This is a genomic window from Niveispirillum sp. GW835-FHT14G11 (assembly GCF_058793615.1).
The window spans coordinates 139,036-195,728 of the sequence record NZ_JBXAFZ010000002.1 but is presented as its reverse complement, the minus strand read 5'-3'; the positions used below and the strand labels follow the sequence as shown (position 1 = coordinate 195,728).

Annotated in this window: 48 protein-coding genes; 26 read left to right on the top strand and 22 right to left on the bottom strand. The window is 64.9% G+C overall.

Going from position 1 to position 56,693, the window contains the following annotated elements:
* Positions 1–6 precede the first annotated feature (6 nt).
* From AC1Q7F_RS04470 to AC1Q7F_RS04445, 6 genes are all read left to right on the top strand, one after another.
* Entirely contained in the window at positions 7–2,160 is a 2,154-nt protein-coding gene (locus AC1Q7F_RS04470; RefSeq protein WP_492504223.1) for a glycosyltransferase family 4 protein, read from the top strand.
* A gap of 115 nt (positions 2,161–2,275) precedes the next feature.
* Positions 2,276–3,244, top strand: coding sequence for a GDP-mannose 4,6-dehydratase (locus AC1Q7F_RS04465; RefSeq protein ID WP_492504221.1), 969 nt, complete (start codon positions 2,276–2,278; stop codon positions 3,242–3,244).
* A gap of 43 nt (positions 3,245–3,287) precedes the next feature.
* Positions 3,288–3,845 carry an NUDIX hydrolase gene (locus AC1Q7F_RS04460; protein ID WP_492504219.1) on the top strand — a complete coding sequence of 186 codons (558 nt, stop codon included), beginning with the start codon at positions 3,288–3,290 and terminating at the stop codon, positions 3,843–3,845.
* A gap of 91 nt (positions 3,846–3,936) precedes the next feature.
* Positions 3,937–4,242 carry a hypothetical protein gene (locus tag AC1Q7F_RS04455; RefSeq protein WP_492504217.1) on the top strand — a complete coding sequence of 102 codons (306 nt, stop codon included), beginning with the start codon at positions 3,937–3,939 and terminating at the stop codon, positions 4,240–4,242.
* Between the two features lie 119 nt (positions 4,243–4,361).
* Entirely contained in the window at positions 4,362–5,258 is an 897-nt protein-coding gene (locus tag AC1Q7F_RS04450) for a hypothetical protein (RefSeq protein WP_492504215.1), read from the top strand.
* A 12-nt stretch (positions 5,259–5,270) separates the two neighbouring features.
* Complete coding sequence (locus AC1Q7F_RS04445) at positions 5,271–5,558, top strand: hypothetical protein (protein WP_492504213.1); 288 nt, start codon at positions 5,271–5,273, stop codon at positions 5,556–5,558.
* 21 nt (positions 5,559–5,579) lie between these two features.
* On the opposite strand, the gene AC1Q7F_RS04440 is transcribed toward AC1Q7F_RS04445, so the two are convergent.
* From AC1Q7F_RS04440 to AC1Q7F_RS04430, 3 genes are read right to left on the bottom strand one after another with little or no spacing between them, the layout of a single operon-like run.
* A complete protein-coding gene (locus AC1Q7F_RS04440; RefSeq protein ID WP_492504212.1) occupies positions 5,580–7,802 on the bottom strand; it encodes a glycosyltransferase family 2 protein in 2,223 nt (740 codons plus the stop codon).
* Positions 7,803–7,838: 36 nt separating this feature from the next.
* Positions 7,839–8,588: an ABC transporter ATP-binding protein gene (locus AC1Q7F_RS04435; RefSeq protein WP_492504210.1), complete on the bottom strand. Its 750-nt coding sequence runs from the start codon at positions 8,586–8,588 to the stop codon at positions 7,839–7,841.
* A 6-nt stretch (positions 8,589–8,594) separates the two neighbouring features.
* Positions 8,595–9,455, bottom strand: a complete 861-nt coding sequence (locus AC1Q7F_RS04430; RefSeq protein WP_492504208.1) for an ABC transporter permease — start codon at positions 9,453–9,455, stop codon at positions 8,595–8,597.
* A 194-nt stretch (positions 9,456–9,649) separates the two neighbouring features.
* Between AC1Q7F_RS04430 and AC1Q7F_RS04425 the strand changes: the two genes are divergently transcribed.
* The 3 genes from AC1Q7F_RS04425 (at position 9,650) to AC1Q7F_RS04415 (ending at position 14,443) form a co-directional block, all read left to right on the top strand.
* The gene (locus AC1Q7F_RS04425; RefSeq protein WP_492504206.1) at positions 9,650–11,896 is read left to right on the top strand and encodes a peptidase domain-containing ABC transporter; all 2,247 of its coding nucleotides are present in this window, start codon (positions 9,650–9,652) and stop codon (positions 11,894–11,896) included.
* The gene (locus AC1Q7F_RS04420) at positions 11,865–13,229 is read left to right on the top strand and encodes an HlyD family type I secretion periplasmic adaptor subunit (RefSeq protein ID WP_492504205.1); all 1,365 of its coding nucleotides are present in this window, start codon (positions 11,865–11,867) and stop codon (positions 13,227–13,229) included. The genes AC1Q7F_RS04425 and AC1Q7F_RS04420 overlap by 32 nt, the downstream gene beginning before the upstream one ends.
* 158 nt (positions 13,230–13,387) lie before the next feature.
* Entirely contained in the window at positions 13,388–14,443 is a 1,056-nt protein-coding gene (locus tag AC1Q7F_RS04415) for a rhamnan synthesis F family protein (RefSeq protein ID WP_492504203.1), read from the top strand.
* Between the two features lie 399 nt (positions 14,444–14,842).
* On the opposite strand, the gene AC1Q7F_RS04410 is transcribed toward AC1Q7F_RS04415, so the two are convergent.
* The 9 genes from AC1Q7F_RS04410 to AC1Q7F_RS04370 all read right to left on the bottom strand — a co-directional run bounded on the left by AC1Q7F_RS04410 (position 14,843) and on the right by AC1Q7F_RS04370 (position 25,393).
* Positions 14,843–15,808 (bottom strand): alpha/beta hydrolase, encoded by a 966-nt coding sequence (locus tag AC1Q7F_RS04410; protein WP_492504201.1) that lies wholly within the window; start codon positions 15,806–15,808, stop codon positions 14,843–14,845.
* Positions 15,805–16,947, bottom strand: coding sequence for an NAD(P)-dependent alcohol dehydrogenase (locus AC1Q7F_RS04405; RefSeq protein ID WP_492504199.1), 1,143 nt, complete (start codon positions 16,945–16,947; stop codon positions 15,805–15,807). Before AC1Q7F_RS04405 ends, AC1Q7F_RS04410 begins: the two co-directional genes overlap by 4 nt.
* Before the next feature lie 14 nt (positions 16,948–16,961).
* A complete protein-coding gene (locus AC1Q7F_RS04400) occupies positions 16,962–18,434 on the bottom strand; it encodes an aldehyde dehydrogenase family protein (RefSeq protein ID WP_492504197.1) in 1,473 nt (490 codons plus the stop codon).
* 16 nt (positions 18,435–18,450) lie between these two features.
* On the bottom strand, positions 18,451–20,883 hold the full coding sequence (locus AC1Q7F_RS04395; RefSeq protein ID WP_492504195.1) for a TonB-dependent receptor: 2,433 nt from the start codon (positions 20,881–20,883) through the stop codon (positions 18,451–18,453).
* Between the two features lie 169 nt (positions 20,884–21,052).
* Positions 21,053–22,015, bottom strand: coding sequence for an AraC-like ligand-binding domain-containing protein (locus AC1Q7F_RS04390; RefSeq protein WP_492504193.1), 963 nt, complete (start codon positions 22,013–22,015; stop codon positions 21,053–21,055).
* A 338-nt stretch (positions 22,016–22,353) separates the two neighbouring features.
* Positions 22,354–22,671: a 2Fe-2S iron-sulfur cluster-binding protein gene (locus AC1Q7F_RS04385; protein ID WP_492504191.1), complete on the bottom strand. Its 318-nt coding sequence runs from the start codon at positions 22,669–22,671 to the stop codon at positions 22,354–22,356.
* 21 nt (positions 22,672–22,692) lie between these two features.
* Positions 22,693–23,469, bottom strand: a complete 777-nt coding sequence (locus AC1Q7F_RS04380) for an SDR family NAD(P)-dependent oxidoreductase (RefSeq protein WP_492504189.1) — start codon at positions 23,467–23,469, stop codon at positions 22,693–22,695.
* Positions 23,469–24,083 (bottom strand): 3-phenylpropionate/cinnamic acid dioxygenase subunit beta, encoded by a 615-nt coding sequence (locus AC1Q7F_RS04375; protein WP_492504187.1) that lies wholly within the window; start codon positions 24,081–24,083, stop codon positions 23,469–23,471. Before AC1Q7F_RS04375 ends, AC1Q7F_RS04380 begins: the two co-directional genes overlap by 1 nt.
* On the bottom strand, positions 24,080–25,393 hold the full coding sequence (locus tag AC1Q7F_RS04370) for an aromatic ring-hydroxylating oxygenase subunit alpha (protein ID WP_492504185.1): 1,314 nt from the start codon (positions 25,391–25,393) through the stop codon (positions 24,080–24,082). Before AC1Q7F_RS04370 ends, AC1Q7F_RS04375 begins: the two co-directional genes overlap by 4 nt.
* Positions 25,394–25,671: 278 nt before the next feature.
* Between AC1Q7F_RS04370 and AC1Q7F_RS04365 the strand changes: the two genes are divergently transcribed.
* Positions 25,672–27,594, top strand: coding sequence for an AMP-binding protein (locus AC1Q7F_RS04365; RefSeq protein ID WP_492504183.1), 1,923 nt, complete (start codon positions 25,672–25,674; stop codon positions 27,592–27,594).
* Between the two features lie 15 nt (positions 27,595–27,609).
* On the opposite strand, the gene AC1Q7F_RS04360 is transcribed toward AC1Q7F_RS04365, so the two are convergent.
* Positions 27,610–28,179 carry a TetR/AcrR family transcriptional regulator gene (locus AC1Q7F_RS04360; RefSeq protein ID WP_492504182.1) on the bottom strand — a complete coding sequence of 190 codons (570 nt, stop codon included), beginning with the start codon at positions 28,177–28,179 and terminating at the stop codon, positions 27,610–27,612.
* A 91-nt stretch (positions 28,180–28,270) separates the two neighbouring features.
* Between AC1Q7F_RS04360 and AC1Q7F_RS04355 the strand changes: the two genes are divergently transcribed.
* The 3 genes from AC1Q7F_RS04355 to AC1Q7F_RS04345 are packed head-to-tail and all read left to right on the top strand — an operon-like array spanning position 28,271 to position 30,990.
* Positions 28,271–29,101 (top strand): alpha/beta fold hydrolase, encoded by an 831-nt coding sequence (locus AC1Q7F_RS04355; protein WP_492504180.1) that lies wholly within the window; start codon positions 28,271–28,273, stop codon positions 29,099–29,101.
* A 3-nt stretch (positions 29,102–29,104) separates the two neighbouring features.
* Entirely contained in the window at positions 29,105–30,028 is a 924-nt protein-coding gene (locus AC1Q7F_RS04350; RefSeq protein ID WP_492504178.1) for a VOC family protein, read from the top strand.
* On the top strand, positions 30,025–30,990 hold the full coding sequence (locus tag AC1Q7F_RS04345) for an NAD(P)H-dependent flavin oxidoreductase (protein WP_492504176.1): 966 nt from the start codon (positions 30,025–30,027) through the stop codon (positions 30,988–30,990). Before AC1Q7F_RS04350 ends, AC1Q7F_RS04345 begins: the two co-directional genes overlap by 4 nt.
* A gap of 120 nt (positions 30,991–31,110) precedes the next feature.
* On the opposite strand, the gene AC1Q7F_RS04340 is transcribed toward AC1Q7F_RS04345, so the two are convergent.
* Complete coding sequence (locus AC1Q7F_RS04340; protein ID WP_492504174.1) at positions 31,111–32,229, bottom strand: C45 family autoproteolytic acyltransferase/hydrolase; 1,119 nt, start codon at positions 32,227–32,229, stop codon at positions 31,111–31,113.
* Positions 32,230–32,373: 144 nt separating this feature from the next.
* Here AC1Q7F_RS04340 and AC1Q7F_RS04335 point away from each other — a divergent pair, with 144 nt between their 5' ends.
* Complete coding sequence (locus tag AC1Q7F_RS04335) at positions 32,374–33,579, top strand: serine hydrolase domain-containing protein (RefSeq protein WP_492504172.1); 1,206 nt, start codon at positions 32,374–32,376, stop codon at positions 33,577–33,579.
* A 53-nt stretch (positions 33,580–33,632) separates the two neighbouring features.
* Here the strand turns inward: AC1Q7F_RS04335 and AC1Q7F_RS04330 are convergent, their stop codons facing one another.
* Both AC1Q7F_RS04330 and AC1Q7F_RS04325 read right to left on the bottom strand, forming a co-directional pair.
* A complete protein-coding gene (locus tag AC1Q7F_RS04330) occupies positions 33,633–34,802 on the bottom strand; it encodes an alpha/beta hydrolase (protein ID WP_492504170.1) in 1,170 nt (389 codons plus the stop codon).
* Between the two features lie 17 nt (positions 34,803–34,819).
* Positions 34,820–36,967, bottom strand: a complete 2,148-nt coding sequence (locus tag AC1Q7F_RS04325) for a TonB-dependent receptor (protein WP_492504168.1) — start codon at positions 36,965–36,967, stop codon at positions 34,820–34,822.
* A gap of 226 nt (positions 36,968–37,193) precedes the next feature.
* On the opposite strand from AC1Q7F_RS04325, the gene AC1Q7F_RS04320 reads away from it, so the two are divergent.
* From AC1Q7F_RS04320 to AC1Q7F_RS04300, 5 genes are read left to right on the top strand one after another with little or no spacing between them, the layout of a single operon-like run.
* On the top strand, positions 37,194–37,973 hold the full coding sequence (locus AC1Q7F_RS04320) for an MOSC domain-containing protein (protein ID WP_492504166.1): 780 nt from the start codon (positions 37,194–37,196) through the stop codon (positions 37,971–37,973).
* Positions 37,970–38,815 carry an alpha/beta hydrolase family protein gene (locus AC1Q7F_RS04315; protein ID WP_492504164.1) on the top strand — a complete coding sequence of 282 codons (846 nt, stop codon included), beginning with the start codon at positions 37,970–37,972 and terminating at the stop codon, positions 38,813–38,815. The genes AC1Q7F_RS04320 and AC1Q7F_RS04315 overlap by 4 nt, the downstream gene beginning before the upstream one ends.
* Positions 38,812–41,478, top strand: a complete 2,667-nt coding sequence (locus AC1Q7F_RS04310) for an ABC transporter substrate-binding protein (RefSeq protein ID WP_492504162.1) — start codon at positions 38,812–38,814, stop codon at positions 41,476–41,478. Before AC1Q7F_RS04315 ends, AC1Q7F_RS04310 begins: the two co-directional genes overlap by 4 nt.
* A complete protein-coding gene (locus tag AC1Q7F_RS04305) occupies positions 41,475–42,419 on the top strand; it encodes an ABC transporter permease (protein ID WP_492504160.1) in 945 nt (314 codons plus the stop codon). The genes AC1Q7F_RS04310 and AC1Q7F_RS04305 overlap by 4 nt, the downstream gene beginning before the upstream one ends.
* Positions 42,416–43,234 (top strand): ABC transporter permease, encoded by an 819-nt coding sequence (locus AC1Q7F_RS04300; protein ID WP_492504158.1) that lies wholly within the window; start codon positions 42,416–42,418, stop codon positions 43,232–43,234. Before AC1Q7F_RS04305 ends, AC1Q7F_RS04300 begins: the two co-directional genes overlap by 4 nt.
* 4 nt (positions 43,235–43,238) lie before the next feature.
* Here the strand turns inward: AC1Q7F_RS04300 and AC1Q7F_RS04295 are convergent, their stop codons facing one another.
* Complete coding sequence (locus AC1Q7F_RS04295) at positions 43,239–43,877, bottom strand: GntR family transcriptional regulator (protein ID WP_492504156.1); 639 nt, start codon at positions 43,875–43,877, stop codon at positions 43,239–43,241.
* Positions 43,878–44,058: 181 nt separating this feature from the next.
* On the opposite strand from AC1Q7F_RS04295, the gene AC1Q7F_RS04290 reads away from it, so the two are divergent.
* The 3 genes from AC1Q7F_RS04290 to AC1Q7F_RS04280 all read left to right on the top strand — a co-directional run bounded on the left by AC1Q7F_RS04290 (position 44,059) and on the right by AC1Q7F_RS04280 (position 47,344).
* Entirely contained in the window at positions 44,059–44,955 is an 897-nt protein-coding gene (locus AC1Q7F_RS04290; protein WP_492504154.1) for an alpha/beta fold hydrolase, read from the top strand.
* Complete coding sequence (locus tag AC1Q7F_RS04285; RefSeq protein ID WP_492504152.1) at positions 44,952–46,577, top strand: dipeptide ABC transporter ATP-binding protein; 1,626 nt, start codon at positions 44,952–44,954, stop codon at positions 46,575–46,577. The genes AC1Q7F_RS04290 and AC1Q7F_RS04285 overlap by 4 nt, the downstream gene beginning before the upstream one ends.
* Before the next feature lie 260 nt (positions 46,578–46,837).
* Positions 46,838–47,344: an RNA polymerase sigma factor gene (locus AC1Q7F_RS04280; protein ID WP_492504150.1), complete on the top strand. Its 507-nt coding sequence runs from the start codon at positions 46,838–46,840 to the stop codon at positions 47,342–47,344.
* A gap of 111 nt (positions 47,345–47,455) precedes the next feature.
* Here the strand turns inward: AC1Q7F_RS04280 and AC1Q7F_RS04275 are convergent, their stop codons facing one another.
* Both AC1Q7F_RS04275 and AC1Q7F_RS04270 read right to left on the bottom strand, forming a co-directional pair.
* A complete protein-coding gene (locus AC1Q7F_RS04275) occupies positions 47,456–47,800 on the bottom strand; it encodes a putative quinol monooxygenase (RefSeq protein ID WP_492504148.1) in 345 nt (114 codons plus the stop codon).
* Between the two features lie 24 nt (positions 47,801–47,824).
* Entirely contained in the window at positions 47,825–49,003 is a 1,179-nt protein-coding gene (locus AC1Q7F_RS04270) for an aromatic ring-hydroxylating oxygenase subunit alpha (protein WP_492504146.1), read from the bottom strand.
* 308 nt (positions 49,004–49,311) lie between these two features.
* Between AC1Q7F_RS04270 and AC1Q7F_RS04265 the strand changes: the two genes are divergently transcribed.
* From AC1Q7F_RS04265 to AC1Q7F_RS04255, 3 genes are read left to right on the top strand one after another with little or no spacing between them, the layout of a single operon-like run.
* On the top strand, positions 49,312–50,073 hold the full coding sequence (locus AC1Q7F_RS04265; protein ID WP_492504144.1) for an SDR family NAD(P)-dependent oxidoreductase: 762 nt from the start codon (positions 49,312–49,314) through the stop codon (positions 50,071–50,073).
* A 12-nt stretch (positions 50,074–50,085) separates the two neighbouring features.
* Positions 50,086–50,895, top strand: a complete 810-nt coding sequence (locus AC1Q7F_RS04260; RefSeq protein ID WP_492504142.1) for an SDR family NAD(P)-dependent oxidoreductase — start codon at positions 50,086–50,088, stop codon at positions 50,893–50,895.
* A 12-nt stretch (positions 50,896–50,907) separates the two neighbouring features.
* Complete coding sequence (locus tag AC1Q7F_RS04255) at positions 50,908–51,690, top strand: SDR family oxidoreductase (protein ID WP_492504140.1); 783 nt, start codon at positions 50,908–50,910, stop codon at positions 51,688–51,690.
* 4 nt (positions 51,691–51,694) lie between these two features.
* Here the strand turns inward: AC1Q7F_RS04255 and AC1Q7F_RS04250 are convergent, their stop codons facing one another.
* The 3 genes from AC1Q7F_RS04250 to AC1Q7F_RS04240 form a co-directional block, all read right to left on the bottom strand.
* Complete coding sequence (locus AC1Q7F_RS04250) at positions 51,695–52,519, bottom strand: ThuA domain-containing protein (RefSeq protein ID WP_492504139.1); 825 nt, start codon at positions 52,517–52,519, stop codon at positions 51,695–51,697.
* Positions 52,520–52,536: 17 nt separating this feature from the next.
* The gene (locus AC1Q7F_RS04245) at positions 52,537–53,559 is read right to left on the bottom strand and encodes an NADP-dependent oxidoreductase (protein WP_492504137.1); all 1,023 of its coding nucleotides are present in this window, start codon (positions 53,557–53,559) and stop codon (positions 52,537–52,539) included.
* 63 nt (positions 53,560–53,622) lie between these two features.
* Positions 53,623–55,860, bottom strand: coding sequence for a TonB-dependent receptor (locus tag AC1Q7F_RS04240; protein WP_492504135.1), 2,238 nt, complete (start codon positions 55,858–55,860; stop codon positions 53,623–53,625).
* 365 nt (positions 55,861–56,225) lie between these two features.
* Between AC1Q7F_RS04240 and AC1Q7F_RS04235 the strand changes: the two genes are divergently transcribed.
* A complete protein-coding gene (locus tag AC1Q7F_RS04235) occupies positions 56,226–56,636 on the top strand; it encodes a nuclear transport factor 2 family protein (RefSeq protein WP_492504133.1) in 411 nt (136 codons plus the stop codon).
* The last annotated feature ends 57 nt before the right edge of the window (positions 56,637–56,693 follow it).

Sequence of the window (56,693 nt, the reverse complement as noted above, 5' to 3'; positions counted from 1 at the left end):
TTCCTCATGACTTCCCAGGATGATGGCGAAACGACGGGCGGCACGCCGCAATATGAAGGCCATGTCGATCTCGTCGCCGAAGGCGTGCTGATCGGCTGGGCGCGTCGGGTGGATTCCGACGCGCCGGTTTCGGTCAGCATCTACAGCCGCGGGCGCTTGGTGAGTGCCGGCAGTGCCGCACTCTACCGGGCCGACCTGCAGGCGGCGGGCAAGGGCAATGGTTGGCATGCCTTCCGCGTGCCGCTGCCGCCCGGCGTGCCGTTGGATGGTCTGCGGGTCGATGCCGACCAGATCTACACGCTGCCCCTGTCGCAGTCCCTGCGGTCTGCGATCGGCGACACGGCGGTGGTTTCCACCCCAATACCCGTTTCCGCCCCGGCGACGGGGCCGGTCGTCTGGCTGGACCTGTCGGACTTCCTGTTTTACCTGCGCCATCACAAGACCGTGTCCGGCATCCAGCGGGTTCAGTGCGAAATCGTTCGCGCCCTGCTGGCCGGAAGCGAGCTGAACAGCCGCTTCTGCATTACCTCGGCCGAAGCGCTCGAATATTACGAGATGCCGGGGCCGGTACTGGCCAGCCTGCTCGACCATCTGGACACCAACAACGCGGTTCCGGAGGCGGAATGGATCGCCTATGTGCGGATGATCGCTGACACGGACCGGCTGCGGCCGGCCCATATCGTGCGCGGCGACATGTTGTTCGTGCTGGGCGCCTTCTGGTGCCTGCCGGAATCGGTCTATCTCATCGCTTCCCTGCGCAGCCGTGGCGTGCATGTCGGCGTCTACATCTATGATCTGATTCCGTTGAACAATCCGGAATATTGCGACGGCAGCCTGGTGGACATTTTCGTGTCCAGCTTTGCCCTGGTCGCGCAGATCACGGACTTGATCTTCACCATCTCGGCCTTCACCGCACAGGAGGTCGCCGCCTATTACAAGGCCATCGGCCTGCCGGCGAAGACCATCAAGCCGATCCCCCTGGCGCATGAGATGCATCCCGGCGGCGAGACGGCACAGCAGTTGGCCGGTGATGGCGCGAACCAGCGCCTGGAGGCGATCGGCGGCCCCTATGTGCTGTGTGTCTGCACCATCGAAATCCGCAAGAACCACGTTTATCTGCTGCGCATCTGGCGCGAACTGCTGAAGCGGTATCCGCGCGGGCAGGTGCCCAAGCTGGTGCTGGTGGGGCGACGTGGATGGCGGGTCGAAGACTTCTTTGGCCAGCTGCAGGCGTCGCGCAATCTGGACGGGCATGTGCATGTGCTGCACGACCTGGACAATGCCGACCTGCAGGTCCTTTACAAGAATTGCCTGTTTACCGTTTTCCCGACCTTGTGCGAGGGCTGGGGCCTGCCGGTGGGCGAGAGTCTGACCTATGGCAAGCTCTGCGTCGCGTCGCACGCCACCTCAGTACCCGAGGTCGGCCATGAATTCTGCACCTATATCGATCCCGACAATGTCAATGACGGCTACCGGACCATCGAGCGGCTGATCTTCAACAAGGATGAGCGGACGGCGTTGGAGACGGCCATCCGCACCCGGTTCCAGCCGCGCAGCTGGAACATGGTCACCGCGAAGTTCGTGGCGGAGATCGTTGATTATTGGCGCAAGGCGCCGGCCAGCCTGCCGCCCGTGGTCGTCGCCGGCCGTGGTGAGCTGGTGCAGCTTCAGCGCAAGGCGCTGATCCTCAGCACCGAAGCGGTGGCACGGGAACGGCCCGATCATCAGCTTATCTGCACCGAGGGCTGGCACAGTCCCGAGGCCTGGGGTACCTGGGCGCGGGGACGCAGCAGCCGCCTCGACCTGCTGCTGGAACTGGCCACGCCGCCGCCAGGTTCCGGGCGTGTCCGCGTCTATCTGCTGCTGCGCCGCCCGTCAGGGCTGCCCGGAACGGTGCTGACGGTCAGCGCGCCCTGTGGTGCCGTGCGCAAGCTGAATATCGGTACCCGCACCAAGTATCTGACCAGCCTGGAATGCACGCCGCTGCCGGCCGCCGCCGGATTTGGCGGGCTCAGCCTGACGCTGCTGCTCGACGGGGAAGCCGCGAAGCAGGAGGATGGCCGCCTGCTGGGGATCGGGATCAGCGCCCTGGTCGTGGTTGATGCCGACGATGTGGGCCAGCGGCTGGAGGCGCTGGAAAGCCTGGTGACGCTGGATTGACCGCTTGAGAACAGGCGGGGCCATGCGGCATAACACGCGAACATCTTTGTGATGCGTCCGGGTCAGGCTTTGGAGACAGCGATTCGTGCTTCAGTCATCGGCAGGAACGGTTGACATGCCGCGCAGGATATTGGTGACCGGGGCGAACGGCTTCGTCGGTGGGCATCTGGTGTCGGAACTGGTCCGGCGGCTTCCGCCCGGCGGCCGCGTCTTCGCCTGCGGCCGGGCCGGCATCGACCCTGGCCTGGCCGGGGTGGAGCCGCTGGCACTCGACATGGGCGATGGCGACCAGATCGAGGCTGCTGTTCGCCAGGTGGCGCCGACCGACATCATCCATCTGGCCGGCATGTCGACCCTGGCCGCGGTCGTGGCCGACCCGGATCGTGCCTGGCGCGTCAACCTGTTCGCCACCTTGCGCCTGGCCGATGCCATGGCCCGGCATTGTCCGGGTGGTCGTTTCCTGTTCGCCGGCAGTTCGGAGGTCTATGGACGAGCGTTCCAGGGCGGGAGGGCGGTTGACGAGATGGTGCTGCCGGACCCGACCAACCTCTATGCCGTCATCAAGGTGGCGACGGAGATGGCGTTGCGGCTGCGGTCACCCGATCGGCTGACCGTCCTGCTGGCACGGCCCTTCAACCATGTCGGGCCGGGCCAGCGGGAGGATTTCGCCCTTTCCTCCTTCGCTGCCCAGATTGCCCGAATCGAGAACGGCCTGCAGCCACCCGTCATCAAGGTGGGCAATCTGGAAAGCGAACGCGACTTCCTGGATGTGCGCGATATCGTCGATGGCTATTGCCGGATGCTGGAGCGGGCAGGGACGCTGCCCAATGGCGTCGTGGTGAATTTCGCGTCCGGGGTGCCGCGGCGCATGCGCGATGTGCTGGATGCGCTGCTGGCCATGGCCCGCGTCCCGATCGAGGTGGTGCCCGACCATAGCCGCATGCGGCCCAGCGATACGCCGCTGGTGCTGGGCAATGCCGACCGGGCGCAGGATCTGCTGGACTGGGCACCCCGCTATACCTGGTCCCAAACCCTGGCCGATATCCTGGATCATTGGCGTGTCCGGGTGGCGCGGGGCGAATAGCCTTCGGGCGCCACCCGGCAAGCCCGGAAAATGGTGGAAGCAGATGCCGGATGATCCCTGGGAAGTGCTGGAACGCCGGCTGTTGCTGCGGACGGCGCGGGGCATCGAGGTGGCGGTGGAGACCGTCCGGTTGCCGGATGGGCGCATCGTCGATGATTACGAGCAGATCGTCGTCGGCGATTCCGCCAGCGTCTTCGCCGAAACCGCCGATGATCGCGTGGTGATCTTGCAGCTTTACTGCCACGGTGCGCGCCGATCCTGCATCGGGCTGCCGGGCGGGCGCGTCGATCCATCCGAAGCGCCATTGGCCACAGCACAGCGGGAGCTGCTGGAGGAGACCGGCTACACCGCCTCCGGCTGGCGTCCGCTGGGTTCCTTCACGCGCAATGGCAACCAGGGCGGTGGCGTGGATCACCTGTTCCACGCCACCGGCGCCCATCAGGTCGCGGCACCCGATCCGGGTGACCTGGAACAGATCACCGTGGCTGTGCTCAGCCGGGAGGAATTGGCAAAGGCGTTGCGGGACAACAGCATCGCCGTGTCCGCCCATGCGCTGGGCGTGGCGCTGGGTTTGCTGGGAGCTGTCAATCCAGCGCCATAGGGCGTAGTTCATAATTATTGACATATAGGTTCTTTATCCTATATCTGGAGATGACATTCTCACTTGTCATCCTCCCGAAAGGATCGGACCTATGCTCGTGCTACCCATGGATGATTATGGTGAACGTATCCAGGCCTTGCGGCCGGAGCGGGCGCAGGTGCTGGCCGTCGGTGCGGCTTCCGTGCCGGCACAACCCTTGGCCGCCGATACAAGGGTGATCCGGCTCGTCTCCACGGCGCCTTGCTTCCTGGCCTTCGGGCCGGCCCCCGTTGCCACCACCGACAGCCATTATCTGCCGGCGGGCGCCCCGGAATATTTCCGGGTCATCCCTGGCGAATCCCTGGCCACGCTGCGGGTGGGCCTTGATGGCGCGCTGCATCTTTCGGAGATGTCGTGATGCTCGCGCGGATCGGCCGTCTGCTGGCGCCCGTCCTGCGCGCCGGCGCATCGTTGACCACCCGGTCCGGGCGCGTGGTGACCACGCGCCTGGGCCAGCGCCTTGTCAGGAGGTGAGGCATGTCGGATATCGCCATACATCAGTTGCCGCCGGCGGGCACATTGACTGGATCTGAAAATGTTCCTATTGATGACGGTGCTGCCACCGTCCGGACAACCGTCGCTGCGTTGCGTGCGGGTCTGTCCGCCTCTACGCACGGCCATGGGGTCGCCGACGTCACCAGCCTGCAGGCCGCGCTTGATGCCAAGGCGCCGCTGGCCTCGCCTGCCTTTACCGGTATGGTCGCATTGGCGGCGGGGGCGGCTGCGGCACCCGCCATGTGCCCGACCGGCGATGCAGATACCGGTCTGTTCTTCCCCGCTGCGAACATGCTGGCCCTGGCCACTGGCGGTGTGGAGCGGCTGCGCATCGCCGACGATGGCAGCTTCCAGATCCGGCCGCAAACCGGGGGCGGGCACTATCTGGGCCTTGTCCCCACAACGGCGCACCTGGCCACAAGCGTGGCAGCCGTCGGTCTGACGGTCGCGGATGGCGGCGGTCACAGCGGCGTCTTCGTCCACAACACCCATAATGGCACCCACAGCAGCCAGGATATCCGTCTGAAGACGGCACAGGGCGGCGCCACGGCGTCCGTGGAACGCGCCCGCGTGGCGGCTGACGGCACCATCACCCTGGGTGGTGCGGTGGGGGCCGAGGGGTTGCGGGTGCTGCCCGCAGCCGGCGCCAACCGCGCGGTCACTGTCACCGGCAGCAATGGTGGCGACCCCATCCTGGCCACGACAGGCGGGCGGATCGCCTTCGGGGCGGTGCCGGTCCTGCCCAGCTACACGGTGGCGACCCTGCCGACCGCCACGGCGCGTGGCCTGGCCTATGTCTCCGACGGCGCCACCAACAGGCGGCTGGCCATAAGTGATGGAACCAACTGGCGCTGGCCCGACGGCGCCCTGGTATCGTGAAGGAGAATCCCCATGCAGACGACCAAGCATCCCTATGAGTTCCTGGCACGGTGGGACCGCAATGGCGGCCTGACTGGCGCCCATGTGCAATTCCGCTATGTCACGCAGGCCGACGACGGCACCATCCTGGGGGAGTTCGTGGGCACGGCCGAGCCGGTGGCATCGGGCGTCGCCGCCGGCTTTCCCCTCACGGAGATATTGTCGCCACTGACCTTCGCCGCCTTGGCGGAGCGTGACGCCGCCCTGGCCGAGCGCGACCTGCTGGCCGCGAGGTTGGCAGGAAACACGGCAACATCGTAAGGTAAGGCCCGCCGCCCCGGATTACGCGTCGGACCCCCACCGGTGGCGTGGCGGCAGGGCCAGACCCGTGAAGGGCACCCCGTCGAGATTGAGGTTGGGATTGTAATAGGGGTCGCGAACGGCCACATGGGCCCACCGCCGCCGCATGTACAATTCCTCCTTCATCGCCCGCGCCATGCGTTCCGGGGTGGCGTCGCGGCCGCGGCTGACGCTTTCCAGATGGTAAAGGTCGATGTGCGGGGTCCAGACGATCAGCTTGCCGCGGTCGCGCAGACGCAGACAGAAATCGACGTCGTTGAAGGCGACGGGCAGGTTGCGCGCATCGAACCCGCCCAGCGCCAGGAAATCGGTCGCGCGGCAGAACAGGCAGGCGGCCGTCACAGCACTGTAATTGCCTGCTACGCGGCTGCGGTGGAAATAGCCGTCGTCATCGACATGCACGGTCTGGAAGGCATTCTCCGCCAGACCACCCGTGCCCACCACCACGCCACCGTGCTGGATCATGCCATTGGCAAAGCGCAGCCGCGCGCCCACCGCCCCGACCTCCGGCCGGGACAGAAGGGCGACGGCGGTCGCCAGCCATCCGGCACTGATCAGTTCCACGTCATTGTTGATGAAACCAATCAGTTCGCCCCGTGCCTCCGTGACGGCACGGTTGTTCATGTCGGCGAAGTTGAAGGGCGCGTCATAAGGCACGACGCGGAACCGCTGCGCCAGCCGGCCCTGCTCCAGCCAGGCCAGGGTTTCAGGATCCTGGCTCTGATTGTCGATGATGATGATCTCATAGGGCGCACCAGCGGGTTGAGCCTCGATGCTCTCCACCGCCGCACGCACCAGCGAAAGCCGGTCGCGTGTTGGAATCAGCAGGCTGACCAGGGGCGGGGCGGGCGGGGTAGGCCAATCCACCTTCCGCAATCCCTCCCGCTCATCGATGGTCAGGACGCGCGCACCCTTGGCGCCCCGGGCCGACAAATGGGTCACCACTTCCTGGGCCGCATGCGCCGCCAGCAGGGGGCCCGGCATCATCCGCAATTGGCACAGCACCTCGGGCAGATGATGGACGCGTCCATGCGGCCCCGCCCGCAGCAATGCCCGCAGCCGCAGGGCCGTGGCCGAGGGGCAGGGGCCGATATCATGCAGCAGGGACTCGCGAAGCAGCGTCAGGCCACGCGTATAATCCTGGGAAAGGCAGAGATCGTAGCTCCAGTCCGGCCTGAACCAGGGCAGGGGCCCGGCTTGCGCCGGCACCTCGGCATCGGCATAGAGGATATCGGCGCCGCTGGCCTCCAGCGCATGCGCTGCGCGCGCCAGGGCACCAGGCAGCAGCACGGCCCCCTCGTCCAGCACCACCATCACGGCTGTCCCTGCCTTCGTGTGCATGCGGACAGCAACGGCGGCAAGGCCGGGCCGGGTGGCCGCCAACATTTCAGGGATATCGTCGGCTTGCGCCGGCAAAAGCGCGTCCCGCCATTCGACATAGTCGCCAAAGCCGATGCTGGCCGGCAGGATGCGGCCGACCTGCTCCAGGTAACAGCGCAGCAATGCCGCAAGCCGGCCTGCTTCGGCATCGGCCGGATCTACCCGGCCGGCCAGTTCCAGAAGCATCGGGATCGGGCCGGCGCCCAGGCAAATGAAGGGCAGGGGGCTGCCGGCCAGAAGGCTTCCATCCTCTGCGCGTATCTCCACCAACCGTTCCTGACCATCAAGGGTCCGATAGGGCATCAGCAGGCTGAAGGCATGGTCACCGTCGCCGAGCCCCGCATTGATCAGATCGCCCCGCCGCTCGTCCGCCATGGCGGACGCCACAACCTGACCGTCGATCCAGGCCTCGACCCGGACATGGCGCTGGGCCTGGTCCGGTCGCCAGCACCAACCGCGGATCACCGCGCCCAGGGTATTGTCGACATTGCCTTGGATGATCCCCAGGGGCAGCGGCGATGCCGCATCCGCCGCCGCTCCAGCCATCCGGCCGATATCGCCGAACACCACAATGCCCGACGCCACATCCCGCACGATGACCGGGCGGCCGGGCTGGAGACGGACCTGGATACGGAACCCGCACTGGCCGTCGCCGTGACCGGCGGCAGCCACATCCTGACGGTCCAGGTTGGCCAGTCCGGCGGCAAGCAGCACGCCGTCGCATTCCACCGCCAGGATCAGCCGCTGATCCGGCTTGTCCGGCACACAGACCCAGCCGACCAGGACGTTATCCACGTAGCTTTCAATGTGCCCGACGATGCGCATGCCAATCCTGATTCCCGAAGAGCAGGGTGCGCCAGCCTACGCCGCCAGAGCGCGGTCCAGAAGGGCCGGTGTCAGCGGGCCGAATTCCACGACGCGCCCATGTTCAAGCACCATCACCTTGTTGCAGAGCCGTTCCACCAGCGGGCGGCTGTGGCTGGCGATGACCAGCATGCTGGCGCGGTCGATCAGCGCATTCACCCGGTGTTCGGCACGTTCCATGAAGGCGGCGTCGCCGGCCGTGATCCATTCGTCCAGCAACAGGATCTCCGGAGAGATGGCCGTCGCCACAGCGAACATCAGCCGCAGCAGCATACCTGACGAATAGACCTTTACCGGCAGGTCCAGATAGCCACCAAGGCCGGAGAAGTCACAGATATCCCCGGCGTAGGAGTCGATCTCCGCCGCACTCATGCCCAGCAGCAGACCGCGCAGGCGCACATTCTCCCGCCCCGTGGCATCGGGATCGATGCCCAGCATCAGGTCGAACATGGGGGAGACCCGGCCCTGGACGCTGACACGGCCCGCGGTTGGCTCATAGATGCCGGCCATGGTCCGCAGCAGCGTGCTTTTGCCCGCGCCATTATGACCGATCAGGCCGACCCGGTCGCCTTCGCCCAGGTCCATGTTGACGCCGCACAGCGCATCGATATGGACACGCGCCCCCGGCTCCGCACCGATACGCCCACCGGTGGACAGGTTCAGCGCCGTCTTCTTCAACGACCGCCCGTGCAGCCCGAAAATCTGGAACCGGACGGCGACATCTTCAAGTCGGATATGGACGGGCATGGGCGATCAAATCCAATAGGCGACGCGGGGACGGGAGGCGCGGAAGATCAGCAGGCCAACCAACAGGCCCGAGAAGGCGATGAAGCCCGATACCAGCCAGTGCATGGGATCGGAATGTCCCGTGGTCAGTGGCTGGCGCAGGATCTCCACCAGATAATAGAACGGATTGAACATCAGGGCCGGGTGGCCGGCGGCCAGGAAGCTGCCCTTCCACAGCACCGGCGTGATGAAGAAGGCACCCGTGATCAATGTGGCCACGATCTGCGACACGTCACGAAAGCGCATGCAGATGCAGGCCAGCGCCAGACCCCAGCCATACCCCGTGACCAGCAGCAGCAGCAGGGCCAGCACCGCCAGGCCGATATCCACCAGCGACACGGGCACGGCGAACCAGATGAGTACGCCCACGATGATCAGCGCGTGATGCAACAGGACCAGTGCGTTGCGTGCCACGACCCGGTAGACGAAGACGGTCAGCGGCAGGCGCATCTGCCGGATGTACCCTTCCGCCCCGATCAGGGCCATGCAACTTTCATTGACCAGACCGGTGATCAGGGTCCAGGTCACCATGCCGATGGCGACATGTGGCAGATAGGCGTGGATATCGATATTGAACAGGTTGGCATAGACGGCGCCGATGCCCACCGTGAACGCCGCCATGCTGATGGTGACCCAAAGGGGGCCCAGGATCGAGCCGCGGTATTTCTGGCGAACGTCACCCGTGGCTAGGCTCAGCCAGATGCGCCACGACGCCAAGCCCCGCATCATGTCGGACAGGGCCGCGGCCAAGGAGGGGGTGCCGTCTGCGACGAACCCCCCATACCAGCCCCGACCGCCCGATACCGGGCTGGGTCGTTGTTGCGACATGGTGGGACGCTCTCCTCGATCTCGATCAGGGCACATATATAGCATCGTTATTTTTGATCAAAGCCTTATACCCGCCGTAGTGGGAACCGCCCCTGCGTTATGATGGGGCGGGTGAACTCCGGCCGTGCTTGACACCACCATGCCGAACCCGCCACCTTCGCGTCGCAGGCCCTTGGAGGGCAGCCGGAAGGACGATGATGGTGCAAGCGGGGTTTGAAGCGGCCGAGGGGGATGCGACCGTATCGCCGATCGAGGCCCACAGCATGCTGGAGGGTTTGCGTTTTATCGCACGACACCATGGCTTGCACCTGTCGCGCGAACAGCTGATCCGTGAAAATGTGCGTGACGGTAACGAGGTGACGCCATCGGTGATCGCCGCCGCCGCCAAACGATCGGGGCTGAACGCCAAGGTCACACGCATGCGGTTCGAGCATCTGATGCGGCTGGGCCGTGCCGTTCCGGCATTGCTGCGGCTGCGCGACGGCACAGCCCGCGTTTTGATCACCAGCCACGCCGGCGGATCGCCGCCGGTCGTCGTGCTGCGCCATCCCATGGATGGCGGACAGCCTCGGCCCTACGACATGGTCGGGCTGGCGGAAATCTGGGACGGGGACGTCATCCTGTTCAAGCGCCAGCAGACGGCGACGATGGACAGCAGCGATTTCAATCTGGGCTGGCTTGTGCGGCAATTGGGCAAGGACAAGCGCATCTATCGCGATGTCGGCCTGTCGGCGATCGCCATGTCCTTCTTCGCGCTGGTGCCGCCACTGCTCTATTTCCTGGTGGTCAATCGCGTGCTGGTGCACCAGCGTATGTCCACCCTTTTCGTGCTGGCCGTGGGCATGCTCTTCGTGATCGTCTTCGACACGCTGTTCGGCTATCTGCGTCGCCGGTTGGTGGCGGAGGGCACGGCCCGGGTCGATGCCCGCATCGGTACTTATATTTTCGACCGCCTTATCGGGCTGCCGCTGGATGTGTTCGAACGGCAGAGCACGGGGACGATCAGCTACAAGGTGGGTGAGGCCAACCGCATCCGCACGTTCCTGACCGGCCAGGCCTTCACCACATTGCTGGACAGCTCCGTGCTGATCGTGCTGCTGCCGGTCATGTTCTACATGCATACAACGCTGACCTTCTTCGTGCTGGGTCTGGCGATTCTGATGTTCGTCATCATCCTGCTGTTCCTGCCCGCGATCGGGCGGTCCTATGCGCGGGTGGTGCTGGCGGAACAGCGCAAGGGATCGCTGCTGATCGAGACGATCCACGGGATGCGCACCATCAAGACCCTGGCGCTGGAGGGGCGACGCCGCCACCAGTGGGACGATGCCGCCGCCGAGGCCGTGAAGGCCCATCGCGACATGAGCCTGCTGACCAACCTGCCACAGACGCTTCTCCAGCCGGTCGAAAAGCTGATCTATTCCGGCTCGCTGCTGCTGGGCTGCTATCTGGCATTGACCACCCAGGAAGGGGCGGTTGCCGTGGGGGCACTGGTGGCCTTCACTATGCTGGCCGGCCGAATCACCCAGCCCTTTGTGCAGATCGCCAGCCTGCTGCAATCGGTGCAGGAGGTGCAGGGTGCGTTCGCCCAGGTGGGGTCGCTGGTCAATGTGCCGGCGGAGGACACCCGCTCCACCCACGGGTTGCGCCCCCGTTTTGTGGGCAACATCGTTTTTGATGAGGTGCGGTTCCGCTATCCCGGTTCGCAATCCTATGCGCTGGACCGCGTCACCTTCCACCTGCCGCCGGGCAGCGTCACCGGCATCATGGGGCGCAGCGGATCGGGCAAGACCACCGTCACCCGGATGCTGCAGGGGCTGCACCAGGATTATGACGGGTTGATCAAGATCGACGGAACGGACCTGCGCCAGATGGACCTGTCGCATCTGCGCGCCAATCTGGGCGTGGTGCTGCAGGAGAATTTCCTGTTCACCGGTACGATTCGCGAGAATATCGGCATCGTCCGACCCGACGCCACCTTCGAGGATATCATCGAAGCCGCGCGGCTGGCCGGGGCAGAGGAATTCATCGAACGTCTGCCGGCCGGTTATGACACCGTCCTGACGGAAGGGGCGACCAACCTGTCAGGCGGCCAGCGCCAGCGGCTGGCCATTGCGCGCGCACTGCTGGTGGATCCGCCGATCCTGATCCTGGACGAAGCGACGAGCGCGCTGGACCCCGACAGCGAAGCCATCGTCAACAACAACCTGCGCCACATTGCCGACGGGCGGACGATGATCGTCATCTCGCACCGTCTGGCATCGCTGGTTGATTGTGACCAGATCATCGTGATGGAGCGTGGCCGCGTCTTCGACATGGGCACCCATGAGGAGTTGCTGGACCGTTGCGCCATCTACCGTCATTTCTGGTACCAGCAGAACCGCCATCAGTCCCCGCAACCCGGAGCAAGCCATGAACGGTCGATCACTGGTCCTGCGTCCTGACCGCAGGGACAACGCCGCCGATCAGGCGATCAATGATTTCCAGTCGCACATGGCGGAGATCACCGGCGCGCCCTATCCGATAAAACTGCGCATGACGGTTCATGTGCTGGTGCTGATGCTGGTCGCGGCCATCGTTCTCAGCACCGTCATGCATCTGGACCGGGTGGTGTCGGCATCGGGCCGGCTGGTATCGCGCACACCGACGCTGCTGGTCCAGCCGCTGGAGGCCACCGTCCTGCGCGAAATCATGGTGCGTCCGGGCGAGCTGGTGGCAAAGGGTGATCTGCTGGTGACGCTGGACCCGACCCTGTCCTCGGCCGACGTCTCCACCCTGCGGGCAAGTCGCCAGGCGTTGCAGGCCCAGGTGGCGCGGCTGGAGGCGGAACAGGCCGAACAGCCGATGGCAGAGCCGGACCCGCAAAACCAGGCGGCGATGAACGAATATTCCATCTGGAAAGCGCGGACGGCGGAGCGCGAGGCGCGGCTGGCGGTGTTCGACCAGAAAATCCAGGGGACCACCGGTCTGATCACCAGCGGCCTGCGCGACGCGGAACATTACCGCGCCCGTCTGAAGGTCAGCGAAGAGATCGAGGGCATGCGGTCGGAACTGGCCCGCAAGGAGGTGGGCAGCCGCCTGAACGTGCTGATCGCCCAGGACACCAAAGCCGAGATCGCCCGCAACCTGTCCAACAGTGAACAGCAGGTCCGTACTTCCCGCCACGAGCTGGAGAGCATCCAGGCCGAGCGGGAGGCCTATATCCAGGAATGGCGGTCGGAACTGACTACGCAGTTGGGAGCCAAGCGCACGGAGCTGGGTGAGGTGGAGGACGGCCTTTCCAAAGCCGAGTTCCGTCGCGATCTGGTGGAATTGCGGGCTGTCGCCGACGCCACCGTGGTCAGTGTGGCCGATGCCGGTGCCGGCTCTGTTGTACCGTCGGGTGAGGTGCTGGTCACCTTGATGCCGACCAATGCCATGCTGGAAGTGGAAGCTGACGTGGCCGGCATGGACCAGGGCTTCGTCAAGGTGGGTGACGAGGTGCAGGTGAAGCTGAACGCCTATGAATTCACCCGCTTCGGCACGGTGAAAGCCGAGGTGCGGTCAATCAGCGAGAACAGCTTCGCCCAGCGTGATGACGGGACAGTCGCCCCGGAGCGGTATTACAAGGTGCGGGCCGAAATCAAGTCGGTCGATCTGCGTAACGTACCCGACAACCTGCGTCTCATCCCCGGAATGCCGCTCCAAGCGGATATCGTGGTGGGGAGCCGTCCGATCATCGCCAACCTTCTTGACCGCGTCATCGCCAACACCCAGGAAGGGTTGCGGGAGCCGTGATCCTGGAAAGCCGGGTCCTGTACCGCCTGGACATGGTTTTGACTTTGGTTGGCACGGTGGAGCCCCTATAATCAGGGTGGGGCGGGTTCGGCACGTGCTTGGGATTCCTTAAGTTTCCCGGCATGTATATTTGCAATTTTGTGCGGCCTCGGCCCGGGATGGCCGCACATCAGTTAAAGACAGAAATAATCATGGCCATTTTGCGTAAAATTAATAGGCTCAAGAGTGAAATGTCGGATTATGTCGATTTCTTCCGCGCCTACATCGCTACCCCTTTCAAGCCGAATTATATTCGTCGGAAATGGGATGGTGCCGATATTCTTCCTGGGGCAAAGCGGGTCGCTGTTTTCAACCATTTCGACAAGAAGGGCGTGATACATGACTACGTCCTTTATTATTTGAAGGAACTGAAGTGCGCCGGCTTCACCATCGTCTTCACCAGCAATTCACCGCGGTTTCCGGACGCAAGCGTTGAACGCCTGAAGCCGTTTGTGGCACGGATTCTGTGGCGATCCAATGTCGGCTATGATTTCGGCGCCTTCAAGGACGGGATTGCCCAGGTACCGGATGTAACGGCCCTGGATATGTTGCTGGTCACCAATGATAGCATTTACGGGCCTTTGCAGGACCTGGGCAAAGAGATCGGCCGGGCCGATGCAGGCCAGGCGGATGTCTGGGGCATCACGGACTGCTGGTCACACCAGTTCCACCTGCAGAGCTATTTCGTGCTGTTCCATGCGCAGGCATTGCGCGACCGCGCCTTCAGCCGTTTCTGGACCCGCCTGCCTTATTTCCGGAACAAGCATTGGGTTGTGAAGTATGGGGAAATTGGTCTGACGCAGTTTTTCCTGCGCCATGGTCTGCGGTGCCAGGCCTTGTTCCCCTATCGCGACATGGTGGCAAGGGTATCGCCCCGGATCGAGGCATATCTGACGGAAACCAAGCCGGAGAAGGACCCGGTGCGCTATCGCTATCTGGAAATGATGGCACGGTTCCTGCGTGAAGGCGTGGCGTTGAACCAGACGCATTTCTTCTGGGATGAATTGCTGGTCACGTTCCGCTGCCCCTTCATCAAGCGCGACCTGTTGCAGCGTAATCCCGTGGGCATCCCCTTCCTGCATTATTGGGAAACATTAATGGCGGAAGTCTCCCCTTATGACGCCAGTCTGATCGTGAAACATCTCGAACATTCGATGCGCAACCGGGTTTATTGACCAGAACATGGGGTGGGGTTCTCCTCACTCCACCTTTCTGGACCGGCCCGCCGCAAATCCAAAGCGTGTTTTCGTCACCAGGGAATGGTGGCCGGTGGCGAAAAATATCAATTAAACGCAATGGGATAATAGAAAGCTGCAATGATTGGAACGCCTGTGCCCACCGGCGGCGACCGATGGTGCAGGACGAGAGGGGTGCCAGTATCCCGGTCTGGACAGAATGACCGGCCAATCTGCGCGTCCCGGCGTCGCGCTTCACCGCCGAACTGCTGCGCGACCAGCGACGGATCATCGGCAGTTCCGACGCGTGCGGTCGGCATGGCCATGGATGCGGTGGGGGAGTCGGGAAATCGCGTCCTTCTATGATAGGACGCTGGGGACAAAGCCGTAATCCATCGATCAGCAAACCGATGGGTCACCCGCGCTTTCGCCCATCCGCCGGCACCAGCCGGCTGCCAATGCCAATAATGGCAGAACCGCGCCGGTGACCCCAGTCATATGGATAAAGGCATGGATCAAGGCCGGGCACCGCGTGTGTGTGACAGCCACCCCGTCGGCTGCAAGCCTGTCCGCAAGGGCCTCCCCCTCATCCCGCAGCGGGTCGTACCCCGCGGTCAGCAGCATGACCGGCGGACAATGGCCCATGTCCCGTCGATGCAGAAGATTGACGCGGGCATCCGCCAGCCGGGTGCCGTCGGGCAGCAGCATCGCAGTGAAGGTCTGCATCGACCGTTCGGTCAGCAGATACTCGCCGCCGAACTGTGTCCGGCTGGGATGGGTTTGGGCGAAGGCCACGACCGGATAGAACAGCAGCGCAGCGCAGGGGCGCGGGCCCCCGGCGGGTGCGTCCAGCGCCGTAGTCAGCGCCAGATTGCCGCCCGCAGAATCCCCCGCGACGATCAGCCGGGCAGGGTCCAGGCCCCATGCAGGCCCCTCCCGCCCGACCTGGGCCAGGATACAAAGGGCGTCTTCATGGGCGGCGGGGAATGGATGTTCCGGGGCCAGACGATAAGTTGCCGCCACGACCGGCAGGCCCGACAGCACGGCCAGACGGCGGCAGACCATGTCATGGCTATCCAGCCCACCCGCCACGAAACCACCGCCATGGAAGAACAGGATCGCCGGGCCCGGCCTGTCGTTGCCACCGGCTGGACGGTACAGGCGTCCGTCCAGAACACCCGACGCCCCCTGCAAGATGAGGGACTGTACGCTCACCGGCTGGGCGGGGGGCGGCCCCTCCATCATCCGGCAATTCTCCGCCAAGACGGTCCGCATCACGGGAACGGGCAGGTCGGCCAGATCGGGTTGCCCCAGGGTACGGATATGTGCCAGCAGGCCAGCGATATGGGGGTCCAGTTCGGTCATGCCAAAGTACTCCATTGTCGCGTCGGCGCCGACGTGCCGGGCATCAGGATGATCGGCTTGATCACCTGCCCCTGCTCCGATGCCTCCACCGCCGCATTGATCTCCGCCAGGGGATAGAACCTCACCAGCCGATCGAACGGCAGCTGGCCGTCACGGTGCAATTGCACCAGCCAGGGGATGAAGCGATCGGGATCGGCGTCGCCTTCCACCACCCCGCGCAGGCGTCGCCCCCCGCTCAACAGATGGCCGCCATCGACGGCAATATCCTGGCCATGGGCGATGGCACCGACCACGGCGCATTCACCCATGGGGGCCAGCATCATGATGCCGCTGCGGATGACATCGGCGCGCGCTGTGGTGTCGATGCTGTAATCGACCCCCACCCCCTGGGTCATGGCCAGGATAGTAGCCACCGTATCGGTGCCGATGGGGTCGATCACCGCCGTGGCACCCAGGGACAGGGCCATGTCGCGGCGGGCGGGTTGCGGGTCGATGGCGATGATAGGGCCGGCCCCCACCATTCTGGCCGCCATCATGGCGCAGAGACCCACGGTTCCGGCCCCCATGACCACCACGCTCTGCCCCTCCCGGACTTTCAATGCGTTGGTGACGGTCCCGACGCCCGTCATCACCCCGCATGCCAGCGGCCCCAGCAGGGCCAGGGGCGCATCGGCAGGCACCTTCACGACGTTGCGTTCATGGGCCAGGGCGTAGGTGGCGAAACTGGACTGGCCGAAGATATTGCCATGGATCGGTTCCCCGTCCCTGGACAGCCCGCTGCTGCCATCCAGGCGCGACCCGAAGAAATTGCGGGGGAAGAATTCCCGACAATAGGAGGGGGTCGCATTGGTACAGGATGGGCAGGTGCCGCAGCTATTGAAGCTGATCACCACCGGGTCACCGGCTTTGACTTTTCGCACGCCCGGCCCCACGCTTTCCACGATGCCGGCCCCTTCATGGCCCAGTACCACCGGCTGCGGCACGGGCAGCAGCCGGTCGCGCATCACCATGTCCGTATGGCAGATACCGGTGGCCAGGATGCGGACCCGCACCTCCCCCGGCAACGGGTCTTCGATATCCACCGGTTCCAGGAGGAACGGGCCACCAGGTTCGCGGGTCACCGCCGCCGTGATTTTCATGACAGCTCACCCTTTCAGAACGGATAGGCGGGCGGGCGGGCCTTCACCGTGGACCAGCGCCAGGTGGAGAACTCATCCCAGTTGGCGGGGCCACTGATGCGGCCGCCATTGCCGGACAGGCCGAAACCGCCGAACGGCGCCGACGGGTCGGCCAGCACTGTCTGGTCATTCACATGCAGATGCCCGACACGCAGCTGTGCGGCGATCGCCTTCGCCCGTGCCAGATCGTTGCCGATGACGGCACCCGCCAGACCATAGGTCGTGGCATTGGCCAGCCGCACGGCCTCGGCATCGTCGGTGAAGGTCGTGATGACCGCCACGGGGCCGAACAGTTCCTCGTTGAAGGCGGGCATGCCGGGCCGGACATCGGCCAGGACGGTCGGCGCATAGAAACGGTTATCGATGCGCCCGCCGGCCAGCAGCCTGGCCCCCGCCTTCACGCTGTCCTGCACGATGGCGTCCAGGCGCTGCACCTGCTGCGGCGTGATCAGCGGGCCCAACGCCACCTCGGGATGCGTGTTTGGGTCGCCGACCGGCAAGCACCGGGCCTTTTCCACCAGCCGCTCTGTCACGGCATCGGCAATCCCCTTGTGCAACAGGATACGGCCCGTGGCCATGCAGATCTGGCCCTGATGTAGCCAGGCACCCCAGGCGGCGTTGGCGGCGGCCAGGTCGGGATCGGCATCATCCAGAACGATCAGCGGGTTCTTGCCGCCCAGTTCCAGCTGCACCTTCTTCAGGTTCTCCCCGCACAGGGCGCCGACGCGCCGCCCGGCCCGGGTCGACCCGGTAAAGGACACCATGGCGACGGCCGGGTTGGTGCACAGTTCCTCCCCCGCCTCGGCATGGCCGGGCAGGACATGGAGCAGGCCCGGCGGCAGGCCCGCCGCCTCGAACAGCTTGGCGATGATCAGGCCGCCCGATACCGGCGTGCGGGGATCTGGCTTCAGCAGCACCGCATTGCCGGCCGCCAGCGCCGGCGCCACGGCCCGCAGCGACAGGACCAGCGGAAAATTGAAGGGGGAGATGATACCGACGACACCCAGCGCCACCCGTTCAGCCAGACTGTCGGTGCCGGGATCGGCGGGCAGGACATGACCGCGCGGTTCCAATGCCTGGGCCGCCGCATGGTCGATGAAGCCCACCCCATGGTCGGGTTCCAGCCTTGCCTTGGCCAGGATGGAACCGCCTTCGCGGACCAGCCAACCCGCCACCTCCTCGCGATGCTGACGCAACAGGTCGGCGGCGCGGTGCAGGATGGTGGCCCGCGCACCGGGATGCAGCGCCGCCCAGGCAGGCTGGGCCTGGGCGGCCCGTTCCGCCGCCGCCGCCACCTGTGCCGCACCGGCCAGGCCAACACTGACCAGCACCCGCCCCGTCGCTGGTTCCAGCACCGGCAAGGGACCGGCGCCCTGCCGCCAGCCGCTGCTGTAGAGCAGCCCCTGCCAGCCTTGTCCCATCAGGGATGTAGTTTCTTGCGTCGCCATCATGTCCCCCGTCCGCTCAACCACGCACGCGCAACGTCAGGAACCATTCGCGCGGCCGCGAATAGGTGCCGGTGGTGTTGCCGATGCTGCTGTTGGACAGGCCGGTGACCAGATAGCGCTTGTCGGTGGCGTTGCGCACACCGGTCAGGATCTGCCAGTTGCTGTCTGCCGGTCGGTATTCAGCGGACAGGTTGACGACTCCATACCCGCTCTGGATCAGAGCCGGGGTGTTGGTGGCGTCCTTGGCCTGGCTGCCCTTATAGACATAATCAGCACGCAGCGTGCCGGTGCCGGCCTCGCCCAGCCCCAGCTCATAGGCGCCGCCCAGATTGAAGGTCCAGTCCGGCGTGTTCACAAACTTATTGTCCAGCGCGATGGTCGATCCGGCCTCCAGCTTGCGGTATGCGGCATCCAGGTAACCGAGAGCCGCATTCAAGGTGAAGGCGCCGGTCACCGCTGCTTCCGCCTCCAGCTCAAAGCCCTTGATCCGGCCCGTGCCGGCATTTTCGAAGGTGGGGGAGATGCCACGCTGCACCACGACCTGGATGTTCTTGTAGTCGGTCCAGAAGGCGGCCCCGTTCAGGCGCAGGCGCCGGTCGAACAGTTCCGACTTGATGCCCACCTCATAGGTGTCGGCCGTCTCCGGCTCGAAATCGGGGGCGATGCCGCTGGGTTCCGGGGCCGTCAACCGCGTGGTCCATCCGCCCGACTTGAAGCCCTGGGCATAGGACGCATAGGTCAGCACATCATTCGTCAGCTTGTATTCAGCCCCCAGGCGCACCGAACTGTCGGTGAATTTCTTGTGGTTCACGCCCAACGGATAGACGCGTGTCAGGTCCGTCTGGTCGGGATAGAAGGCGGCGGGGAAGCCCATTTTCAGTGCGAAACTGTTCAGGTCGCGCTGCCGCCCGTCGAACCGCTTCTTCTCCTGCGTATAGCGCGCGCCAAAGGTCAGGCCGATACGGTCGGTCAGCTGGAAATTATTGTGGGTGAACAAAGCCCAGGCGACATTGCGGAAATCATTGGGGCCATAGACCTGCACCAGCCCTTCAACAAAGGGAACCGTGTCCAGCAGACTGCCCGTTTCCTTGAAATAATAGGCGCCAACCACCGATTTCAGCCGGTCATCGAAGCCGGTGTAATTCAGCTGCAGCTCTTGCGACACCTGCTCCTGTCGCATGTTGAAGGATGTGTCGGAGATGACGAAGGGCGCGCCGCCATTTTCCACGCCAAAGGCGCTGTCCAGATCGCGATAGGCGGTGATCGACTTGAAGCCCAGGGATTGCGACAGCGACCAGTCAAGCGTGGCGGACAGGCCATAAGTGTTCACGATGGAATAGTTGCTGCCCCGGGCATAGGAGGTGTCGATATCCCCGGTAATGAAACGGTTGTCATAGGGCAGGCGGTTGTTGGACGGGTCGGCATCGACATTCACACCGGCCAGGCCCGCTCCCACCGTTCCGCGCGGCCCACAGGCGGCTCCCAGCCCGATGCTGGCCAGCACCGTCGGCGGCAAGCTGATACAGGCATTATAGACCGACGCGATGGACTGGCTGGCCGGATCGGTGATGGTGCCCAGCAAGGTGCTGGGTGCCGCCTGTTCATTGGCCCAGGAGGCATCACCCGCCAGCACCAGCTTCACATCCTGGTTGGGCGTGAAGGCCAGCTTGCCACGCAGGGTACGGACATTCTCGTTTCCCTGCCGGTCACCACCGGGCGGGCGCGACGTGATGAAACGGCCCGTATCCGTAACGAACTGCTCTGCGCCTGGAAAGGGGATGCGCTTTTGATATCCGTCGCGTTCCTTGGAGGAGAAGGAGACGGACGCCGCCAGCTTTTCTTCCACCAGCGGCACATTGACCGTGCCGCGCACGTCCAGCCGGTGGAAGCTGCCGGTGGTCATCTCTGCCTTGTACTTGAACTCATCGGTCGGGTCGGCGGTGACGACCGAGATGGCGCCACCGATGGTGTTGCGGCCGAACAAGGTACCCTGCGGCCCCTTCAGCACCTCCACCCGTTCGATATCCAGCAGATCGACGGCGGCACCCACGGTACGGGCGAAATAGACGCCGTCGACATAAAGCCCGACACCCGGTTCCATGTTGAACGCGAAGTCGTTCTGCCCGATGCCGCGCACAAAGGCCGACACAATGGTGGACGAACCGGCGAAGGGCGAGGCCTGGTCGATCTGGATATTCGGGGCGAAATCGGTGACCTGGGTGACATTGGTCAGGCCCTTGGCCTCCAGCGCATCAGCACTCAGCGCCGTGATGGCGATGGGCACTTCCTGCAGGTTCTCCGCCCGCTTCTGGGCGGTAACGATAATCTCTTCCAGCATGCCCTGGCCGGGATTATCCTGCGCGTGGGCGATTGCCGCCAGACACAGAAACGGCACGGCGCAAACGGATGCCTTCAACAGCGCGGATCTCGCGCTCCTGCTGCCCTTCATGATGTACCTCCCAGTACAGGCGCCTTTGTTATTGGCGCTAATTGTACTGAGATATAATCATTTGCCAGGCAACGGCGCTTGACCGAGGCGGCAGGGAAACTTGTTCAAAACGGCAATTGGACAATCTCGCCCATGCCCCGTCAGTCGCCGGGCGGGCGCCAGATTGGTCTCACACCACCGCGAACGGGTCCTGGCGATAGTCGCGCGGTGATCGACCGTACCGGGCCTTGAAGGTGCGGGAGAAATGGCTGGCATCGTTGAAACCACAGGCGAATGCCACCTCCGTCACGCTGCGCCGGGCATGGTGCGGGTCGCGCAACTGGCGCGCACATTCCTCCAGCCGGCGGCGCAGGATATAGGCGGTCAGGCGTTCGTCATCGCCGGCCAGCAGCAGGCGCAGATACCGCGGCGACAGGCCCAAGACGGCGGCGACACTGCTGGGGCTCAACTCCGGATCGAACAGCCGCGCCTCGACATGACGGCGGATGCGGGCCCGGTGACCATCGGCCAGCGCCCCTTCATCCGCCATGGTAGCGAACTGCATATGGCAGGCGGTGGCGAACAGGTCCAGAATAGTGGTGCCCAGCCGGTCCCCCACCGTGTGGGACAACCCGTCGCCATCATCCGCCTGTTCCCAGACCTCCGTCACCAGCGTGCGGACCATGCGCATCGGCCCTGCCGCCCCTTGCAAACGACGGCCCAGCAGGTGACGCGGCGCCACCACCCGGCGGCGCAATTCCGACGCCGGGATGCCCAGGATCAGGGTTCGCGACAGGCCGGACAGGCCCAGATCATAGGGAGCGGCCGTGTCGCAAAGCACCATGTCGCCCGGTTCCAGCCAGCCTTCGCGCCCATCCTGGACGGCATGCATGCGGCCTTCCAGCTGTGCATGCAAAAAATATAGATGCTCACCGGCCAACGCGACCCCATGGCGGCGGATGATGCGGGCAGGCGCCGACACGGCGTGGGCGATGGACAGGCCGCCCAGCCCGGTGCTGCGGATATGGTTGTCGAATTCGCCGGGCACATCCGGCTCCACATCCAGATCCGTGAAGACGGAGGACAGGACCTGTTTCAGATAATCGATCTTGGCGCGCGGCGACGGCAATCCGCTGGTGGAGAAACGTTGCATGGGCTCTCCCTGACCATGTCCACCAGTTTAGCACAGCTGGATGCATGGTTTATTGCGGATACCATGACATGTCCCGCGGTGCCGGGCCAGCGTCGCCTCGATCCCCATCAAGGCCTGGACGGCGCAATCAGGCAGGGTGGAGGGGGAACGCAGACAGCGTCGCGCACGCGGGGCCTGCGACGGCGGGTCTGTGCCGACAATGCCGTCGCCCTTGCTGGCGCGTGGGGGCAGGTCAGTTCCCGGTCGTCTGCGCCGCTGACCGGTTCAGGCGATGTGGAGGCCGAAATCTTCGACCGTCGACGGGGTGGCGGCCTTCTCATGTCGCACCAGCGGGCATATCAATCCTCCGGCGCGATCGTTACCACCAGCCCGTCCAGCGCATCGCTGAGCGGGACCTGGCAGGATAGGCGGGAAGCAAGCTGGCGATGGCTGGAACTGTCCAGCAGATCATCCTCGTCCCGGCCCACGGGCGGTATCGCGTCGTCGAAGCCGGGGCCGACATAGACGTGGCAGGTGGCGCAGGAACACATGCCGCCGCACATGGCCAGCACGTCCTCAACGCCGCCATCGCGCAGCGCCTCCATCAGGGAGATGCCACTATCAGCCACCAGGGATTGCTGTTGACCGCTGCGCGTGATGATGGTCAGGGTGGGCATGGATGAAACCGCCTTTGTCAATCAGATGGAGATGGTCAATCCCCCGTCGGACCGCAGCATGGCGCCGGTCACATAGGGGCTTTCAGTGCGGGAAGCCAACAGGACATAGAGGCTGGTATGGTCCTGCGGACGGGAGACGAATCCCAGCGGCATATGCTGTTCCATGACCGCCATGCGTCCGGCGTCCGCATTCATCTCGCGTCCCTGCTGGCCCAGGGCTGCCGGGCCGGAAATGCCGGTATCGGTGGCGCCGGGGGCCACGCCATTGACACGGATATCCGGGGCCAGTTCCTTGGCCAGTTGCAGAACCAGCCCACGCAGGGCGAACTTGGACGCTGTATAGAGCACGCCCCCGCCCCCCGCCAGGAAGCAGGCGTTGGAGCCGGTGACGATGACGCTGCCGCGTGACACCCGCAGCGGGTGCAGTGCGGCCCGCGCCCCATACAGCGCACCCAGCAGATTGACGCCGAAAATCTCCTGAAACCCGCTTTCCAGTTCGGACGGCGAGAGCTTCTCCAAGCGCTTGTGAAAATCCCACAGGCCGGCATTGGCGACATAGGCATCCAGCCCGCCAAAATGCGACAGGGCGGTATCAACGGCAGCCTGTGCCGTTTCATGGCGCGAGACGTCGCCCATCACAGGCACCGCCCCCAGCCGTTCCAAGGCCTCGGCATCCGCCGGCCTGCGCACGACCGCTACCACCTGCGCCCCCTCCGCCAGATAACGGCGGACCACGGCATTGCCGATGCCCGAACCCGCACCGGTGACGATGGTGCGCATCCCCTCCAGCCGGCCCATCAGAAGAACACCGACAGGTTCTTGGTCAGCAGCACCGATTGCGGCAGCAGGATCAGGCGGCGAACCAACTTGAACCCCTGGTCATCGGCGCGGATCAGGTCGCGGCGGCGGCCCGCCAGGATGGCATCGTCATGTTCGATGCGGTTGCGATACTGGACGAAGGTGGAATGCACCTCATACTCCCCCGCCACCGCCGTCGCGAACGCCTCGACATTGGCGATGATGTAGACATGGCGAGTGGGCGGGTCTTCGGTCCAGACCAGGTTGCTGTCCAGCCGGCCGATGCGCATCGCGATGTCGGCCTTGCGCTCATCGAACAGGGCCATGGCGTCGGGGTCCGGATGCCGGCGCTTGTCGCGACGGAACCGGTTTTCCTGCAACGGCATCCAGTAGAACAGATCGTCGGCCAGCAGGTCGTACCAGTCATGGTAGCGTTCCTCATCCAGCAGCCGAGCCTCCCGCCGGTAGAAGCGTTCGATCCGCGCCAGCATCGCGTCGGCCACCGGTTCGCCATCGCCGCACATGGCAAGAAGATGCTCGGCCGCCTGCCGGGCTGCGTCACGGTCCAGGGTCGGGTAGGTGGTATAGTCGGGCTTGCGATCCATGGCGCTCATTCCGCAGCCTCGCTGACCTGGGTGGGGGCCAGCGGGATGTCGGCCCAGCTGTCGGCATCCATGAATTCCGCCCAGCGGCGATAGAAGGCGCGCTGGTTGGCATCGGACAATTGCCCAGCGGTCACGGTGCCCGGCAGGTCGGGCAGGGTGGTATCCTCCGCCGGCGCCATGGCGTAGCAGAGCTTCTGGTTGCGGGTCACGAAGCCGGCATTGGCCTTCGTGGAATGTTCCCAATTCTCCCCGTCATCCATCTCCAGGAGACCCGATGGGGAGAAGGTGCGCATGGAACCGCGGCGGAACCGGTCCTTGATGTCGTCGGGCATATTCTTGGGCACCAGGGTCCAGGCATGGATTTCCGTCCTGTGCGGTCCCTTGGGCTGATAGGTGCGGAAGGTGAAATAGCCGGGCAGGAAGGAGAAGTTGGGGAAGATGGTGGCCGATGCCACCGACCCCCACATCCGTGCCCGGAACCGGCCCAGCCGCTGCGTGATCGCCGCCTCCCGCGAGCGCATGTAGCGCAGCAATTCCCGGTCGCCCATGGTGGCGGCATTGCCCAGGAAACTGTCGTTGAATTCCCAGCCATGGCCATTGGTGGAAACCTGATAGCTGCCCTCATTGCTGACGATGACGCCGCCATGGCGGCCCAGGGCGGGTTCCGCCCCGCCCAGATGCGTCCAAAGCGCGTGATAGATATCGCCGGCGAAATTGTCGGCCGGGAATTTCCAGTTGCAGTTCAGCACCGACCGCGTGGCTCCGCCGGGCAGGAATTCGGTCCCGCCTTCCTCCACGTCCAGCACGGCGTCCAGGTACCAGCGGAAATCACCCAGATAGTCGCCCAGGCCGGGAGCCTCCGGATCGAAGGTGGCGAAGACCAGGCCCTTGTAGCTTTCCACCCGCGCCCGCTTCAGGCCCCAATCTTCCATCCGGAAGCCGGGGGTGGATTTGTAGAGCCCCATCTTGGGCATCTTCTTCAAGGCCCCATCCAGGCCAAAGGCCCAGCCATGATAATTGCAGGTGAAGGCACGGCCCTGGCCACTATCGGCGAAGCAGACGCGGTTACCCCGGTGGGGGCAGGAATTCAGGAAGACATTGACGGCGCCGTCATCGGCACGCGCCACGATGACGCTGTCCTCCCCCATATAGGTGGTCACGAAGGCACCGGGCCTGGCCACCTGGCTCTCATGCGCCACGAACAACCAGGCGCGGGCGAAGATCTGCGCCAGTTCCCGGTCATAGATTTCGCGTTCCCAGAAGATCCGGCGATCGATCGCCCCGAAATCGGCGTCGACCAGTTCTGTGGCTTTGATCATGCGGCTTCCTCCCAGTAACATACTGTAAGGTATGTCAATGGGTGGGTGCTGTCCAGCCCCTCGTCCGGCAGGCGGCGGCGGGGGCGCGAAGATCGGCTTTAAATCCATAGATACCAATACATTATCTCCAATTGCCCAGACGGCAATGGTTGTTTCAATAAACGGATTGCTGGCAAAGCCGACTTGACTAACATACGCTTGCGAATGCAATGTGCCCCGATGCCAAGCAAGACCGCTCAGAAGATGCGGCCCGGATACGGGAGGAGAAACTGACCGACATGCACCCGCGAGAAACAGCCTCACCCCCTTTCGCCCCCGTCGCAGTCACGGTTGAACGCCCTGATGACAAGACGCTTGTGCTGCGCAATTGCCTGACCGTGCCGGCCGACGGCCCGACGATCCCGCAGATCCTGCGCCGTTGGGCGGAAATCCGGCCCGACCGGGTGTTCCTGACCGAACCGGTGGCGGATGGCGACCGGCGCGCGGTCACCTATGCGCAGGCGGCGGCGACCATGCACGCCTGGTCGGCGCGGTTGCCGGCGCTGGGCCTGGACGGGGGCCGGCCGCTGGCCATCATCGGCGCCAACGGCATCAACCATGCGCTGCTGATGCTGGCCGCCGGCAATGTCGGCATTCCGGCTGCGATCATCTCCGCCGCCTATGTGGCGGGCGGGGCCGGTACCGCGGACAAGCTGCGCCGGGCGGTGGAGGCGGCATCGCCTTGCGTCATCTTCGCCGACGCGCCGGTGGAGATGTCGGCGGCCCTGGCCGCCGTCGGCCATGGCGATATCCCGGTCCGCCCGCTGCTGTCCCCGGATCCGCTGGCGGATGTGGTGCCGGTCCCCGATGCGGGGCTGGCAGCGCTGGAGGCGGCGGTGGGCGCGGACAGCGTCGCCAAGCTGCTGTTCACCTCCGGCTCCTCCGGATCGCCCAAGCCCGTGCCCAATACCCAGCGCATGATGATATCCAACATGCAGGGGCTGGAACAGGTATGGCGCTTCCTGGGCCACCGCCCGCCGGTGCTGGTGGATTGGCTGCCCTGGAACCATACGTTCGGGGGCAATTGCTGCTTCAACCTGGTGCTTTATTTCGGTGGCACCCTGCATATCGACCGGGGCAAGCCGGTGGACAGACTGATCGGGCAGACGGTGGCGACCCTGCGGGACCTGCAGCCCACCGTCTATTTCAACGTGCCCGCGGGGTTCGAGGCGCTGTTGCCGGTGCTGGAGACAGACCTGGACTTCGCGGCCCGCTTCTTCGGCAACCTGGATTTCCTGTTCAATGCCGGGGCGGCGCTGCCCGTCTCCACCCGCGCCCGGCTGCAGGCCGCGTCGATGGCGGCCATCGGACACTGCCCGCCCATTATCGGCGGCTGGGGCTCCACAGAGACGGCGCCGTTTTCCACCGTCCTTTATTTCGCGACGGAGCATGCCCAGAATCTGGGCGTGCCGCTGCCGGGGGTAGCGATCAAGATGGTGACGGTGGGCGGGCGCACCGAACTGCGTGTGCGCGGTCCCAACGTCATGCCGGGCTATTGGCGGCAACCCGCGGCGACGGCCGACGCCTTCGATGCGGAGGGTTTCTATTGCATCGGCGATGCCGGGCGGCTGGCGGACCCGGCCTGTCCTGAAAAGGGCATCCTGTTCGACGGCCGCGTGGCGGAGAATTTCAAGCTGGCATCCGGGACATGGGTCAATGTCAGCGCCATCCGTCTGGCCGCCATCGCCGCGGCGAAGCCCCTGATTGCCGACGCTGTGGTGACGGGGGAGGGGCGGGACGCCGTCGGCCTGCTGATCTTTGCGAACGAGGCGGCGTGCAGGGCCCTGCTGGGCGACATTGAATTGGCGGCGTGGGGCGATCGGCCGGTCACGCGCCATCCCATCATCGCCGCCGCCATCCGCAGCGCGTTGCAGGCGACCAATGCCGGCCAAACCGGTTCCAGCCTCACCGTACGCCGGTTCGATCTGCTGGATGAGGCGGCCAGCCTGCGTGACGGGGAGGTGACAGAGAAGGGATACCTGAACCAGCGCGCCATCCTGTCGCGTCGCTCGGACCGCGTGGAGGCGCTGTACCGCGCCGGCCATCTTGTGGCAGGCGGGGCTCGATGCGTCGACGGGGTGACCGTCGGTCCCGGCATCGATCCGGCCCGGCTGGCCGATGCCAGCGTGCCGCTGCGCGACCAGCGCACCGCCGCTGGCTGACGGGGGCGGTTCATGTCAGCACCGCATCAGCACCGCTTCGCAGGCCGCCGGAAGGTCGTCATCCGGCCCTGTCAGGCTGGTCGCCACGCGCATATAGCTGTAGGCCAGCACGGCCCGCGCTGGCGCTTCGGCTTCCGGCACGCCCACGCCGATCAGCAGGTTGCGGATGTAGCGCAGGCGGATCTGGTCCACCTCCGCCAGGGCCGCCCGCGCCTGATCATCCTGCCGGCCCCAGAGGCGGATGGCCAATTCCACCGCCGCCCCCCATTCCGATCCGCGATTGGTCATGGGCAGACGCAGCAGCCGGCGCAGCCTGTCGCCCGGCGCCTCGCTGCCCCGGTCCAGCCGGTCAATGATGTCCAGCGTGGCGCGGCGGCGCCAGTCGGCCAGCATGGCGGCCAGCAAGGCCTCCCGGTCCTTGAAATGGTGATAGAAGCTGCCTTTGGTCACGCCCATGCGCTTGGCCAGGGTCTCTACCTTCACGCCTTCGACCCCGTGGTCGGCAAGGTGGTCGAGCCCGGCCTGGACCCACGCCCCGACATCCAGCCGCGTCGCGTCCGACGTTTTGGCAACCCGTTTGTTCACCAGAACCCCTCCAATGTCAGCGCCTGTCTAATACGCCGCCCTTTTGGCCGCGTCACCGGGTGTTTGACGCACAACTGCAAGAGGTTTGCCTATGGTCCAGGATATTCCCGGTCGCGGCCGGCAGGTCGATGCCGCCGGTATCGCCACCAACTATCACGAGGCGGGATCGGGCCGTCCCGTCATCTTGCTGCATGGCTCCGGCCCCGGCGTTTCGGCCTGGACCAACTGGCGCCGGGTCATCCCGGAACTGGCGGCGGATTTCCAGGTCTTCGCCCCCGACATGGCCGGCTTCGGCTTCACAGAGCGTAAGCCGGATGCGGTGTACGACATCAAGCATTGGGTGAAGCACCTGCTGGGCTTCATGGATGCGCTGGGCATCGACAAGCCCAGTCTGATCGGCAACAGTTTCGGCGGGTCCCTGGCACTGGCTGCCGCCGCACGTTTTTCCGACCGGTTCGACCGGCTGGTGCTGATGGGCACGCCGTGCGATCGGTTCGTGATGACGCCGGGCCTGCGCGCCGGTTGGGATTACACACCATCGCGCGAGAATATGCGCGCCGTCATGGCCCATTTCCCCCACGATCCCGCCTTCATCAGTGATGAGCTGGTGGAGGAACGCTATCAGGCCAGCCTGATCCCGGGCGCGCAGGAGGGGTTGCGCAAGCTGCTGGTACAGCCCAACCCCGATGGCGACACGCCCCTGTCGGGCATGCCGGAACAGCTGGTCGCCACCATCCCCAACCGCGCCCTGGTCCTGCATGGGCGGGAGGATCGGGTGGTGCCGGCCGAACTGGGCCTGCGCATCGCGCGCGCCATGCCGCATGCCGACCTGCATCTGTTCGGCGGCTGCGGCCATTGGGTGCAGGCGGAGCGGTTTACCGATTTCGTGGCGCTGGCCCGCCGCCATCTGGCGGAGGGTTGAGCCATGCTGCGCGAGAGGATGGAGATCGAGGCCCTGGGCTATGTCGGGCTGGAAGTGTCTGACCTGGATGCCTGGGTCGGCTTCGCGTCGGGCCTGCTGGGCCTTCAGGCGGTACGGCGGCAGGATGGGTCCGTCGATCTGCGCCTGGACGATTATGCCGGCCGCGTGCGCCTGTTCCAGGGGCCGCGCGACGACTTGGCCTATGCGGGCTGGGAGGTGCGCGATGCCCAGGCGCTGGACAGCCTGGCCGCCCGGCTGGAAACGGCCGGATCAGCGGTGGAGCGGCCGGACCTGGCAGGTGACCGGCAGGTGGCGGACCTGATCCGTTTCCGCGACCCGGAAGGCACGGTGCTGGAGGCCTTCTATGGTCCCCTGCAACGCACCGAACGGCCCATGGTCAGCCCGCATAGCGTGCGGTTCAAGACCGGGCGCCAGGGGCTGGGCCATGTCGTGCTGAGTTGCACCGACAAGCAGGCGATGATGGATTTCTATGCCGGATTGCTGGGCTTCCGCATCTCCGACCATATCAATACCGAGATTTTGCCAGGCCGGGCCCTGTCGCTGACCTTTCTGCGCTGCAATGGCCGGCACCATTCGCTGGCCCTGGCGCCCGTGCCGCTGAAGAAGAAGGTCGCGCACCTGATGGTCGAGGTGCTGGACCTGGACGATGTCGGCCGGGCGATGTATCGCTGCCAGGATGCCGGGGTGCACCTGTCCATGACCCTGGGCCGTCATTCCAACGACCAGATGCTGTCCTTCTATCCGTTGAGCCCGTCGGGCTTCGACATCGAATATGGCTGGGGTGGGCTGGAGGTGGATGACGAGAGCTGGCATGTCCTGACCCATGCCGCCAACTCCGCCTGGGGCCACCGGTTCCAGCGCCCGCCGCGTCCGGTGCAACCGCCGGCGGGGGAGGGATCGCGATGAGCCGTCATCCCCTGGTGCGGGAGCTTTACGACAGCCTGCGCCTGCCGGTTCTGGTCGCACCGATGTTCCTGATTTCCGGCCCCGATCTGGTGGTCGCGGCCGGCAAGGCCGGGCTGATCGGCGCCCTGCCGGCACCCAATGCCCGCACCATCGACGATCTGGCCGCCTGGATGCCCCGCATTGCGGGCGAGTTGGCGGCGGTGGGCAGGGCGGGCCTGTGGGCCGTCAACATGATCGTCCACCGCACCTATGACCGGTACGAGGCGGAACTGGACCTGATCTGCCAATACAGGCCACGCATCGTCATCACCGCCCTGGGCAGCCCCGCCCGGCCGCTGGAAAGGGTGCATGCCTATGGCGGGGCGGTGTTTGCCGACGTCATCACGCCCGAACAGGCGCGCAAGGCGGTGGATGCCGGGGCGGACGGCATCATCCTGGTGGCGGCGGGCGCCGGTGGCCATACCGGCCGCTTCAGTCCCTTCGCTTTCGTGGAGGAGGTGCGCGCCTTCTGGGATGGGCCCTTGATCCTGGGTGGGGCCATCGGCGGCGCGCGCGCCATCCGGGCCGCCCTGACACTGAGGGCCGATTTCGCCTATATGGGCACCCGCTTCATCGCGACCCCGGAAAGCCTGGTCAGCGATGACAATCGAGACATGCTGGTGCGGTCCGGCATGGGCGACATCGTCACGACGGCCGCCGTGTCGGGCGTACCGGCGAACTGGATGCGCGAAAGCCTGGACCGCGCCGGCTTCACGGCGGAGATGCTGGAGGAGAAAAAGCGCATCGACTTCTCCAACTTGCATGGCGACAGCAAGGCCTGGAAGACCATCTGGGGCGCCGGGCATGGCGTGGGCTGCACAAGGCAGGTCCAGACGGTGGCGGAGATCGTTGACGAACTGGCCCGCGATTATGCTGCGGACAATGCAATGCTGCCGGATGGACTGCGGTCGTGGCCGCGATGAAAACAGGCTTCCCCACGCTTCATTGCAGGCGTGGGGACAGTATTTTATGCCCCTCGGTCGCCGGGCGAGCGCGGCGGCGACCGCTGCCGCACCGATGGTCAACTATTTTGACCCCCGGTATTACAGGCTATATTCCTGATAGCGGATGCCCCGGTAGGGGCTGGGCGCGATCCACATCTTGCCGGCATTGCTGTCCATGATCAGGGAGGCGACGGTTCCGGACAGGTTGCCGCCCGGACGGCGCTTGGGCGTGCGCAGGATGGCGTCGGGGCTGCCGAATGTGTCCGCGAAGCCGGTCTTGAACGTATCGATATCGATGACCCCGCGCTGCCTTTCGAAATGTTCGAACAGGCGCTGGTCACGATAGAGCGATTCAGGACAGCGCTTCAGCCCGATATCCTTCACCTGGCCGCGCGCCACCGGGCATTTGAAATGGTTGGCATGGATGATGAAGCCGTTTTCCGGTTGCAGCCAGTAGCATTGTTCGGGCGTCACCTCGATATCCACCGCCACCCCGTCGCAATGGCCCAGCAGCATGTTGTGGGAGAAGGAGACGGGCGTGTTCAGTACGGCGTCCAGCGCACCGGCCAGCGTGCGGGCATTCAGCAGCCGGCGCCGCGCCAACGGGCTGGGCACACCGATGAAACCTGAATCCAGGTTGCATTGCAGCCCGTTGGCCGTCAGCGACACGCCGGCCGCGTTCATGCCGTGACGGGCCAGTTGCCCTGCCTCCACGAAGGTCAGGATATCGGGGCCATCGTCATTCTCAATGCGCAGGACGACGGACGTGTCCTGGCAGCGCGGATTCCAGTCCCAGTTCTGGCCATGCAGCAGATGCCCGTCGCTGGTGACGGACGGCAGGGCCAGGGCCGTGGTGCATTCCTCCTGCATGGGGCGTTCGGTTGGCGCGGACATGATGTCATTGTCGCGCCAGAACAGGATCTCGGTACGGGCATTCAGGGTGACCACGGCCTCCACCGGCTGTTCGGCCCCTTCGGCGATCCCCTCGATCTCCGCGAACATGGCGGCGTCGAAGGCCTGGATGCGGTTCTTGAAGCGGGCGGCGTAATCCATCGCCGTGGGCCAGTCCATGCCGACAGTGGCGAAGGCATCGCGGTAGATGGCCACGCCCGCGGCAATACGGTCTCCCGCCTGAATTCCATGCTGGCGTCCGCGTTCGCGCGGCGGGCCGGAAACATGGATCAGCGGGAAGGGCGGGGGCAGGGTGTCTTCGGTCATGGGGCGGGGGCCTTGGGTTCGGATGTCGCCCTTGGAAGACGAAACAGCGTCCCGTTTGCCGGACGACCATGATACGGAATCACCATCGCGTCCGCGTCACAGAAGGGGTCGCAGCGTCGCGACCGGAGAATTCAGGAGAAGCCGATGCCATCGCCCACGATCCGCCGCACCCTCACCTCCGCCCTTGCCCTGGCGTTCGCCTTCATGGCGGTGCCGGCGGGTGCGCAGGTGACGCCGACCCAGCAGGAGGCGCGGCGGAGCCTGTTCGGCGAGAAGCTGAACAGCCTGACCTTCCGCCACATGGATGAGATATTCGATACCGTGCCCGTGGCCAAGGGCGCCAAGGTCTGGGCGCTGCCCGAAGATATCCGGGCACTGGACATCACCTATGAGTTCGAGGGGCAGCGCCGCACGACGGCGGATTTCCTGGAGCGGACCCGCACCAACGCCCTGCTCGTCATCCGCGACGGGCGCATCGTACATGAGATCTACCGCAACAATAGCGGGCCGGAGACGCGGTTCATCTCCTTCTCCATGGCCAAATCCATCACGTCCCTGCTGATCGGTCTGGCCATCGAGGACGGGCTGATCGGCAGCGTCGAGGACCCGTTGACCCGCTATGTGCCGGAACTGGCCGGCGGGGCCTATGAGGGCGTGACCATCCGTCAGGCGTTGCTGATGCGGTCGGGCGCCGGGTTCCGCGAAAGCTATGGATTTGGCCAGAAAAGCCAGATGGAAGAGCTTTACGAGAATACGATGGTGACGGGCCGCGCCCGTTTCGCCGACCTGGCCACGGGCATCGCGCGCGCGCATCCGCCGGGGGAGTTCTTCAATTATTCCACGCTGGAGACATCCGTGCTGGGCTGGGTGCTGGAACGCGCCATCAAGCGGCCCACGGCGGACTATATGGCCGAGCGGCTGTGGAAGCCGGCGGGCATGGAGGCGCCGGGTTACTGGCTGCTGGACGGGCCGCCGGGCGTGGGCCGGGCCTGGACGGGGGCCGGCTTCAATGCCATCTTGCGCGATTACGGCCGCCTGGGCCTGATGATGCTGAATGGCGGCAGGGCCAATGGCAGGCAGGTGGTGCCGGCCGCCTGGGTCACGCAATCCACCGTGCCCCAGGGCACGGAGCCGGCGGCCCCCGACCGTGTCCAGGGCTATCAATATCAATGGTGGACCCTGCCCGACAGCGACGCCTATATGGCCAAGGGCGTGCACGGCCAGTTCATCTGGGTTGACCCAGCCAGCCGCACGGTGATCGTGAAGCTGTCCTATTGGCCGGTCGCCTGGATCAAGGCGGTGGAGAACGAGACGCTGGCCTTCTTTCAGACCGTGGCAGCGGCGAAATAGACATGAGAACGGCGCCGGAAGGGGACTTCCGGCGCCGTCGAACAATCGGGCGCTTATTTCCCCCTGATCCCCTCCCCGAACAGCTTCGCCGTCTCCACGCAGGCCGTCTCGGCATCGTCGATAACGCCGGAGAACTGCATGAAGCCGTGGTTCAGGGAACCGTAATTGCGGTAGGTCACCTTCACGCCGGCCGCGGAAAGCCGGTCGGCGAAGGCTTTGCCCTGATCGCGCAGAATGTCGAAGCCGGCGGTGGCGATGATGGTCGGCGGCAGGCCCGACAGGTCGGCCAGTCGCAAGGGTGACGCCTCCGGCCGGTCACGGTCGCTATCATTGGCGAAGAAGGTGGTGAACACCATGTCGGCCAGGGTGGCGTCCAGACCATAGCCATTGGCAAACTGCCGGTAGGATTGATAGTCGGTCCGCATGTCCAATGGCGGATAGTAGAGCAACTGGTAGGAAGGCCCCTTTTCCCCCGCCGCCTTGGCGCGCAGCGCGATGGCGACGGCCATGTGGCCGCCGGCACTGTCGCCGCCGATGCCAACGCGGGCCGGATCACCGCCCAGGCCGGCCGCGTTGTCACGCATCCAGCGGAAGATGGCCTGGGCGTCGTCCAGCGGTGCTGGGAATTTCACCTCCGGCGTGTAGCGATAGCTGCCAGAGACGACAATCACCCCGGCCTCGTCCGCGATCAGCCGGGCCGCACGGTCGATGGCGTCGATACTGCCGAACATCCAGGCGCCACCATGGAAATAGGCCAGGACGGGCAGGGGGCCGTCCCCCTTGCGGGCGGGAACATAGATGCGGGCGGCCAGCGGACCGGCCGGGCCCTGGATGGAGATATCCTCCACCCTGGCCATAGGTGGCGTTTCCCGCGTCCGGTAGTTCCAGGACCGGTCGATGGAAAGGCGCATGGCGGCGCGCCCCTCCGGCGTTTCCAGCGCCTTGGCCAGTTGTGCTCGCCGGCCGTTGGCGTCGCCAGCCCGCGTCACATTCTCCAGATAATACTGGATCTTGGGATGCAGGGTCTGGCCGTCCACGCTTTCCGGTGGCGCCTTCAGCCTCTGTGCGAACCAGTCATTGGGCTGTTTCATCAGCGCCAATATCTCCAGGTCGCGGGGTGTGGGTTCCGGCGGGGCGGCCAGAACGGGGATGGACAGCAGCAAGGCCGCCGCCACGCCCGCCAGGGCCGAACGGAACCGGTAGAAAAGAGTGATCCTGATCATGTCCGGCCCGCGCCCCGTCAGTAGGAGATGGTGTATTTCACCGTGGCCGTGGCGCCGGGACCGGCGGCATAGCCCAGGTCGCGGCGGATATCGGCCAGGTCGGCGATCTGGTTGACCAGCGGAATATACTGGTTGTTGAAGATGTTATCGACGCCAACCGACAGGCGGCCGGGACCCACGGGCCCCGACACGGCCAGATCGGCCACGAAATAGGAGGTCACCGGCGCCAGGCCGAAGCCGGATCGGGCCGGCAGATGGAAGCGGTTCTCGCTGCCCACGTACTGGCCCTGGAAGCGGGCGGTCCAATCCTCCACGAATTCCCAGTCGATATTGCCCGTCACCTTGATGGGCGGCACACGGCTGAAATCCAGCGGCCGGTCCCAGTCGCCGTCATTATCCACATCCTGCTGACTGTCCAGCCAGGTCGCCGTCATGCCGACAGACAGCAGCGGGCTGAATTTATAGCCGGCCGCCATTTCCAGGCCCCACACCTCCTCCGGTGCGCGCAGCAGGGAGAAGGTGATGGGATCGTAGGAACTGCCCAGGTTCGACTTGTTGTAGAAGCCGGCCAGTTCCAGGTTCAGCCCGCCGGCATGCAGGCGCAGACCCGTCTCGTAACTGTCGATCACCTGGGCGTCCAGGCGCAGACCGGTATCCTTGATGGAAGTGACGCGGCGTGGCAGGGCGCGGATGACGCGGCCGATATCGCTGACCGAGAAGCCCTGGGAGTAGCTGACGAACAGGTCGATCTCGTCGGACGCATGCGCCACGGCGCCGATATTCAGCATCGTGTCGCTGAAGCCCAGCTTGCCGCCTTGGACAAGATTGCCGCCATTGCTGGCCGTGGTCTGCAGTACCGTGTAGGTCGGGATATCCAGGTCGATATCCTCCGCCCGGATGCCGCCGGTGATGTCCAGCCAGTCGGTAGGCTTGACATTGGCCTGGGCGAAGAAGGCCAGATTCTCGCTCTTCACCTTGGGCATGAAGACACGACCGTCCGACAGGGTCTGTTCGGCATGGTCGACCACGTAATCCGCCCCCCACAGCAGATCGCCCCCGCCCAGAAAGGACAGCGGCGTGGAGATGTCCAGGCGGGCACCCTTCTTGTCGCCTTCGATATAGGAGGTGGCGGGCGGGGTGAAGCTGCCGGGCGTGTAGGTGTAGCTGGTATAATGGTCGGAATAGATGCCCTGGAGCTGGATACGGCTGCCCAGTACGTCATCCTTCACATAGGTCAGGGCCGCGAACGAGTTCCGTGTCTTCGGCCCGTCGCCGATGATGCCGACACCGGCCACATTCTGCGGGCTGTCCTTGGGCACAGCCGGGGCGGGGCGCACCCCGAACTGACCCAGGCCGGGCGCGTAATCGGTATCCTGCGGGCGGTTATAGTAATTGCCGGAGAATTCCAGGCGCTGGTCCTCGCCGAAATTATAGCCGACCTTGCCGAAGACATTGTACGCCTCGGTCTCCGCCAGACCGCCCTGGAAGCCGGGATCGGGCGGGATCAACTGGCCATTGGCATCGCGGAACATGCCCAGGCTCTCGTAAGAGCCATCGACGATGAAGTCGAAGCCGCCCAGCTTGCCGACGAAGGTCTGACCGGCATAGTAGGACAGGCTGTTGGACGCGACCTTTGACAGCGCCGATCCGATGCCGACCTGGGTCGTCGCCTGCACGCCGTCGCCCGTCGGGCGCTTGGTGACGAAGTTGATGACGCCGCCGGCCCCGCTCTGGCCATAGATGGCGGTGGCCCCGCGGATCACCTCCACCTTCTCGATGACGTTAGGGGTCAGGATGCGCAGCTCGCGCCCGCCGCCACGCAACGGCACGCCCTGCGGTACGCCGTCGATCATCACCGCCGGTTTGCGGCCGCGCAGCGTCTGGGTATAGCTGGACGCGTCATTGGCCGTGACCGACAGGCCCGGCACCATCTGCGACAGCATCTTGCCGATATCCGGCGTCGCCTCATACTGCTTGCGCAAACTGTCGCCGGAGATCGTGGTGACGGAACCCGGAATGCCCGACGGGTTGGTGGGCAGACGGGAAACCGTCACCACGATTTCCTCCAGCAGTTCCGCCGGCTGGGCCAGCGCCGGGCCCGCGATTGTCAGCGCCAAACCTGCCGCCAGGGCCAGGCGGGATACGGCTTGATTGCATCGCTTCATTGCTTTGGCTCCCATGAACATGAATTCATACTCCCGTGTTCGGCTTGCCGATGAGGGATTGTTCCCACCGGCGTTGGTTTCTTGGTTCTGTTCATGGGACGATGGTCCCGGCCGGTTTCCGTACCGGTCGGCCGGGAAATTTTCCGGCCCGCGTCCGGTTCCTTGCCCCCGGCAGCGTCACAGCAGGCGAAGACCATCGAACGATATGCGGGGGGGAGCCGCCGTCATGGGCAGAGTGCAGTCGATCTACCGCTATCCCATCAAGGGCATGACAGGCCAAAGCCTGTCCGCCGCCACGCTCCGGCCCGGGCAGTCCCTTGCCGGTGACCGCGCCTATGCCATCGCGTTGCCCGATAGCGGGTTCGATCCGGCAGCGCCTACGCATCTGTCGAAAAGCAGGTTTCTGGTGCTGATGAACCATCCCCGGCTGGCGCGGCTGCACGCGGCCTTCGCCGATGATGGACGGCATGTTACCCTGTCGGCCGATGGCCACGTGCTGCTGACCGCTGATCTGGACGATCCGGCGGACGCGGCGGCGCTGGCGGCGGTCGCCGCCCCCTATGGCGAGCGGCTGAAGGGGCGGCCCAGCCTGGTAACGGCCCCCGGCCATATGTTTGCCGACATTCCCGACCGGCATCTGTCGCTGATCAATCTGACCAGTGTGGAAGCGCTGTCGGACATCGTGGGGACGGTCCTGGACCCCTTGCGCTTTCGCGGCAACCTCAATCTGGAGGGGCTGGCCCCCTGGGCGGAGAAGCAATGGGTGGCCGGCCAGGATATCCGCGTCGGCGCCTCCCTGCTGCGTGTCGTGAAACCCATCACCCGCTGCGCCGCCACGGCCGTGAACCTGGAAAGGGGGGAGGTGGATATCAACCTGCCCCTGGTGCTGCGCCGAGAGTTCGGCGCCAATGTCATGGGCGTCTATGCTGCGGTGATTGAGGGCGGGGAGATCAGGCCGGGCGACGGGGTGCAGGTACAGCCGCTGGAGAATGGGGGCATGGCATGAGTGACGACAAACAGGACCAGTTGCGCGCCCTCTATCATCTGGGCGCCACCACCATCTTCTCCTGCCGCCGCGACCCACGTTTCGCCTATGCGCTTTATGTGCCGCACCGGCTGGACCGTTTGGACCGGACGAAGACCACCATTCTGGTCTCCGTCCATGGCACAGGGCGGATGCAGTCGCTCTACCGCGACCTGTTCGCGGAATTTGCCGAATATAATAACTGCATCGTCCTGGCCCCGCTGTTCCCGGCCAATGTCCTGCAGGATGGCAACCTGAGTGGCTATAAGTACATGCGGGAAGGGGACATCCGCTACGATCTGGTCATGCTGGACATGATCGACCAGGTGGCGGGCCAGTACGGGGTGTCGGGCGACAAGGTGCTGATGTTCGGCTTTTCCGGCGGCGGGCATTTCACCCATCGCTTCACCATCCTGCACCCGCACCGGGTCCGTGCCGCGTCCGTGGGCGCGCCGGGATCGGTGACCCTGCTGGACCCCGCCCGACCCTGGTGGGTGGGGGTGAAGGACTGCCGGGAGATTTTCGGCATTGACGTGGACCCGGATGGGGTGCGCGGCATTCCAATGCATTTCGTGGTGGGCGAGGCCGATAACGAGACCTGGGAAATCACCTTCCAGCCGGGCGACCGCCACTATGTGGAAGGGGCCAATGATGCCGGCGCAACGCGCGGCGACCGGCTGCGGACCCTGGCCGACAGCTTCCGGACCCATGGCGCCTGCGTGCGGCTGGACACGGTGTCCGGCGCCACGCATGACGTGACCTCGGTCATCCAGAAGACCCGTGAATTTTTCCGCGACGTGCTGGCGGGGGAGGTGGTGCCATGAAGCCCCTGCTGATCCGCCTGCATAAATGGGCCGGGCTGGCGCTGGGTCTGCTGATCCTGCTGCAGGCCGTGACGGGCATCCTGATCACCAACCGCGATGCGCTGATGGGCCTGTTCTATGGCGCCGGGCCGGTGGTGGCGGAACTGCCGCTGGACCAGATCATGGAAAATCTGCGCGACGCCCGACCGGAACATCGGCTGGAGCGTATCATCACGCCACCCGATGGATTGCCGCTGGTGGCGCGGCTGGAGGATCGGGCGGGGCGTCTGGAGATCGCCCATGTCGATCCCGCCACCGGCGACATCCGGTCCATTGGTCCGCTCTGGCGCTATCCGCTGCAACTGGCCGATCGGCTGCATGTGTCGTTGATGATGGGGGCGGCCGGCCATGCCGTGCTGCTGACCGAGGCTCTGGTGCTGCTGTTCATGCTGGTCAGCGGGTTGATCGTGTGGTGGCCGCCGGCCGGGCGCTATATCCGGGCGCTGACCATCCATCGCGGCAAGGGGCGGATGCGTTTCCTGCGCGATCTGCATGTGGTTCCGGCGGCGTTGCTGGCCCTGCCCCTGATCGTCATGGTGACGGCGGCATCCCTGGTCATTGCCGAACCTTTGGTGGGACCGGCGGTGGAGATGATGGCGCCCGTCAATCCCCCCCTTGCCATCGACCTGCCGCCTGTGCCGCCCGGCACCGAACCCGTGGGGCAGGCCAAGGCGCTTGCCATGTTGCTGGCCCGGTTCCCGGATGGTCAGTTGCGACAGATCCGGCATTTCGGCTTGCAATACCGGCTGCTGGGTGTGGTCATGCAGGATCACGACGCGGTCAATCCGCGCGCCCACCACATGGCCGGCCTGGACCGCGCGACGGGGGAGTTGATCGTCTATGCCGATGCCAATGACAGCCCGCCAGGCCAGCAGGTCATCGACTGGATATTGCCGCTGCATAGCGGGGAATGGATGGGGCCCGCACGCGGATTTGTGGTGACGCTGGAGGGGCTGGGGCTGGCGGCCCTGGTCGTTACCGGCTTCTGGATGTGGCTGGCCCGCCGCCGCGTGCGCCGCCGGGCGAAGGCCGCGGCGACCGCGACTGTCCTGGCGCTGCTGCTGGTACCTGTCGTTCCGGACGCAGGCGCAGGCCAACCATACTATGGCGGACAGGTGCGGGTGGCGATCAATTCCGACATCCTGTCCACCAATCCCGGCGTACTGCGCGACGGCAACACGGACACGGTGCTGTACCATGTGGGTGAGGCGCTGGTGGCCTATCGCGACGATCTGAGCGTCGCACCGCTGCTGGCGGAAAGCGTCACCCTGTCCCCCGACCGCCGCACCTACAGCTTCGTGCTGCGCCCCGGCCTGACCTTTCATAATGGCGCCCCCGTGACGGCACGGGAGGTAAAATGGAGCTGGGATCGGCTGATGGACCCGGCCACGGGCTTCCGCTGCCGTGAATATTATGATGGGCGCGGGGCGAACGGGCTGAAGCTGGAGCAGGTGGAAATGGTGGATGATCGTACCGTGCGGTTCCACCTCAACAAGCCCAGTGCCCTGTTCCTGGACCGGATGGCCAACCTGCAATGCCAGACGCCGATCCTGCATCCCGACAGTGTCGGGCCGGACGGGCAATGGCGCGCACCTATCGGCACAGGCCCCTATCGACTGGGCGAATGGAAGCGCGGGCAATCGGTGACGCTGGACCGGTTTGAGGGCTATGTCTCCCGGACCGAGCCGCGCGACGGGCTGACGGGGGAGAAGAAGGCCTGGCTGAACCGGATCATCTTCACCGTGGTGCCCGACCGGCTGGCGGCCAAGTCCGCCGTCTATGCCGGCAATATGGACCTGGTCTTCGCCGTGCCGCTGGCCGCCTATGGTGAGTTGAAGCGGCGGCAGGAGAAGCGGGGCGATATCCGCCTCTACCGGCATGACACGCTGGATTGGACGGTGCTGCTGATGCAATCGCGTGACCCGCTTCTGTCGGATGTGCGGTTGCGACGGGCCATCGCCCAGGCCATCTCCGCCCCCCTGGTGGCGGAGATTTCCAGCTTCGGGCTGGCCCGGCCCAACCCATCGGCCACCCAGGGGCTCAGCCCTTTTCACACGGAAGCGCACGATCAATGGCTGACCTACGATCCCGTCGCCGCCCGTGCGCTGGCCCGCGAAGCCGGTTATGACGGCCAGGAACTGGTGATCCAGGCCAACCGTCGCTTCTCCTACATGTTCGACAATGCCGTGGCGGCGCAGGCCATGCTGACGGCCGCCGGATTCAATGTCCGGATCGAGGTGATGGACTGGGCCACGCAATTGTCGAACTTCTTCAATGGCCGGTTCCAGATATCCTCCTTCGGCTATTCGGCGCGCAGCCATCCCGCCCTGATGGCCGGCAATTTCACCGGCTCCAAGTCGCTGCGCGCCAGCTTCCAATGGGAGGACCCGATGGCCATGGCGGCGCTGGAACGGATCGAGGGCGTGACCGATACCGCCGCCCTGCAGGCCGAACTGGACCTGATCCACCGCCGCATGCGCGAGGATGTGCCGATGATCGGCCTCTATAACGACCATATCATCGATGTTTCCACGGCGCGGATGCAGGGTTACCAGCCCTGGGCCTTCGGGCGGCCCCGCCTGTGGGGGGTGTGGATGGCGCCGGCGACCGGAGGTTCCTCATGATCGCCGTGGCGCTGCGCCGGCTGGCCGGAACGCTGCCCACCCTGCTGGTCGTTTCCGCCGTCATCTTCCTGCTGCTGCGGCTGGTGCCGGGTGATCCGGCCGCCCTGATCGTGGGCGATCTGGCCAGCGGGGAGGAACTGGCCCGCGTGCGGGCAGAGATGGGGCTGGACCGGCCGCTGCCGGCCCAATACCTGATCTGGCTGGGCCATGTGATCCAGGGCGATCTTGGCACCTCCTTCATGACGGGGGAGGATGTGATGGACGCGCTGTGGCACCGGTTCAGCGTGACGGTGCAGGTGGTGGTGCCGGCCTTCCTTCTGTCGGCGCTGGCCGCCATTCCGCTGGGCCTTCTGGCGGCGCGCCATGCCGACCGGGGCGCCGACCGGGTGATCGTGCTGGGCGCCACCATCCTGGTCTCCGTCCCCAGCTTCTGGATGGGGCTGCTGCTGATCCTGCTGTTCGGGGTACAGCTGGGCTGGCTGCCGACCCTGGGTTTCGTCTCCATCGCCGACAATGCCGGGGAATGGGTGCAGCATGTGGTGCTGCCGGTGGCGGCGTTGGTCTGCGTGGAAACGGCGATCCTCACCCGCATGGTACGGTCCAGCGCGCTGGAGGTGATGGGCCAGGATTACGTCGCCTATGCCCGCGCCAAGGGTTTGCCCGAAGGACTGATCCTGCGCCGGCATGTGGCCCGCAACGCCCTGGCCCCGGCCGTGACGCTGCTGGGTCTGATCCTGGGCAGCCTGCTCAGTGGCACGGCGGCCATCGAGACGGTGTTCGGCATTCCGGGATTGGGCCGGTTCCTGGTGGAGGCCATCTATGCCCGCGATTATCCGGTGATCCAGGGCACCTTGCTTTTCGTCGTGCTGGTCTATGCGCTGGTCAATCTGGGCGTCGACCTGCTCTATCCGCTTCTCGATCCCAGGGTGTCGTCGTCATGACCCGGACCTTCGCCCACCGCCCGATCTATGCCATGGCCGTTGCCGGCCTGCTGTTGCTGGCGGGGGCTGCCCTGTGGGGGGCCGTGCACACGCCGCATGATCCACTGGCGCTGGATGTGGCCACCCGCCTGCGGGCACCGTCGGCCACCTATTGGCTGGGTACCGACCAGTTCGGGCGCGATCTTCTGTCCCGTCTGCTGGTCGGGGCCGGTGTGTCGCTGCGTGTCTCCATCGCCACGGTGTGCGTGGCCCTGCTGGCCGGGCTGGTGCTGGGGGCGGCGGCCGGCTATTTCCGGGGCATGGTGGACCGGGTCATCGGCGGGCTGGTCGATGCCTTCCTGGCCATGCCGGGCATCCTGCTGGCGCTCGCCCTGATCGCGGTCATGGGTGCCAGCGAGGGCGGGGTGATCCTCGCCCTGGGCCTGGCTTACACGCCCAATGTGGCGCGTGTTGTGCGCGGCAGCGTGCTGTCGCTGCGCGCGATGCCCTATGTGGAAGCCGCACGCCTGTTCGGCCATCCGCACTGGTTCATCATCGCCCGCCATATCGTGCCCAACGTGGTGGGCCCGGTGACCGTGCTGGCCACCTCATATTTCGCGCAGGCGCTGTTGTCGGAAAGCGTGCTCAGTTTCCTGGGCCTGGGCGTGCCGCCGCCGCATCCCAGCTGGGGCGGGCTGCTGGCAGAAGGCCAGGGCTTCATCGGCGACGCGCCCTGGCTGTCGGTGTTTCCGGGGCTGGCCATCGCGCTGGCACTGCTGTGCATCAACCTGACGGGCGATGCGCTGCGCGACCGGTTCGACCCGCGGCGCGCGTAGCGGGTCAATCCACATGCGATGCGTGCGTGCGCATCAGGTCGGCCAGCCTGACCGCATCGCGCGCCCGCAACGCCGCCAGGATGGCGAAATGCTCGGCACTGCTGGCCTGCAGCCCGTCAAAGCTGGCATAGCGGCTGAAGGGGCCAACGACGCAGCATTCGCGCAGGTTCTGAATCACCTGGGCCATCATCCTGTTGCTGCCCAGGGCATTCAGCCTTGCATGGAAAGTGTAGTTGGCCAGGCGCAGTTCGGCATGGTTGCCGCGCCTGGTCAGCGCTTCGAACTGCCGCGCCAGTTCCTCCAACTCGTCCAGGTCGGCGTCGGTGACATTGGCCACCATGGCGGGCACCGACGCGCCCTCCAGCACCACGATCATCTCCGTCACGTCGCGGATGTCGTCATTGTCGCGGTTGGAGACGCGGAACCCCTGGTTCTTCACATATTCTACCAGCCCGCGATCGGACAGGCTGCTGAGTGCGGCCCGCACCTCCGACCGGCTGGCGGCATATTGGGCCTCCAGGTCGGCCTGCTTCAGCCATTGGCCGGGGGGGAAGCGGCCCTCCAGGATATGGGCGCGCATGCGGTCGAACAGGGGTTCGGACTTGGGCCGCGTGGTCACGTCGGCTGCCCGCAGATTAAGCATCACTCATCCTCCCGCAGCGCCGGGGTAGCGCTGGTCATGGTCCGTCTACCCTGTAATGACGCTGCCCGGACCCATTTCCCGGACTTGGCCCCATACGGTAAAGCCCTTGCCCAATCGTCTTCCAGGGCAGAAGCATAGCGGGGCCGTAAAGCCGCCGCCATCCGCCAAGAAGGGAAAATACATGAGAAGCGGCACCTTCGCCCTGCTGTTGGCGCTGGCCCTGCCAGCGCCCGCCCTGTCCGGCATGGTGCCCGACCGGGGATTGCCGCCGGCTATGACCGTGGCCATCACCCTGCCGGATGGACGGCCGCTGGCCTATGACACCTATGGCGGAGGGCCGGTGACGCTGGTCCTGGTCCATGGCTGGATGTGCGACCGGTCGCACTGGAATTTTCAGGTACCGGTGCTGGCCGCCGACTACCGCGTGGTGACGCTGGACCTGCCGGGCCATGGACAGGCGGGTGCCGTGCCGGCCGATGGCGGGATGGAAGGGCTGGGGGCGGCAGTAGCCCAGGTGGCCGCCGATGCCGCCAAAGGCGATCCCATCATTCTGATCGGCCACTCCATGGGGGGTCCGGTGGCGCTGGACGCGGCCCGCCGGCTGGGCGGACAGGCGAAGGGCGTGGTGGGTGTCGATACGCTGAAGCGTCCCGGAACCCCGCGCGATCCCGCCCGCATGGCCGGGCTGGAGGCGATGATGCGGGCCGATTTCCGGGGTGGGACCTTGGAGATGGTCGCCAACAGCTATTTCACGCCGGGCGCCGACCCGGCCCTGGTCAAGGCGGTGGCAGAAGGGATGGCCGCCGGGTCGCCGGACCTGGCCATCCGACTGGCGACGGCGCTTGACGCCTATGACACGGCGGCGGCCATGAAGGCGCTGGCGGCGGTACCGCTGGTGCTGATCAATGCCGCCGGGCGCGGCACCGACCGTGCCGCCATCGCTGCCGTGCGACCTGACGCCCGTGTTCTGGAACTGCCCAGCACCGGCCATTTCCTGATGATGGAGACGCCGGCCACCTTCAACGCCGCGTTGCGCGCCGAACTGGCGCGGCTGACGGATGGAAAGGGGACCCCGTGAGCCTGCTGACCATCCGCGACCTGTCCATCCGCTTTGACGGCATGGCGGAACCCGTGCTGTGCGGCATTGACCTGACCCTGGCGGCAGGGCAGGTGGCGGCCCTGGTTGGTGAATCAGGATCGGGCAAGACGTTGCTGAGCCGCAGCCTGATCCGTCTGTTGCCGCCTGGCGCGACGCTGTCGGCGGCGGAAATGCGGTTGGACGGGCAGGACCTGCTGACGGCCGACGAGACGGCTTTGCGCCGGCTGCGCGGCGGCGGCATCGGCTTCGTCTTCCAGGAACCGCTGTCCAGCCTGAACCCGACCCTGAAGATCGGCCTGCAGCTGACCGAAGCGCTGCGCATCCATCGAAGGCTGGACCGGCATGAATGTCGCCGCCGGGCCATCGCGATGCTGGACCGCATGCGCATCCGCGATCCGGAAACCTGCCTGGACCGTTACCCGCATGAATTGTCGGGCGGCATGCGCCAGCGCGTCATGCTGGCCGCAGCCTTGATCACAGAACCCAAGCTGATCATCGCGGACGAGCCGACGACGGCGCTGGACGTGTTGGTGCAGGCCGACGTGATCGGACTGCTGCGGCTGGCGGCCCAGGATTTGGGCTGTGCGGTGCTGATCGTCACCCATGACCTGTCGGTGGTGGCGCAGGCCGCTGAACAGGTGCATGTTATGGAAAGGGGCCGGATCGTCGATGGCGGACCGCCGGCCGCGCTGTTCGCCGCACCGTCGCATCCCTATACCAGCCTGCTGCTTTCCGCCTTGCCGGGACCGCCGCCGGTGGTGGCGCCCATTGTGCACAAGCCTGCGGAACTGTTATCGGTGCGCGGCCTGTCGGTGCGTTTCCAGCCGAGTGGCGGTTGGCCCTGGCGCCGCCCGGTGCCCGTGACAGCGCTGGACGGCATCGACCTGGATCTGGGTGCCGGAGAGACGCTGGCCGTGATCGGGGAGAGCGGATCAGGCAAGACCACACTGGGCCGTGCGGTGGCGGGGCTGCAGCCCTTCCATGCCGGAGAGATCCTGGTGGAGGGTCGTCGCCTGGCCGATCTGCGCGCCCATGAGCGCCGCGTGCAATATATCTTTCAAGACCCGATGGCGGCGCTCGACCCGCGCATGTCCGTGGCCGGCATAGTGGGGGAGGGGCTGCTGTTCGCCGGTATCGATGCCGCCGAGCGGGCACGGCGCGTGGCCACGGCACTGGAGCGCGTGCATCTGGACCCGGCCCGCTTCGGACCGCGCCTGCCGCATCAGCTTTCCGGCGGGCAGCGTCAGCGCGTCAACATCGCCCGCGCCATCGCCTGTGAACCCCGGCTGATCGTCGCGGATGAGCCGGTGGCCGCCCTGGACCTGACGGTGCAGAAGCAGGTGGTGGACCTGTTCCGCGCATTGTCGGACAGCCTGGGCTTCGGCTGCCTGTTCATCACCCACGATCTGGGCGTGGTGGAGCATGTGGCCGACCGTTTGGCCGTGCTGCACCATGGAAAGCTGGTGGAGCAGGGGGCGACGGCCGAACTGTTTCGGCGGCCCCGACATCCCTATACCGCCCAGTTGGTTGCCGCCACGCCCTGCGTGGAGCCGATGTCCGGGGGTGGATACCGTTTCGTGCCCAGGGCGATGAACGGCTGAGTTTCCGACGCTTCCAAGCAGTTCCCGACGCCCGGACCCTGCAACGGTCCGGGCGTTTGCGTATGCGCGCTTCAGCGTTAAGAATCGCCAAAATCCCCAATAAAATAGGTTGGTAAATTGGTAACTATTTTGTAGACTATCTCCATCATCCAGGCAGGACAGAACGCGAGCGCCCCGGCAAGGGGCAGCTTTTCGCGATGGGCGGATGCATGCCCGGCCGCCTGGATGCCCAGGGACAGCTTATGTGTGGGGGACGACAGATGCCGGTCGGGTCCGAACGGATAGAATCCGCCTATCGCCAGCACCATGAGGAGGTGCGCCGTTTTCTGCTGTCGCGCACACGCTGCGCCGAGACGGCGGAGGATATATTGCAGGACACCTATATCCGCCTGATCGGGACGGTCGGTGACATGTCGATCGCGGACTTGCGCTCCTACATGTTCAAGATCGCCTGCAACCTGATGATCGACCATCACCGCCGCTTCGTGCGCACCACGGCACGGACAGTGGATATCGCGGACAATCACGACCTGCCAGCCCCGGAACCCGACGCGGAGGCGATCATGTCGCTGCGCGACGAGATAAGGCAGATGGAGCGGGATCTGTCCGCACTGTCGCAACTGGCCCGGCGCATATTCTGGCTGAGCAGGGCAGAAGGGTTCCGGAACTACGAAATCGCCGACATGCTGGGTGTCTGCCTGTCCACGGTGGAGAAGAACATCAACAAGGCAACGCGCTGCTGCCGCCTGGCGGTGGGCGCTTACTGAAACGCCCCACCATACCATCGGTCAAATCCTGCCCCTACATCCAGCGACATTGCAGCAGAAGGCTGATCGCGGTTGCTGACGCAATCCACCCGATCCGGCAGCCCTGGTCGTTCAGGCGGTGAAGAAATCGGCCCTGGCCTGGCCCTGCGGGTCATAAACGGGCTCAATCAGGTCGACGCGGTATTTGCGGGCCTCTGCCGCCGTCATGCCGGCCTTCTGCAGCAGGCCGACCATGGTGCTGTAGGCGGGGGCCGCGAAATGGGCGCGCAGGGCCGCCTCGTCGCGCCATTCCTCGAACACGTTCACACGCGCCGGGTTCTTGTGATCGGCACCCCAGCTATATTCAACGCATCCATCCTCCCCCAGTGCCTCCTGGATCAAAGGATCGGCATCCGCCAGGAACTGCGCACGCAGGGTGGGGTCCACGTCCAGCGTGGCCATGATGACGATGGGCATTATCTTCGTCCTTGATCGGATGGTTCACAGGCTGGGCGGGGCGGCGGCCGGATCATCCTTCAGGTAATGATCGACCCAGCGGTGGAAATACTGGTTGCCGCGTTCATTACGGCCAAAGGTGACATGCTCCAGCCCGCCCGCCTCCAGCCCCTTCTGAATGGACAGGCCCAGCACATAATCCTCCTGATTGGTCACATCGCCGAAGAAGCTGGCCATCATGGCCATCTTCTCACGCTCCGCCTCGTCCGCCGGTGCGTGGGGGGTGACATAGGTCAGGATGGTGCGGTTCTGCCCCGGTGTCGGACCCGGCAACAACAGCGCAATCTGTGCGATTTCCGGGGCCACGAAGATGGAGAGGTTGGGGAACAGGGTACGCACGAAATCGTACCCGTCATTTTGATGCTGATGCCATTCGTCGCGCGGCACGTCGCGCAGCGTGCCGATGCTGCGCTGGGGGAAACCGATGCGCAGATGCGGGCCGAACCCGTCAAAATGCATGATGTTGGAAAAGGTACGCGGATGCACCGTATCCGGATGGGCGGTGGCGAAATGATAGCCCTCCAGATAACCGTCATAGGCGATCTTCCAGTTGGCGCCAAAGATGTCGCGGTTGCCGCAAAAGTGCCATTTGCCGAAATCCAGGCTCTCCAGATCGGCCAGCATCCCGCCCAGATAGGATGTCACATCGATATCCAGGCCCGGCGTCAGGATCACGAAGATCATGCCGGCCACTTCCTGGCAGGGAAGCTGTTTCAGGCGGTGGCAATCCTTGTCCACTTCTCCGAACTTGGCCTTTTCCGACACGGCGAACAGCCGGCCGTCATTATGGAAGGTCCAGGCATGGTAGGGGCAGGAAAAGCGGCTGGCCGATCCCTGGCCCGGCTTGACCAGAGGCGCGCCGCGATGGGTGCAGACATTCAGCATGGCATGCACCCGCCCCTCACGGTCGCGGGTGAGCAGGACGGGGACGTCCATCACCTCCATCGCCTTGTAATCGCCGGGGTTGGGCAGTTCGATGGACAGGGCCAGCATCAGGGGCAGGCGCTTGAAGATCAGGGCCATCTCCCGCTCGAACCGGGCAGGGTCCAGATAGTCACGGGCCGGCACCTTCAGGATGTCCGCCGCCTGATCCGTGGTCTGCGTCTCCACATAGGTAAGCATCGCTTCAACCGACCGGTTGATCTGTTCCGCAAGCGCCGTCATCTCACTCCCCATATATCATTCAAAGCGGCGCTGCGAACGGTCTGGGCCGCCGACAGGACATCCACGATGATTTATGATTCATACGTCATCGTTACTGTCCGTGATTGGCTTGTCAAGGCAGGTTCGATGGTGTTTCAGCGAATTTGAATAAAACGGCCTTCCAGCGGCGGTTGCCGCTTGACAGGTCGCCGGCTTCGATCAACTAATGACTAATGAATCATAAATCGTAAAAAAGGTCCAATGCGGGCAAGGCGCGTTTCTCAGCGGCCCGCGCCCGCCGGCCCTGATAGAGATCGGGAGGATGTCAGATGGGTCGTTTGCAAGGCAAGGTCGCCCTTGTCACGGGTGCGTCGTCCAATCCCGGCCTTGGCTATGCCACGGCTTGCCGTCTGGCGGCCGAGGGGGCCCGGCTGGTGACCACCGACATGGACGAAGCGGGCGCCGGCCTTTGCGCCGCGGCTATCCGCGACGCGGGTGGAGAGGCCATCCATCTGCGCCATGATGTGGTGTCGGAGGAGGATTGGGCCCATGTTATCGCGGAAACGGATAAAAGGTTCGGCCGCCTGGACATCCTGGTCAATAATGCCGGCATCCATCTGACCAAGAGCATCGACGACACCACGCCCAAGGAATTTCAGCGCCAGTTGGATGTCAATCTGGTGGGCACCTTCCTGGGCGTGAAGACGGCCCTGCCCCTGATGCGCCGGTCGGGGGGCGGGTCCATCGTCAACCTGTCCTCTATCGCGGGGACGCTGGGCATCCACGGCCTGTCTGCCTATGCGGCGGCCAAGGGCGGGGTACGGACCATGACCAAGACCATCGCCATCGAAGGGGCGCCCGACAATATCCGCTGCAATTCCATCCATCCAGGCATGATCTGGACCAATATGATGAAGCAGGCGGCCGTCAGTGCCGAAGCGGTGAAGGACGCGCTGATGGCGGCGATCCCGTTGCGCCGGATGGGCGAGCCCGACGACATCGCCAATGCCGTGCTGTTCCTGGCCTCGGACGAAAGCCGGTACATCACGGGTATCGAGCTATATGTCGATGGCGGCATGTGGGCGCAGTGACCGGGGGACAATATGCTTGATCGCGGTTTGAAGGGGGCGCTGGTCCTGGTGACCGGCGCCTTGCGCGGGATCGGTCTGGCCACGGCCGAACGGCTGGCGGCGGAAGGGGCGCAGGTTATCGTCACCGACCTGTCGCCGCCCGATGACCCGCTGGTGGGGCAGGTCCTGGGCCGGCTGGGTCCGGCGGGTGTTTATCTGCGCCTGGATGTCACGTCGGAGACCGATTGGGATCTGGCGCGCGGCTGGGTGGAGAACCGCTGGGGCGCCTTGGACGTTCTGGTCAACAATGCCGGCACCGACATGGTGGGACCTGTGGATCAGGCCAGCCTTGCCGCCTGGCACCGGCTGATGGCGGTAAATGTCGATAGTGTGTTCCTGGGCGTGCGCACCTTTACGGCAGCATTGGCGGCCGGCGGGGCAGGGCGGCGGGGTGGGGCCAGCGTGATCAATGTCGCCTCCATCATGGGGCTGGTCGGGTTTGCCGAGACATCGGCCTATAATACCAGCAAGGGGGCGGTGCGCCTGTTCACCAAGGCGGTGGCCATCGAGTTTGCCCAGGCGCAGAAGCCGATCCGGGTCAATTCCATCCATCCGGGATTTGTGGAAACGCCGCTGCTGCATGTCGGCATGCAGCGCTGGGTCGATCAGGGCAAGGCGGCGAAGGCCCAGGACCTGATGGACGCCATTGCCGGCATGACGCCGGTGAAGCGTCTGGCCCAGCCTGATGAAATCGCCGCGGCCATTGCGTTTCTGGCCAGCAGCGATGCCAGCTATATGACCGGGTCGGAACTGGTGGTCGATGGCGGCTGGACGGCACAATAGGGGGAAAGGGTGATGAGCCAGGATCTGAGCGGGGCCGTCGCCCTGGTGACCGGGGCGGGGGGTGGCATTGGCCGTGCGATCTGTACCGCGCTGTCAAACGCGGGGGCCTATGTCGTGGCCGCCGACCGTCAATGGCCGGCCGACGCGGCCCCCGTGGCGGGGGAAAGGGCCGTGCTGGATGTGCGTGACGGTGACGCCTGGTCCACCTTGATGCGGGATATCCGCAAGCGGCACGGCAGGCTGGACGTACTGGTCAATAATGCCGGCATCCCACTGGTGGCCAGCATCGCGGAAACCACCCTGGAACAATGGCGGCTGTGTCAGGCGGTGAATGTCGAAGGCACGCTGCTGGGCATGCAGGCAGCCTTGCCGATGCTGCGTGAGGCCGGGGGCGACCGGCCGGGCGGGGCGTCCATCATCAATATCTCGTCGGTGGGCGGCCTGCGCGGGGCGCCGTTCAATGCCGCCTACTGCACCTCCAAGGCGGCGGTCCTGATGCTGACCAAGTCGGCGGCGCTGGAATTCTGTGCCCTCGGCTACCCGATCCGGGTCAATTCCGTCCATCCGGGTGCGGTGGGAACGGCCATGATCCAGGATATCATCAACCGCTATGTGGAACTGGGGTCGATGGCGTCGGTGGAGCAGGCGACGCAGGCCGTAAACGCCATGCACCCGATCGGCCGCCAGGCAAAGCCAGAAGAAATCGCCGCCGGCGTGCTGTTCCTGGCTTCACCGGCGTCAAGCTATATGGTGGGATCGGAGCTGGTCATTGATGGCGGCTATACCAGCCGGTGAATGATCAGGGCGCTGACCCGAAGGTTTGAGCCCATTGCGCCGCGTCCGGCCCGGTCAGCCAGTTCACCGCATTGGTGATCAGCCGGCGATAGGCCGGGTTGCCGTAGGCCGTGGGGCCATCCCCGCACTGGATATAGACCACGGGCGCATTGCCCGCGCGCTTGGCCCAGGCGATCAGGTCGCTGCCGGGCGGATGGTGCCAGTCCTTATTACAAAACATCCGCCCCTGCACGGCCAGGTCAGCGGAATAAAAATTGTCGCGGATGAAGCTGTGGTCGCTGCGCAGCAGGGGCAGCTTGTCATCTTCATCGATCTGGACCAGATACAACTCGTCGGTGATGTCGAAGCCGGTTCCCAGACCCGCCGTCACCGGATGCTCCGCCACCACCCGCACATGATGGTCGACATCATGGCGATAGCCACTGTCGTGCCGGCCGCGTGCGGCATCCGGGCTGTAATGAAACCGCCCGCCGATGATCTGTGACCACCGGTCCCAGGCGGGCCAGCCGGCCAGGGCATGATGCAGGAACAGCAGCGGCTTTCCCTGCTCCAGCAGCCGTTCCATGCCGCGTTTCATCATCGCCGGCGGTTCGACCGGCCTGACCGGCTGGCCAGGGTGGAACAGCAGGCCCGGCATGTCATAGAAAACCACGCAGTCGAATTCGACCAGCCGCTCCGGTTCCAACAGATAGGGGGCGGCGGGATGCTCGACATGGGCCCAGGCAAAGCCGTCCAACGCATCGAACAGGGCGAAGAAAGAGGGCTGGTCGAACGGGTGCCCCCGCGTGACCAGCAGCAGTTTTTTTGGCGCATCATACCGGATGACCATGGCTGCCGCCCGCGGGTTCAGTCAGGCCAGTCCACCGCCAGGACCGTTTTCCCGACCGTTTCCCCCGCCATCAGGCGGCAGAAACTGTCGGGTGCGTTGGCGATGCCATGCGTGACATTCTCCAGCGCCACCAGCTTTCCGTCCGCCGCCCATTGGTGCAGGTCGTGCCGTGCCTGGGGCAGGGTGTCGATGTGGGAGAACAGCAGAAAGCCGCGCATGGTCAATTGCTTGGCCACCACCTGCCACAGATTGTGGACGGGCGTGGGGCTGGCCTGGTTGTTATAGTCGGAAATCATGCCGCAGCAGACGATGCGCCCGAAATCCCGCATGCGCGGCAGCAGGGCATCCAGGGTGCGGCCGCCGACATTGTCAAAATAGACATCCACCCCGTCGGGGCAGGCATCGGCGATAGCGGCCCCCAGGTCACCCACGGCGCGGTAATTGATGGCGGCGTGGAAACCCAGCTTCTCCGTCAGGATCGCCGTTTTTTCCGCCGATCCGGCCAGCCCGACGACGCGGCAGCCGCGCAACCGGGCGATCTGTCCGGCCACACTGCCCACCGCACCGGCGGCGGCAGAGATGACAACCGTCTCCCCCGCCTTGATCCGGCCGACATCATGCAATCCGACATAGGCGGTCAGCCCCGATGGCCCCAGGGCGCCGACATAATGCGACAGGGGCACGTTCCAGCTGACATCCAGCCGTTCCAGCAGAATGGTCTCTACCGACAGAATGGAATAATCCTCCCAATGGGTCAGGCCCCAGACATGGTCACCGGGTTTGAAGCCGTCCAGGTTGGAGACCTCCACCACCCCCAGCGAGGGGCCACGGATGACGCCACCCAAGGGAATGGCCTGGAAATAATTGTCCTTGCCATCCAGCCAGCCGCGAATGGCCGGTTCCATGGAGAAATAGAGATTGCGAACCCGCATCTGACCAGGGCCAGGCTGGGGAATCGCTTCCTCTATCAGGGCGAAATCGCTGGGCTGCGGATTGCCGTTGGGGTGCGCGCGCAGAGTGATGCGGCGATTGACTGCCATCAGACAGGCTCCCTCACAAAAGAAGAGACCCGGCAGGACCGCTCTGATCCTGCCAGGTCGGTCTCAGAACTCGTAACCCAGCGAGATGCCATAGGTCCGCGGCTCGCGCCCGGAAGAGAAGGACCACAGCCCGGCGACGGTGAAAGCGGCATTCGGACCGCGATCATCGAACAGGTTGCGGCCATAGACCGTCACCTTGCCCTTGTTGTCACCCATGTCGAAATTCAGCGTGGCCGAGGCATCGAACAGGTTCTGCTTGTCCGACCGCACGCGCGGATCGTTGGACAGGACCGTCACATTGCCGGACGCGTCGACCTGCGTGGCGCCCAGCGAAATCTGCTGGTCATAGGGTGCGATGTAACGATAGCTGCCACTGAACACCAGATCGCCCATGCTGACCGGGACGGTATATTCCGCCGTCAGCGAGCCGGTAACATCCGGCGAGTAGATCATCTTCACATCGGAGTAGTCGAAATTGACCAGCGTACCGGCGGCGTTCGGGGCGGTAGTGATGAAGCCGCTGAAGTTGCTGTCCTGGATGCCCAGCGACGCCGTGACCTTGAAATCATGGGTGACACGGGCGGTGACATCCAGTTCAAGCCCCTTGATCTTGGCCTTGCCCACGTTGGAGACGATGGTCTCGTTGCCCGTGCCAACCGTGGTCGGAATGGTGGTGTTCTGCTGCAGGTCGCTATAGTCCGACAGGTATCCGGCCAGATTCACCTGCAAACGGTTCTCCAGCAGCGCGCTTTTGACACCGGCCTCATAGCTGTCAACCGTCTCCGGCCCGAACGGCGTGGTGGAGGAGACCAAGGTCTGCCCGCGGCTGGAGAAGCCGCCGGAACGGTAACCCCGTGACCAGGACGTGTAGAGCATGTTGTTGTCGTCGGGGCGATAATCCAGCACTACCTTGGGCGTGAATTTGCTGCCGCTATATTTGGCGTTGGGATATTGCGCCGTGCCGACCCGGTTGATCTGTTGCTTCTCATCTCGCGTCCAACGACCGCCGCCCGACAGGCGCCACTGGTCGGCCAGCTTCCAATTGAAGTCGCCGAACAGGGCGTAGGACTTGGCGCGACCGGTATTATACTGGTCGGCAGCGGGGTTGACCGCACCGAACAGGCGCGTGGCCTGGAACAGATCGAATTTGCTCTCGTAATAGAAGCCGCCGACCACATAGTCGAAACTGTCGGTCAGATTACCGGCCCCGCGCAGTTCCTGACTGAACTGCCAATAATCCTGAATGCGGTTGGTATAGTAGAGATCGGCAGACGACGCGTCGAAATCCTGGGTCTGCGCCTCGTCAGAGGTGCGATAGCCGGTGACAGCGGTGAAGTCGATGCCGTCCGTGTCCAGGTTCATCTCCAGCGTTGCCGCCGGTGACTTGTAGTTGGAATGGGCCGGACTGTTGAAGACCGTGTAAAGGTCCGACCGCGTGTTGCGGTTGCACTGGTTGGCCGGTGTGAAGGCGCAGAACACTTCCCCCGTCTTGGAGATGTTGGAATTGACCGGGTCGAAATCCTGGACCTGCTTTTCCAGGGTCAACAGGGCCTCGAAATTGTCGGTCGGGGTCAGCAGGAAGCTGGCACCGAAATTCTCGTTATTATTGCCGCCGACCCGCTTGCCGGTGATGCCGTTGCGGTAGTAGCCATCGCTTTCATTGTGGAAATAGAAGAACTTGGCGGCCAGCTTATCCTCAATCAGGCTGGTGTTCAGGATGGCGCGCGTGGCCCAGGTATTATACCTGCCATAGCTGACCTCCAGCTTGCCGCCATTTTCCCCAGTAGGGCGCGAGCGGCGGATATTGATCACACCGCCGATCGTGTTGCGGCCGAATAGCGTGCCCTGGGGGCCGCGCAGCACCTCGATACTGTCGATATCGAAGAAGTCCAGGAAGGCGCCCGTGCTGGTGCCGATGAAAACACCGTCGACGACGATGGCCACCGTCGGGTCGAAGGATTTTTCGACGTCGGCGAAAGACAGGCCGCGGATGGAGACATTGGCCGCGGCAGCACCAGAATTCTGCTGTGTGATCAGCACATTGGGGGCAGAGCCCATCAGGTCGCCGATATTCAGGGTCGCCTTGCTCTCCAGTTGTGCCGGCGTGATGGCTGTGACGGCCAGCGGCGTCTCCTGCAAGGTCTCGGACCGGCGGCGGGCTGTGACGATGATTTCTTCCAGCGCGTCGATCTGGGTGCCGGATGCGCCCCCAATGGCCTGTGCCAGCGCCGGCGGGGTGCTGGTCAGGACCAGGGCCGCGGCCGCCAGCAGGGTGGAACGCAAGGTGGGTGCGCAAGCCATGATGGATATCCTCCCTGTGGATGTCTTTTTTTGTGGGCTTGTTTGCAGCGACTCTTTCGGGCTGGGGACCGGCTTTCGCGTATCGGAACGGCGGTTCATTCCTGTCCAGAAGAGATGATTGATGAGTCATTAATCACTATATTCATGGCATGACCATGCGTCAATCCACCTTTCAAATTCGACGGTCGATTTCTGGATGAAATCGGATTGGATTTAAGGGGAACTCCCTAGACGAAGAGGGTTACGTGCCGGGCTTGACAGCCGGGTGCGGGCCCCGTTTAATGACTGTCGATTCATAAATCATAAAAATGCGGTCCGGATGGACATCGTGTCCGTCCGCCACCGCCCCATGATGGAGGAAACAAGTGACCCTGACCGATGCGGCCATCCGTAACCTGGCCACTGCCGAAGCCCTTTATGCCGCGACAGCGACGGGGAGCTGGTCCCTGGCCGAAACCATGCTGTGCGAGGATCTGGTGATCACGGAGGCGCAGACGCTGCCGTTTGCCGGTACCTATAGTGGCAAGGGTGCCTTGCGCGAACTGTACGCGAAGGTATTGAGCACCGCGCTGGGTGAGGCGCGGATCGAGGTGATGAACAAGATGGCGGCCGGTGATCATGTCGTCTATCTGCTGCAACTGGTTCCGCCGGTGGGCGAGCCGCTGGAACTGGTGGAGGTGTTCCATTTCGCCCCGGATGGGCGGGTGGCAGCGATCAAACCCTATTACTATGACAGCGCCGCTGTGACGGTGGCTGTCGCGCGGGCTCATGGGTGAAAATGCAGCGGGGCGGCCCTGTTGGTGCCGGCCCACTTCAGTGTCTTCCCCAATCCA

Coding starts and splice junctions, on each gene's coding strand:
- AC1Q7F_RS04470 (WP_492504223.1), top strand. CDS start 7: ATGACTTCCCAGGATGATGGCGAAACGACGGGCGGCACGCCGCAATAT.
- AC1Q7F_RS04465 (WP_492504221.1), top strand. CDS start 2,276: ATGCCGCGCAGGATATTGGTGACCGGGGCGAACGGCTTCGTCGGTGGG.
- AC1Q7F_RS04460 (WP_492504219.1), top strand. CDS start 3,288: ATGCCGGATGATCCCTGGGAAGTGCTGGAACGCCGGCTGTTGCTGCGG.
- AC1Q7F_RS04455 (WP_492504217.1), top strand. CDS start 3,937: ATGCTCGTGCTACCCATGGATGATTATGGTGAACGTATCCAGGCCTTG.
- AC1Q7F_RS04450 (WP_492504215.1), top strand. CDS start 4,362: ATGTCGGATATCGCCATACATCAGTTGCCGCCGGCGGGCACATTGACT.
- AC1Q7F_RS04445 (WP_492504213.1), top strand. CDS start 5,271: ATGCAGACGACCAAGCATCCCTATGAGTTCCTGGCACGGTGGGACCGC.
- AC1Q7F_RS04440 (WP_492504212.1), bottom strand. CDS start 7,802: ATGCGCATCGTCGGGCACATTGAAAGCTACGTGGATAACGTCCTGGTC.
- AC1Q7F_RS04435 (WP_492504210.1), bottom strand. CDS start 8,588: ATGCCCGTCCATATCCGACTTGAAGATGTCGCCGTCCGGTTCCAGATT.
- AC1Q7F_RS04430 (WP_492504208.1), bottom strand. CDS start 9,455: ATGTCGCAACAACGACCCAGCCCGGTATCGGGCGGTCGGGGCTGGTAT.
- AC1Q7F_RS04425 (WP_492504206.1), top strand. CDS start 9,650: ATGATGGTGCAAGCGGGGTTTGAAGCGGCCGAGGGGGATGCGACCGTA.
- AC1Q7F_RS04420 (WP_492504205.1), top strand. CDS start 11,865: ATGAACGGTCGATCACTGGTCCTGCGTCCTGACCGCAGGGACAACGCC.
- AC1Q7F_RS04415 (WP_492504203.1), top strand. CDS start 13,388: ATGGCCGCACATCAGTTAAAGACAGAAATAATCATGGCCATTTTGCGT.
- AC1Q7F_RS04410 (WP_492504201.1), bottom strand. CDS start 15,808: ATGACCGAACTGGACCCCCATATCGCTGGCCTGCTGGCACATATCCGT.
- AC1Q7F_RS04405 (WP_492504199.1), bottom strand. CDS start 16,947: ATGAAAATCACGGCGGCGGTGACCCGCGAACCTGGTGGCCCGTTCCTC.
- AC1Q7F_RS04400 (WP_492504197.1), bottom strand. CDS start 18,434: ATGGCGACGCAAGAAACTACATCCCTGATGGGACAAGGCTGGCAGGGG.
- AC1Q7F_RS04395 (WP_492504195.1), bottom strand. CDS start 20,883: ATGAAGGGCAGCAGGAGCGCGAGATCCGCGCTGTTGAAGGCATCCGTT.
- AC1Q7F_RS04390 (WP_492504193.1), bottom strand. CDS start 22,015: ATGCAACGTTTCTCCACCAGCGGATTGCCGTCGCCGCGCGCCAAGATC.
- AC1Q7F_RS04385 (WP_492504191.1), bottom strand. CDS start 22,671: ATGCCCACCCTGACCATCATCACGCGCAGCGGTCAACAGCAATCCCTG.
- AC1Q7F_RS04380 (WP_492504189.1), bottom strand. CDS start 23,469: ATGGGCCGGCTGGAGGGGATGCGCACCATCGTCACCGGTGCGGGTTCG.
- AC1Q7F_RS04375 (WP_492504187.1), bottom strand. CDS start 24,083: ATGAGCGCCATGGATCGCAAGCCCGACTATACCACCTACCCGACCCTG.
- AC1Q7F_RS04370 (WP_492504185.1), bottom strand. CDS start 25,393: ATGATCAAAGCCACAGAACTGGTCGACGCCGATTTCGGGGCGATCGAT.
- AC1Q7F_RS04365 (WP_492504183.1), top strand. CDS start 25,672: ATGCACCCGCGAGAAACAGCCTCACCCCCTTTCGCCCCCGTCGCAGTC.
- AC1Q7F_RS04355 (WP_492504180.1), top strand. CDS start 28,271: ATGGTCCAGGATATTCCCGGTCGCGGCCGGCAGGTCGATGCCGCCGGT.
- AC1Q7F_RS04350 (WP_492504178.1), top strand. CDS start 29,105: ATGCTGCGCGAGAGGATGGAGATCGAGGCCCTGGGCTATGTCGGGCTG.
- AC1Q7F_RS04345 (WP_492504176.1), top strand. CDS start 30,025: ATGAGCCGTCATCCCCTGGTGCGGGAGCTTTACGACAGCCTGCGCCTG.
- AC1Q7F_RS04340 (WP_492504174.1), bottom strand. CDS start 32,229: ATGACCGAAGACACCCTGCCCCCGCCCTTCCCGCTGATCCATGTTTCC.
- AC1Q7F_RS04335 (WP_492504172.1), top strand. CDS start 32,374: ATGCCATCGCCCACGATCCGCCGCACCCTCACCTCCGCCCTTGCCCTG.
- AC1Q7F_RS04330 (WP_492504170.1), bottom strand. CDS start 34,802: ATGATCAGGATCACTCTTTTCTACCGGTTCCGTTCGGCCCTGGCGGGC.
- AC1Q7F_RS04325 (WP_492504168.1), bottom strand. CDS start 36,967: ATGAAGCGATGCAATCAAGCCGTATCCCGCCTGGCCCTGGCGGCAGGT.
- AC1Q7F_RS04320 (WP_492504166.1), top strand. CDS start 37,194: ATGGGCAGAGTGCAGTCGATCTACCGCTATCCCATCAAGGGCATGACA.
- AC1Q7F_RS04315 (WP_492504164.1), top strand. CDS start 37,970: ATGAGTGACGACAAACAGGACCAGTTGCGCGCCCTCTATCATCTGGGC.
- AC1Q7F_RS04310 (WP_492504162.1), top strand. CDS start 38,812: ATGAAGCCCCTGCTGATCCGCCTGCATAAATGGGCCGGGCTGGCGCTG.
- AC1Q7F_RS04305 (WP_492504160.1), top strand. CDS start 41,475: ATGATCGCCGTGGCGCTGCGCCGGCTGGCCGGAACGCTGCCCACCCTG.
- AC1Q7F_RS04300 (WP_492504158.1), top strand. CDS start 42,416: ATGACCCGGACCTTCGCCCACCGCCCGATCTATGCCATGGCCGTTGCC.
- AC1Q7F_RS04295 (WP_492504156.1), bottom strand. CDS start 43,877: ATGCTTAATCTGCGGGCAGCCGACGTGACCACGCGGCCCAAGTCCGAA.
- AC1Q7F_RS04290 (WP_492504154.1), top strand. CDS start 44,059: ATGAGAAGCGGCACCTTCGCCCTGCTGTTGGCGCTGGCCCTGCCAGCG.
- AC1Q7F_RS04280 (WP_492504150.1), top strand. CDS start 46,838: ATGCCGGTCGGGTCCGAACGGATAGAATCCGCCTATCGCCAGCACCAT.
- AC1Q7F_RS04275 (WP_492504148.1), bottom strand. CDS start 47,800: ATGCCCATCGTCATCATGGCCACGCTGGACGTGGACCCCACCCTGCGT.
- AC1Q7F_RS04270 (WP_492504146.1), bottom strand. CDS start 49,003: ATGACGGCGCTTGCGGAACAGATCAACCGGTCGGTTGAAGCGATGCTT.
- AC1Q7F_RS04265 (WP_492504144.1), top strand. CDS start 49,312: ATGGGTCGTTTGCAAGGCAAGGTCGCCCTTGTCACGGGTGCGTCGTCC.
- AC1Q7F_RS04260 (WP_492504142.1), top strand. CDS start 50,086: ATGCTTGATCGCGGTTTGAAGGGGGCGCTGGTCCTGGTGACCGGCGCC.
- AC1Q7F_RS04255 (WP_492504140.1), top strand. CDS start 50,908: ATGAGCCAGGATCTGAGCGGGGCCGTCGCCCTGGTGACCGGGGCGGGG.
- AC1Q7F_RS04250 (WP_492504139.1), bottom strand. CDS start 52,519: ATGGTCATCCGGTATGATGCGCCAAAAAAACTGCTGCTGGTCACGCGG.
- AC1Q7F_RS04245 (WP_492504137.1), bottom strand. CDS start 53,559: ATGGCAGTCAATCGCCGCATCACTCTGCGCGCGCACCCCAACGGCAAT.
- AC1Q7F_RS04240 (WP_492504135.1), bottom strand. CDS start 55,860: ATGGCTTGCGCACCCACCTTGCGTTCCACCCTGCTGGCGGCCGCGGCC.